This window comes from Micromonospora sp. C95, assembly GCF_018070465.1.
GTDB lineage: Bacteria > Actinomycetota > Actinomycetes > Mycobacteriales > Micromonosporaceae > Micromonospora.
In genome coordinates this window covers 1-41,597 of the sequence record NZ_JAGPXT010000037.1, presented here as the reverse complement: position 1 = coordinate 41,597, position 41,597 = coordinate 1, and the positions used below count along the sequence as shown (strand labels likewise).

The following is a 41,597-nucleotide window of genomic DNA, read 5'->3' as shown; positions in this document are numbered from 1 at the left end:
CGACCCCCGAATTGGAGCTTTGTCATGAACACGATGCTGCGGAAGAGCGTGCTGGGTATCGCGGGTCTGGCCTTCACCGGTGGCCTGTTCGCCGGTCCGGTGGCCGCCCACGCCGACACCACCCCGGTCGCCGGCAAGCCGGCTCCGGTAGCGGCGGTGCGGGCTGACAAGCCGGACATGAGCAAGGTGCTGCCCCACGGCACCCCCAGCAACCAGTCGACGATCGAGCTGAACGACGAGCAGACCGCGAATGTGAAGGCGATCATCGCGGCGACGAAGAAGGCCGGCATGGACGAGCGTGCCGCGGTGGTGTCGATCGCCACCGCCCTGCAGGAGTCGAAGCTGGAGAACCTGGGCCACCTGGGTGACCGCAACGACCACGACTCCCAGGGCCTGTTCCAGCAGCGCCCCTCCTCGGGCTGGGGCACCGTGGAGCAGATCACCGACCCCGAGTACTCGACCCTGGCCTTCCTCAAGGCCCTCAAGCAGGTCGACGGCTGGCAGGACATGCCCCTCACCGAGGCAGCCCAGACCGTCCAGGTCTCGGCCTACCCCGACCACTACGCCCAGTGGGAACAGCAGGCCGCCGACCTCGTCATCGAACACTGGACCAGCTGACCCCCACCACGGTCAGACAACAACCGAAGACATTCCTCCACAGGGGGAGCAGAACCGCCGGCCGGCACCCGACACCCGGGTGCCGGCCAGCGGCATCTGCACACCACCACGCGAACTGACCACAGCCAGATCAACCAGACAGCAGACAGCAGACAGCAGACAGCAGACAGCAGACAGCAGACAGCAGACAGCAGACAGTCAAACCCACCCGGGCTGGCCCACACCCGCACGGAGACCGACCAGGTCAGGCTGGGGGCGACCGTGCCCGGCGCAGGGATCAAGCCTGACCGCCCGAAGCCGGGCACGGTCGCCCCCAGCCCCACCGCAACCACCCAAGAAGCCAGACACACGACCCCGATACCCCAGGAGCAAAGGGCTCAGGCCAGCCCAGCCGCCCCCAGTGCCTCGACCACGTCACCGACCACGACCACAGCCGGTGGACGCAACCCCGCGGCGGTCACCGCCTCAGCCACCTCGCCGAGTGTCGAGCGGACGATCCGCTGACCGCCGGTGGTGGCCTCCTGGATCACCGCAGCCGGCGTAGCGGCTGCCCGTCCGTGCGCCAGCAGCGTGCTGGCGATCAACGGTAGGTTCTTCAGACCCATCAGGATCACCAGCGTGCCGCGTAGACCGGCCAGCGCCTCCCAGCGGACCAGTGAGTCCGGCGATTCCGGCGCGACGTGCCCGGACACGACGGTGAACTCGTGTGCCACCGACCGGTGGGTCACCGGAATGCTCGCCGCGGCCGGTGCGGCGATCGAACTGGTCACCCCCGGGACCACGGTGACCGGTACGCCGGCCGCCGCACAGGCCAGCAGTTCCTCGCCGCCCCGGCCGAAGACGTACGGGTCACCGCCCTTGAGCCGGACCACGAGTGCGCCCGCCAACGCCCGGTCCACCAAGATCCGGTTGATCTCCTCCTGGGTCCGGGACGGGCCGTAGGGGATCTTGGAGGCGTCCACCAGTTCCACGCCCGAGCGCAGCTCGTCGAGGAGCAGTCCAGGCACCAGACGATCGGCGACCACCACGTCGGCCTCGTTGAGCAGCCGCCAACCCCGGAGAGTGATCAGTTCCGGATCACCGGGTCCGGCACCTACCAGGGCGACTCGACCAGTGCGGCCACCCCCGCCAGCGGGGTGATTGGCGGGGGCCTGCGGCTCCCTCCCCTGCTGGAGGAGGGTACGGATGGCGTCGCGGACGCTCGCCGCGCGACGTGGGTCGCCGCCGCCGTGCACCGCGACGGTGACCGGGCCGTACCGGGTCACGGCCGGGGTCCAGGCCGTCGCCGCGTGCCGGTCGTCGGCACGTACGCAGAAGATCCGACGTTCGGCGGCGGCGGCGCTGACGTCTGCGGCGGCGACCGGGTCGTCGATGGCGACCTGCACCAGCCACGCGCCGTCGAGATCGTCCGGGGCGAACCGGCGCGACGCCCAGTGCAACCGCCCGGCATCGACGTGCGCGCGCAGCGCCGGGGTGATTTCCGGCGTCACCAGCAGGACGTCCGCGCCCGCGTCGAGCAGCGCCGGAACCCGCCGCGTGGCCACCGCTCCCCCGCCCACCACCACCACGCGGAGTCCGGCCAGTCGGAGCCCGAGGGGGTACGCGCTCGCGCTCATGGCGCCGCCCGCTTCATTGGGCGGCGCGAGGCGCCCGATCGTTCGCTCGCCAGCTCGCTCATGCCGCCTCGCTCCGCGTACCGACGATGCCCGGCATCGCGCCGTGAGTCCGAAGGGTTCGCTCGCTCACTTCTCGGCCACTCCGGCGGAGTCGAAGGTGGCCACCTCGTGCAGTACCCGGACCGCGCCGGTGACCACGGGCAGAGCCAGCAGCGCGCCGGTGCCCTCGCCGAGCCGCAGTCCGAGGTCGATCAGGGGGGTGAGGCCGAGCCGGCGCAGCGCGACGGTCGCGCCGGGTTCGGCGGAGCGGTGACCGGCGACCATGGCCGCCACGGAGTCCGGGGCGAAGGCCGCCGCGGCGAGCGCGGCGGAGACCGCGATCACCCCGTCCAGCAGCACCGGTACGCGGCGCGCCGCCGCACCGAGCACGAACCCGGCCAGGGCGGCGTGTTCCAGCCCACCGACAGCGGCCAGCACACCGAGCGGATCCTCCGGGTCGGGGTCGTGCCGGCGCAGCGCGGCCCGCACCACCTCGATCTTGTGCTGGTAGGTCGGGTCGTCGACGCCGGTGCCCCGGCCGGTGGCCTCGACGGCGTCGACCCCGGTGAAGGCGGCGATCAGGGCGGCGGCCGGGGTGGTGTTGGCGATCCCCATGTCACCGGTGAGCAGAATTCCGGCGCCGGCGTCGACCAGGTCCCCGGCGATGCCGATGCCGACCTCGACCGCCGCCCGCGCCTCCTGCCGGGTCATCGCGGCGGTGACGGTCATGTCCCGGGTGCCGCGCCGGACCGGTGCGCTGACCAGTCGGGGCATCGCCGGTCCGAAGCTGTCCGGTGCGTCGACATCGTCCACGGGGTCGGCAACCGGCAGCGGCCCGGCCACCCCGACGTCGATCACGGTCACCGAGGCGCCCGCCTGCCGGGCGAAGGTGTTGACCACCGCTCCACCGGCCAGGAAGTTGCCGACCATCTGCCCGGTGACCTCCTGCGGCCAGGGAGTGACCCGCTGGGCGTGCACGCCATGGTCACCGGCGAAGATCGCCACCGCCGCCCGGTCGGGCACCGGTGGCGGGCAGCCGCCGGCCAGGCCCGCGAGGCGTACGGACAGCTCCTCCAGGACCCCGAGCGAGCCGGCGGGTTTGGTGAGGCGCGCCTGCAACTGCCGTGCTGCGGTCATCGCCGGCTCGTCGAGCGGGCCGACGGCCGCGATGGTGTTCTCCAGCATCATGCCTCCATGATCTCGGCCAGCACCGTGGTGAAAGCATCGGTGGTCGCCCGATCCCGAACTGCGATCCGGATCCAGTCCGGACCGAGTCCGGGAAACGTGTCGCCCCGGCGTACCGCCCAGCCCCGCGCCCGCAGCAGGTCCCGGATCCGGTCGGCGCCGGCGATCCGTACCAGCACGAAGGCGCTGGCCGGGCGGCCGGCCACGCGTACCCCGGGCAGCGCCGACAGCCGCGCGACCAGGTGTTCCCGGTCGGCGGCGAGCTGCGTGGCGATGGCCCGTTCGGCCTGGACCGCCTCGGGGCCGGCGCAGGCCGTGGCGGCGGCCAGCGCCGGGGTGGACACCGCCCAGAGCGGCTGCACGGCGGCCAGCCGGCGCAGCAACGTGGCCTCGCCGAGCAGGTAGCCGATGCGCAGCCCGGCCAGCCCCCACGTCTTGGTGAGGCTGCGTACGACAAGCAACCCCGGCAGGTCCCGGCGGGCGGCAAGCGATTCGGGTTCACCCGGTACCCCGGGCGTGACGGCGGTGTCGGCGAACGCCTCGTCGACCACGAGTACCCGACCGGGGCGGGCCAGCGCGGCGAGGTCGGCGGCCGGGTGCAGCACGGAGGTGGGATTCGTCGGGTTGCCGATGATGACCAGGTCGGCGTCGGCGGGTATCCGCTCCGGGTGCAGCCGGAAACCGTCCGCCGCGTCCAGCAGCACCCGCCGCACGGAATGTCCGGCTGCCCGTAGCGCGGCCTCCGGCTCGGTGAACTGCGGATGCACCACCACCGGCCGGCGTAGCCCGCGCAGTGCCTGAGCGAGCAGCACGAAGCCCTCGGCGGCACCGGCGGTGAGCAGCACCTCCTCCGGTGGGCGACGGTGCCGGGCGGCGACGGCGGCGCGGGCCGGGCGTGGATCCGGGTACGCGGCGAGGTCGGCCATCGACGCGGTGATCGGCCCGGCCAGCCAGGGTGGCAGGGGGGCGCGTCGCACATTGACGGCGAGGTCGACCAGGCCCGTGGCGACCTCGGCGTCACCGTGGTGGGTCAGGTCCGGCTCGGCCGCCGACGTCCTGGGTGTCGTGCTCAACTGCCCGTGCATGACCGCGATCCTGCCGGGAAGGCGGCGCGGGGGACAGCAACCCGGCGGGTGGGCCGCATCACCACGCATCACTTCATGAGTATTTCTCATGCTTGAATCGGAAATGTCATAACTTGGCGGTGTGAGCTTCCGACCCCTTGCTGCCGCTGGTCGTCTCGTTCCCCTTCTCCGTGCCGGGCTGATCGCCGGCATCGTCGTCGCCGCCGCCGCGTACCCGGCCGTAGCGGTGACCGGCATCGGTGCCAAGGCCACCGCGCACGCCGTGGAGAGCAAGACCCGGCTGCTGACCACCGCCCTGCCCGCCGAGACCTCCTACCTGTACGCGCCGGACGGCAAGACCGTGCTGACCATGTTCTTCGAGGAGTACCGGCAGTACACCAAGCTTTCGGACATCTCGCCCAACATGCAGCAGGCCATCGTGGCCGCCGAGGACAACCGCTTCTACCAGCACCACGGCGTCGACCCGAAGGGTGTCGCCCGCGCCTTCGTGGCCAACGCCCGCTCCAGCGGTGTCTCCCAGGGAGCCTCCACGCTCACCATGCAGTACGTCCGGATGGCGCTGCGCGACAGCGCCACCACCCCGAGGGAGGTGCAGGAGGCCACCGCGCAGACCCCGACGCGCAAGATCAAGGAGATGCGCATGGCGGTCGACCTGGAGAAGGAGTTGAGCAAGGAGGACATCCTGGAGCGGTACCTCAACTCCGCGTACTTCGGGCACCGCGCGTACGGCATCTACGCCGCCAGCGAGATCTTCTTCTCGAAGACCCCGAAGGAGCTGACCGCCGTCGAGGCGGCCACCCTCGCCGGGCTGGTGAAGTCACCCTCCCAGTACGACCCGGCCAGTTCGGACCAGAAGGAGGCCACCGCCCGACGCAACTACGTGCTGGACAACATGGCCCGTCTCGGCTATCTCTCACCGGACTCCGCCCAGGCGGCGAAGGGCGAGCCGATCCGGCTCCGACTGACCTACCCGCCCAACGACTGCGCGGCGGTGCCCGAGAAGTGGAACAGCTGGGGTTTCCTCTGCGACTACCTGAAGAACTGGTGGAGCGCCCAGCCGGCGTTCGGGAAGAACCGACTCCAGCGGTTGGACAAGCTGCGCCGGGGCGGCTACCGGATCGTGCTCAGCATGGATCCGAAGATCCAGGCGGCGGCGGAGAAGAACGTCGGCACCGAGGGCAACACCGGCAGCCCGTTCGCCAACGGCATCGTGGTCTCCGAGCCCGGCACCGGGCGGGTCAAGGCGATGGCGGTGAACCGCACCTACTCGCTCAAGGTCGACGAGAACCCGCTCAGCTCCAACCCGGAGGCGGGTCCGGAGGTGCGGGCCAACTACCCGAACACCGTGGCGCCGCTGATGGGCGGCGGTGACCTGCCCGGCTACCAGGCCGGCTCGACGTTCAAGATGTTTCCCATGCTGGCCGCCCTCGACGCCGGCATGCCGCTCAACACCACATTCAACGCGCCGCACAGCTACCGCTCCGAGGTCTACGACGGCTGGCAGCCCTCGAACGCCAGCGGTGCGATGAGCGGTACGCAGACCATGTGGTCCGGCTTCGGCAAATCGGTGAACACCTACTTCGTCTGGCTGGAGGAGCAGGTCGGGGCGGAACGGGCCGTCCGGCTCGCCGAGCAGTTGGGGCTGCGCTGGCGTACCGACGTGGACCGGGAGCACGCCTCCCCGGCGAAGGCCAACAAGTGGGGCGCGTTCACCCTGGGCGTCTCCGACGCCACTCCGCTGGAGATGGCCAACGCCTACGCGGCGGTCGCCGCCGACGGGCGCTACTGCGAGGCGCTGCCGGTGAACGCCATCTACAACCGGGACGGCACCCCGGCCACCTACACCACACCCGGCGGTATCGAACGGGAGGTCGCCAAGCCCCGCTGCCGCCAGGTGGTCAGCGCCGACGCGGCCCGCGCCGCCACCGACGCCGCCCGCTGCCCCACCGGCGACACCCCGGCCAAGGGCAGTTGCGGGGGCTGGTCCACGGCGGACAGCGTGCGCGGCACGGTGGGCCGCCCGGTGGCCGGCAAGACCGGTACCACGGACAGCACCCGATCCGCCTGGTTCGTCGGCTACACGCCGGAGCTGGCGGCGGCCAGCTTCATCTCCGACCCCGACAATCCCTTCAACGCCGTGGGTGACGGCCAGTCCCAGATCCCGATCGCGGCGGTGTCGAACACCCTCCGCGACGCCTTGAAGGGCAAACCCGTCCGGGACTTCGTCCCACCGTCGGACCGGATCGTCGGTTGATGCTCAGGCCGACGGCCCGGCGGCCGGCCCGGACGCCACCACACCGGCCGGGTCGCCCGGGACGACACCCGCCGGCCCGGCCGGGACACCGCCGGCGGGCCCGACCGGGACCGTGGCCGGCTCGGCCGCAGCGGCGGCCACCAACCGCGTCGCGATCTGTGGGTACGCGGCCCAGTGCGGCACGAGCTGGGAGGCGTGCACGCCCCGCCAGATGAACCCCTCCGGCGCGCCCCCCGGCCAGCTCCACGCCGGGCGCTGCCCGCCCCGGGGAGTCAGCACCGCCCGGTGCTCCTTGTGCCCGGTCACCACCTCGCCACGGGTGGCAACCACACTGTCGCCCTGCGCGGTCGCCTCCCGGTAGCCGACCACCAGCCCGTCCCGCAGGCTGCCGATCGCGTCGATCACCCCGCACATCGGCAGCCCGTCGAGTTCGCGGGCCAGCCAGAGCAGGCCGGCGCCCTCGGCGACCACCGGCCGGCCGGTACGGGCCAGCTCGGCGACCGCGATGCACAGCCGCCGGTTGGCGGAGAGCTGCTCCGCGTACGACTCGGGCAACGCCCCGCCGACCACCAGGGCCCGGGTGCCGGCCGGCAGCACCTCGTCGGCGAACGGGTCGAGTGTCATCACCTCCGCACCGGCGGCCCGCAGCAGCTCGGCCGTCTCGGCGTGGCTGAAGCTGCCACCCGGTCCGCCGAGCAACGCCACGACCGGCGGGGCGCCCCCGGCGGGCCGGGCCGGGGCGGCCTCGGCGGTGCTCTGCGGCGACCATTGCGGCACGCCCAGCGCCGGCGCCGAGCGGGCCAGCCCGAGCAGCCGCTCCAGGTCGACCGTGGCGGTCACCGCCTCACCCAACCGCCGGACCGCCCGGGTGGCCTCGTCGGCGCCTTCGAGCACCGGCACCACGCCGTGCCGGCGGGACGGCAGCACCGAGGGCAGATCCTGGCGGCGCAGCGCGCCGTAGACCGGAATGCCGATGTCGTCGAGCGCCTCACGCAACAGCGCCTCGTGCCGTGCGGAGGCGACCCGGTTGAGGATCACGCCGCCGATCCACAACTGCTCGTCGTACGCCCGGAAGCCGTGCACCAGGGCGGCCACCGACTGGCCCATCGCGGCGACGTCGACCACCAGCACCACCGGGCTGCGCAGCGCGGTGGCGACGGCGGCGGTCGACTCGGTCTCGCTCCGGCCGGTCAGGCTGTCGTACAGGCCCATGCTGCCCTGCACCACGGCGAGGTCCGTGCCCTGCGCACCGTGCAGCAGCAGCGGGGCGACGCGGTCGGTGCCCACCAGCCGTGGGTCCAGGGTGCGCCCCGGTCGACCGCTGGCCAGGCCGAGGTAGGCGGCATCCACCTGATCGGGGCCGATCTTGAAGCCGGCCACGTCGACACCCCGGTCGGCGAACGCGGCGAGCAGGCCGATCGCCAGCGCGTTCTTGCCGTGTCCGGAGGAGGGGGCACTGAGCACCAGACGCGGCACGACGGTCATCATCGACTCCTCGCGAGCGGTCGGCGTGCCGACCGTCGGCGCGCTCCGCCCGCGTGACGATAGCTGAACCGGACGCCGTACACGCACCCTGCGCCACCCCGTCCGGGCCAGGTCAGCCAGTCGGTGGCGGACCGCCCCGACGCGGGTACGCTCCGCCACGGCGAGGTCTCCGCCGCCCGTTTCCGGCCGGGGCCGCTGCCTGCGGCGGTTCGGGGCGGACGACGGCGCGCGGACGCCGCGACGGTCAGCCACAGTGGCGGCGGTCACACGGGTAACCTCGTGGCGTGTACCGGTTCCTGCTGACCCCGCGCTGGCTGGGCCTGCTCGTGCTGGCGCTGGCCGCCGCCACGGTGATGGTGCTGCTCGGCAACTGGCAGCTGGACCGCTACCACGGCCGGACGGCGATCAACGAACGCATCGACGCCGGCCTGCGGATGGATCCCGTGCCGCTGCGCGAGGCACTGCCCGCGCCGACCGGCGGCCCGGGCACGGTCGGTGCGCCCCCGCCGGAGGAGCGGACCTTCACCCGGGTCACCGTGACCGGCCGGTACGACACCGACAACATCGTCCTGGTCCGGGGCCGCACGGCTGAGGGCCGGGTCGGCTTCGAGGTGGTCACCCCGCTGGTGCTGACCGACGGCACCGCCGTCCTGGTGGACCGGGGCTGGATCCCACCCGCACCGGGTGGGGCGGTGGCACAGCCGGACGTGCCACCGGCACCGGCGGGTGAGGTGACCGTCGAGGGTCGGGTGCACGCCAGCGAGAGCGGCGACGCCAAGGTGTCCCGCCGCGAGGGCCGGCTGGAAAGCCGGCGGGTGTCCGTGCCTCAACTCGCCGGCGAGTTGCCGTACCCGGTGCACGGCGCGTACGTGCTTCTCGACGAGCAGACTCCGGCCGCCGACCCGACGTTCCGGGCGGTGCCGATCGGCCACACCAACAACTGGCAGAACCTCGGCTACGTCGTGCAGTGGTGGATCTTCGCGGTGATGACCCTGGCCGGCTACGGCTGGGTCGCCCGCCGCGAGGCCCGCCGGCTCGCCGGTGTGGTCGACGAACGTCCCCGCGACCGGGCCGCGGACTCCGGCACCCCCGCCGTCACCTGACCAGTCAGCCGGGCGGCCGGCCCGCGTGGATCGCCCGGACGGCGTCGATGGTGTCGGCCTCGGCTGCGGTCTTGTCGTCCCGGTAGCGGACCACCCGGGCGAACCGCAGGGCCACCCCACCGGGATAGCGCGAGCTGCTCTGCACCCCGTCGAAGGCGATCTCCACGACCTGCTCGGGTCGGACCCGGACGACCCAGTCTCCGCGATCCACGGCGAGGCCGAGGAAGCGCTCGGTCTGCCAGCGCAGCAGATCGTCGGTGAGGCCCTTGAAGGTCTTGCCGAGCATCACGAACCCGCCGGTGCCCGGGTCGCGGGCACCCAGGTGCAGGTTCGACAACCATCCGGTGCGTCGGCCGCTGCCCCACTCCACGGCGAGCACCACCAGGTCGAGGGTGTGCCGGGGCTTCACCTTGACCCAGGCGGCGCCGCGCCGGCCGGCGTCGTAGGGCGCGTCGGGCGCCTTGACCACCACGCCCTCCTGCCCGGCGTCGAGTGCGGCGGCGAATGCCTCGCCGGCCCGCTCCGGGTCGTCCACCTCCACCCGCCCGACCAGCAGCGCCGCGTCGGCCGTGCCGCGCAGCGCCGCCCACCGCTCCCGGCCCGGCAGGTCGATCAGATCCACCCCGTCGAGGTGCAGCAGGTCGAAGAAGTACGGCGTGAGCACAGTCTCGCCGGTGCGCTCGGCGGCGGCGCGCACCGCCGGTGCGACCGGTGCCCCGGCGGCGGGACCGGCGGACCCGGCCCGGCGGGCGGCGGCACTCGACGTCTGCTGGAACGGCAGCGGCCGGCCGGTGGCGTCCAGCCCGATGGCCTCCCCGTCGAGGACGATCTCCCGGGCGGGCAGGGCACGCACGGCGGCGACCACCTCGGGCACCCGGGTGGTGATCTCGTCGAGGCTGCGGGAGAAGACGGCGATGTCGGAACCACTGCGGTGCACCTGGATGCGGATGCCGTCGAGCTTCACGTCGACCACGGCGGGCACCCCGGTGGCGGCGAGCGCCTCGTCGACGGTGGACGCGCTCTGCGCCAGCATCGGCGCCAGGGGCCGGCCCACCCGCAGGCCGAACTCGGCCAGCGCGCTCGCCCCGCCGCCGAGGGCGGCCACCGCCACCGCCCGCAGGTCACCGGCGAGCAGCAGCGCCCGGCGTACCACGGCGACGGGCACCCCGGCGGCCCGGGCGATCGCGTCGGCGAGCAGCCCGGCCTGGGCGCCGTGCCGCAACTCGCCGAGGAACAGACCGGTCAGCAGGCGCTGCTCGTCGACGGTGGCGGCCGCGTAGAGGGCGTGCACCAGGGCCCGCCGCCGAGCCTGCGAGCCCGCGCCGTGCACGGCCGCGATCTCGTCGATCGCGGCGTCGACCGCCGACACGCTGAGCGTCGGTTCGGTTGCCGGCGGGGGCAGGTCGCGCAGGCTGGCCCAGCCGACCCCGGTCTGCCGCTGGCGCAGCTCGCCGGCGAGCCAGCCGGAGCCCGCCGCCACCTCGCTCGGGTCGAGCCGCCGCAGGGCATCGGCGAGCAGCTCCACCTTGGCCCGACGACCGCTGGTGGCGCCGACGGCCGCGGAGGTGGCAGCCAGGTCCAGAAACCGCACGATCTCATCCTGCCAGCCACCACCGACAACCGGCGCCACCTGCGGACGGACCCGACCGGCGGGACATCTCCTGTGGTCCCCGGCAGCCACCCCACCGGCCGGCGGTCGCCGATGTCAGGCCGGGACCGGTTCCTCGACCCGCAGCCCCCGGGCGCGGACACCGTCCGCGATGCGCGACAGTGACGCATCCAGGGCGACCAGGGCGGCGGACAACTCGCCGAGCTGTTCCTTGAGCGTGTCCTCGGGCCACGCGGAGACGTCGACGTCCCCCAGAGCGATGACGGCGGCCTCCAGGCGGGCCAGAACCTCGTTCGTACGCATGTTCGAGAGGCTACAACAGTCCCGCGCCCGACACACCGGAAACGGCTACCGTCGGTGCGAGGTTACGGGTTCACCCGCGACCCACCTCAGCCACTCTGGCCAGCAACAACGCCTCGGCGAGGCAGACCCGGGCGAACTCGCCGAGGTGCAGGCTCTCGTTCGGCCCGTGGGCTCGGGCGTGCGGGTCCTCCACTCCGGTCACCAGGATCGCCGCCTGCGGGAACATCTCCTGGAAGGTGGCGATGAACGGAATGGAGCCGCCGACCCCGATCTCCACCGCGTCGGTGCCGTCCCAGGCGGTCCGGAAGGCCGATCGGGCCGCGTCGAACATCGGGCCGCTGGCGTCGATGACGCAGGGGGCACCGTCGTGCTCGAAGGTCACCTCGACCTGCGCGCCCCACGGTGCGTGCTGCTCCAGGTGGGCGCGCAGCGCCGCGTACGCCCGCTTCGGTTCGTCGCCCGGCGCCAGCCGTACGCTGATCTTGGCCTTGGCCGCCGGAACCAGCGCGTTCGGCGCCTCGCCGGTGGCCGGGGCGTCGATGCCGAGCACGGCGAGCGCCGGCTTGGTCCACAACCGGTCGGTGATCCGGCCGGTGCCGAACAGCCGCACGCCCTCGGCCAGCCCGGCCTCGGCGCGGAACCGGTCCTCGGGGTAGTCGACGCGGGCCGCCTCCCGGCCGACCAGTTCGGCCACCGCCACGTTCCCGGCGTCGTCGTGCAGCGTGGCGAGCAGCCGGACCAGCGTGGTGAGCGCGTCCGGAACGGCACCGCCGAACATGCCGCTGTGCACGGCGTGCTCCAGCGTGCGCACCTCCACGAAGCAGTTGACGATGCCGCGCAACGACGTGGTCAGCGCCGGCACGCCGACATCCCAGTTGGTCGAGTCGGCGATCACGATGACGTCGGCGGTGAGCTTCTCCCGGTGCTCGGCGAGCAGCCGCTCCAGGGAGTCGGAGCCGTACTCCTCCTCGCCCTCGACGAACACGACCACGCCGACCGGCAGCCGATCGCCGTACGCGCGCAGCGCCGCGACGTGCGCCATGATGCCGGCCTTGTCGTCGGCGGCACCCCGCCCGTACAGCCGGCCGTCGCGCTCCACCAGCTCGAACGGGTCGGACTCCCACAACATGCGGTCGCCGATCGGCTGCACGTCGTGGTGGGCGTAGAGCATCACCGTCGGGGCACCGGGTGGTGCCGCTTTCCGGCCGATCACCGCGGGCTGACCACCGGCCCGCGCCACCTCCACGTCGAGGCCGCAGCCGCGCAGCAACTCGGCCACCGCCTCGGCGGAGCGCTCCACGTGCGCGTGGTCGAAGCCGTCGAAGGCGATGCCGGGAATGCGGACGAGGCGCTCCAGGTCGGCCCGTACGCCGGGCAGTTCCCGCGCGACGGCCTCCCGCAGGTCGGACTCGGTCATGATCGGTGTGGTCATGACCGGCATCGTATGCCGGCCTTACCGGACGTCGCCGTCGGCGGGGGCAGGCCGGACCACCTGGCAGCCCGGACCCGACCTGCCGGAACAGCGGCGGCGCGGGACGACGCCCCTGCCGCTGGTGGCACCGCCGGGTGTCGGTTGTCGTCAGCCGCGTCGGCAGTAGTAGCGCTCGGCGGCGTGCGGCAGGGCGGGTGCGCCGTCGACGACCAGGTCGGCGCGGGCCTCGGTGCCGTCGGCCGCGAAGTGGGCGCGTTCGGTGACGTGCCACCGACGCAGCTCCGGCAGGATGGTCGGGCCGTCGCGGGTCACCGCCCGGTCCAGCCGCAGCGGCTGCGGGGCGGTGACGAAGACCGCCAGGGTCAGGTCCGCCACGGTGGCGGTCCGGGCCGCGCTGACCCCCTCCACGATCAGCACCGGCGCGACCGGGACCGGCACCGGGGTGGGCAGGAAGCGCCGGCGCACCCAGCTGTAGCGCCGGTAGGCGCCAGGCTGCCCGGCGCGTACCGGTGCCAGGACCTGCTCCTCCAACCGCACCCAGAAGGTGAGCTGGTCGTCCCACCCGTCGAGCAGGTCGTCGGTGTGCACCACCGGTGGCCGGGTCGCCTGCGGCGTCGCACCGGCGAGGGCGTCGGCCAGGCGCGCCGCGAAGACCGTCTTGCCCGCGCCGCTGGGCCCGTCGACGGCCACCAACCGGGTACGCCCCAGCCGGGCCGGCCCCGCCAGCACCCGTCGAGCCAGCCCGGCGTACGCCTCGAAGACCGCCACCACGGACACCGACGTTACCGATCGGGTTGTCCCAGGCCACTTCGGATCGCGCAGCCGCGCACCGGACGGCATGCTCGTGGCGTGTCCCATTCCGTGATGAGTCCCGGTGTCGAGGCGTTGCTGGAGCAGGCCCGTGCGGGCATGAACCGACTGACCCCGCAGGAGACGGTGCAGGCCGCGACCCGGGGGGCGCTCGTGATCGACACACGCACCGACGCGCAGCGCCGGGAGCAGGGCGACCTGCCCGGCGTCATCGTGATCGACCGGACGGTGCTGGAGTGGCGGCTCGACCCGGCCAGCGACTGGCGGATCCCCGAGGCGACCGGGTACGACCTGGAGATCGTCGTGCTGTGCCGGCAGGGATACAGCTCCAGTCTCGCCGCCGCGAGCCTGCGTGCCCTGGGCCTGCACCGGGCAACCGACATGATCGGCGGGGTGGAGGCGTGGCGGTCGGCGGGCCTGCCCTTCTCCGACCAGCCCGCCGACGTCCGCCCCTGATTCAGTAGGTCATCAGGGCCAGGGTTTGCCGGGCATACTCCATCGCCAGTTCCTCGGTCTGGGCCTCGTTCGGCACCTGCGCCGCGATGAAGTTGAGCTGCAAATGGACCACGGCCGTTCCCGCCATCGCCGCCGCCATCGAGAGCCGGCTGTCCACCGGCCCGTCGTAGGGCTCCGGTGGATCGGTGATCGGGCCGTTGGCCAGTGGGATCGACACCCAGGCGCCGTCGCCGACCCCGCTGACCTCCCGGGCGATGCCCTGCGCTCCGGCGGGCGGCGGACCGCCCAGCGACTCACGGGCCGCTGTCGTCGAATCTGCGACCAGCATGGTGATGGTGACCGCGTGGATCGCCAGGGGGTCATCCGACACCGCGCTGAGTACGCAGCTCTTGCGGTCCGGCCGGTCGGGGCGGTCCCGTACCCGCGTCGTCCCGCCGGCCACGTCGATCAGCGGCTGGTGGTCGAGCTCGGTGCAGAGGTCGTCCACCAGGCGGTAAGACGCGGCGGGTGATGGGGGTGAGCTGGGTGCCGGGGTGGCGGTGCCGGCGCAGCCGACGAGCACGACCGGGAGCAGCAGGACGAGCCGACTTCGGCGACGGGTATCGACCACCACGAGATCGTGCCACAGTGGACCTTCCCGGCGATGTCCGGAGGCCGAGCTCCCTACCTTTCGGGCGCGCCGGGTGGGACGAACGGTAGGTCGGTCGGGGCACCGTCCTCGATGAGCCGCCACAGGGCTTCCGTGTCCAGGTGCTCCTCGACCAGGTCGCCGAGCAGGTCGAGGTTGCGTTCCCGGGCGGCGGCGAAGGACGTGTCCGGTGCGACCCGGAAGCCGGTACGCCCGGCGAGGCGGGCCGCCCGGGTGAGGAACCAGCGGCGGAACTCGTCGGACTCGAACGTGCCGTGCCAGTGGGTGCCGTGCACGACGCCGTGCATCGCGCCCTCGCCGCCACCGGCGGGATCACGCAGTAGCGGGGGCACCTGCGGATCGGCGGTCGAGACGTACCCGTGGTGGATCTCGTAGCCGTGGACCGGACGGTCACCCTCGCCGCTGCCCACCGCCGGTCGGACGGTCTTGCGGTGGTCGAAGGTGATCTCGATGGGGAGCAGGTCGAGGCCGGGCACGGTGCCCTGCCGGCTCTCCACCGGGTCGTGGATGGTACGGGCCAGCATCTGGTAGCCGCCGCAGATGCCGAGCACCGGACGGCCCGCCGCGACGTGCCCCGTGACGGCGTCGGCGAGGCCCGTCTCGCGCAGCCAGGCCAGGTCCGCCACCGTCGACTTCGAGCCGGGCAGCACCACCAGGTCGGCGGCGGCGAGTTCGGCCGGCTCGACGGTCAGGCGTACCCGCACCCCCGGCTCGGTCGCCAGCGCCTCGACGTCGGTGGCGTTGCTGATCCGGGGCAGCCGTAACACCGCCACGTCGAGCCACTCGGTGCCGCGCGGGGCGGCCGGACGACCGAGCACCCGGCCGTAGGCGAGTGAGTCCTCCGCGTCGAGCCACAGGTCCAGTGCCCAGGGCAGCACCCCGTACGTCGGGCGACCGGTGAGCTGCCGCAGCATCTCCAGGCCGGGCGCGAGCAGACCCCGGTCACCCCGGAACTTGTTGACCACGAAGCCGGCGACGAGGGCCTGGTCGGCGGGTTCGAGCAGGGCGAGGGTGCCGAACATCGCGGCGAACACCCCGCCCCGGTCGATGTCACCGACGACGATCGTGGGCAGCCGCGCGTGCCGGGCCAGCCCCATGTTCACGTAGTCGCCGTCGCGCAAGTTGATCTCCGCCGGGCTGCCGGCGCCCTCGCAGATCACCACGTCGTACTCCGACCGCAGCTCGGCCAGGGCCGCGTACGCGGTCTCGGCGAGCCGGGGACGCAGGGTCCGGAAGGTACCGGCGGTGATCGTGTCGACCGCCTCGCCGAGCAGCACCACCTGGCTGGCCAGGTCGCTGCCGGGCTTGAGCAGCACCGGGTTGAACCGCAGGTCCGGCGCGAGCCCGCAGGCCGCCGCCTGCATCGCCTGGGCCCGGCCGATCTCGCCGCCCCGGCCGCCCGGCCCGAGCACCACGGCGGAGTTGTTCGACATGTTCTGCGCCTTGAAGGGCGCCACCTTCACACCTCGCCGATGCAGCCACCGGCAGATGCCCGCGGTGAGCACACTCTTGCCGGCGTCCGAGGTCGTCCCGGCGACCAGCAGCCCACCGCTCACCGACGGCCCGCCCGCCGAGCCACCTTGTCGGCAAGCGGACCGGCCCGGCGGGCGGCGGCACCCACCAGACGGCCCGCGGTCAACGGGTACGCCACCGCGAGACCGAGGGTCGCCAGCCCGACCGCCCGGGAGATGCGGGCGGCCCGGGCCAGGTGCCGTGCCTGGGGGCGAGGCCCGTCGCCGAGGAACGGACGCACCTCCGTGCGACCGAAGTACACGTTGCGCCCGCCCAGCCGGACGCCCAACGCCCCGGCCATCGCCGCCTCGCACTGCCCGGCGTTGGGGCTGGGATGGTCGTCGCGGTCCCGCCGCCACACCCGCCAGGCCCGGGCCCGGTCGCCCTTGCCGGCCGGCGCCAGCGCCACGGTCAGCAGCCCGGTCAGCCGGGCGGGCACCAGGTTGAGCAGGTCGTCCAGCCGCGCGGCCGGGGTCCCGAAGCGGGCGTAGCGAACATTGCGGTGGCCCACCATCGCGTCGAGGGTGTTCGCCGCGCGGTAGCCGAGCAGGCCGGGCAGCCCGGCGACCGCACCCCAGACCAGTGGGGCGACCACCGCGTCGGAGGTGTTCTCCGCCACCGATTCCACCGTCGCGCGCGCGAGTTCGGGTTCGTCGAGTGTCGACGGGTCCCGCCCGCAGAGATGCCCGAGGCGCTGTCGGGCGGCCGGCAGGTCGCCGCCCCGCAACGACCGGCCCATCGTCTTCGCCTCGTGCCGCAGGCTGCGCCCGCCCAGCACCGCCCAGGTGCCGGCGGCGACAAGCACGGCCCGGGCCACCGGCCGACGCCGGGTGCCCACGGTGGCGGCCACGCCGATGGCCACCGGCGCGCCCACGCAGAGCGCGGTGAAGAACGCACCGGCCAGCCGTTCCGGGCGGTAGAGACGACGTTCCAGGGCGGCGGCGGCCCGACCGAATCCGGCCACCGGATGCCCCCGGCGGGGGTCACCGAACAGTGCGTCCAGCGCGTAGCCCGCGACCAGTCCCGTCGCGTTCGCCACCGCACCCGCGTGTCGCACGGCTTGTCACCCCCGGGCGGTCAGCCTAGCCGAGTCGAGTCGACGGGATCGGCCGGCGGAGCCCGCCCACGACCGCAGCCGTACCGGATGGCACCACCGTCGACGGGTGGTGACCGGACCCGTCGCCGGCCCGGTCACCTGATCACCAGTGGCGAGCGGCCGTACCACCCACCGTCCGGCGAGTGCCCGGTCACCAATCGTCGACGGCCATCCGGCGGCAGCGATGTCAGACGGGTTGGGGCAGCCGTCCACGCCCTCGACGACCACGCCCGGTCGCGGCATCGCCCGCCCCCGATTCCTCCGGGCGCACCGCCGACTCGGTCCTGGTCTCGGTGGCAGGGGCGGGCACCGGAGCCAGTTCGTCGAAGGCGCCATCTCCAGCCTCGGCGATCTCGTCGAACTCCGCCGAGTGGAGCTGGTCCCCGGCCGACGTCCCGGACCCGGGCGTCGACCCGGACCTTTCCACCGAGCCCGGGTCGAACCCGGCCACCGAGTCCGGGTCGACGCCGGCCACCGAGCCCGAGGTGGGCCCACCGGGCCGGCCTGGGTCGAGTTCACCGGCCAGACCGGCCCCGAAGCCGGACATGTCGGGCAGCTCGAAGTCGTCGTCGACCGGGCGGTGGTCGAGCCGGGCCGGTGCCTCGTCGTCCGGTACCGGCTCGGTCGGCTCCCCCTGCACCCGCCGCTCCGCGTCGGCGTCGGAGACCGCGCTGGTGGCCAGGGTGGGCCGGTTGCGCAGGAACCGCCCCCGACCCCGGGACAGGTCGTGGCCGACCGCGACGGCCTCCAACTCGTACAGGGTGCGGTGGTTGCCGGCGTCGTCAACCCAGTCACGGGTGTAGAGCCGGCCGCAGACCACCACCGGGTCGCCGACCATCACCGAGGCGGCGACTCCCTCGGCGAGCTTGCGCCAGCAGTTGACGCGTACCCGCAGGCTGTTGCCGTCGACCCAGCGCCCGCTGTCGCGGTCGAGGCGTCGAGCGGTCGAGGCCACCTTGAAGTTGGCCACCAGGGTGTTGCTCTGGGCGGTGCGGCGCCACTCCGGCGCGGTGAGAACATTTCCGACAATCGTCATATAGGTGTCGAACATCGTCCCTCCTTGAAGGTCGGGCGGGCATTCGGCGAGTCGACTCGTCACCGAGCCTGCGGGCTTCGGCCCGTCCCGGACAGCCCAGGAGGTGGCACCTGTGGACGACCAGGCCAGCTGTGGACAAACGCCTGATCAAGGTCCTGATGTGGTAGGTCGATCGCCCCTGCCCCGCCGGGCGGTCGAAACCGATGATCAATGGGAAGCGGAAATGGTCACGTTCCGGACGGAGCCGACCTGGGTAGGGATCTCTGCAACCGCACGTGTGAGCACGACGTCGAACGAAAGGTCAGCGATCATGATGATGACCGTCACCCGTTCCACCCGCCCCACCGGGCAGGTGCGGCGATGAGCGCCGTGCAGAACCCCGCCACCGTGGCCACGTGCCTCCGGCTGGGCGCGGGCTTCTCCGACCGGGAGCGGAACCGCATCGTCGAGCAGTTCGCCACGCTCGACGCCCGCCTGGCCGGCTTCCACGCCGACGCCACCGACATGGAGCTGTCGGTGAAGGACCGGGAGGCCAAGGGCCAGAAGGTCACCCTGGAGTGCTGGATCGCCGGCCGGCAACGGGTCGTCGCCACCTCCACCGAGGAGGACCTGCACGCCGCGCTCAACGACGTCCGTGACGACCTGCGTCGTCAGCTGAACGACGCGAAGACCCGGCAGGAGCCCCGCAACAACAAGCACCTGCGGGTCAACGAACCGCCCGGCCCGGCCACGCCTACCGACGAGTTGGCCGGCGCCGGGACCACGACCGACGAGAGGTGAGCCTCGGGCCGGGCGACGGAAGGCCCGGCCGCGCCACCATGGAGGTGAACGACATGCCCAACGTGCAGCAACCCGAGATGCGCCGCAGCGGCGAGACCCGGCTGGTCCAGGACAGCGACGGCCCGATCGAGGGCGGTTCGTCCTCGGCCCGTCGGGAGCACCGCTCGGTGCCGGTCGACCAGGTGTCGCCGTACGGTCCCGGTCGTGGGCGGGCGGAGACCTCGCACGAGCCGGCCGGGCGGGAGGCCGTGGGCGACTGACCAGCGAACCACCCCCGTCCGCCGGGCGTCGGCGGGCGGGGGCTACCGCCCGGTAGCCGGCCGGCGTACCGTCGGCGGGGTGGAACCGGACGTGCTTGGCCCGCCCTACGAGCGGCAGATCATCGAACTGGGCCGGGACGACGAGGGTCCGGTGGTGGCGACGCTGGTTCGTCGCCGGGCGGAGCGCCCCACCGGGCGCGCCGTGCTCTACGTGCACGGCTTCGTCGACTACTTCTTCCAGACCCACGTGGCCGACTTCTTCGCTGCGCGTGGCTGGGACTTCTACGCCCTCGACCTACGCAAGTACGGTCGTAGCCTGCTGCCGCACCAGACCCCGAACTTCTGCCGCGACCTCGGCGACTACTTTCCCGAGTTGGACGCCGCCGCACGGATCATCCGCGACGAGGACGGGCACGACACCCTGCTGGCCATGGGCCACTCCACCGGCGGCCTGATCCTGTCGCTGTGGACCGACGCCCGCCGCGACGCCGGGCTGGTCGACGGGATCTTCCTCAACAGCCCCTTCTTCGACCTCAACGCCCCCTGGCTGGTACGGCGGCCCCTCGCGGCCGCCGTCGCCCGCCTGGGCCGCAGGGCGCCGCACCGCATCCTCCCGTTCGGGCTCGGCACGGTGTACGGCGAGAGCCTGCACGCCGACCATCGCGGCGAGTGGACGTACGACCTGGCCTGGAAGCCACTTGCCGGTTTCCCCGTCCGGGCCGGCTGGCTGGATGCCATCCGCACCGGTCAGCGGCGGCTGCGCGCCGGTCTGGACATCCCGGTGCCGGTGCTGCTCGCCTGCTCCACCCGGTCGTTCCGAGGCACGAAGTGGCAGGACGCGGCGACCCTGGCCGACGCCGTCCTCGACGTCGAACACATGGTCCGCTGGGCACCCCGGCTCGGCCGGCACGTCACCGTGTCCCGCTTCGACGGTGGCCTGCACGACCTCACGCTCTCCGGCCCCGCCGTACGCGAGAAGGTCTTCGCCGAGGTCGGTCGGTGGGCTGAAGCCTTCCTCTGCGCTGGACCGACGACCACCCGCCCGGCCCCGCCGCAGCCCCGCCCCTCGGCCGAGGAGGGAAACCCCACGGAAAGCCACTCCGCCGCGGACGCCTGACCATCGCCGACACCCGGCCGCTACGACCCGGCCTGACCACCCGTTTCACCGGGCGATGGCGGGGCGGCGGTACCCTTTTCGCGCGATACCACGTTGCGCCCGTAGCTCAGCGGATAGAGCAGGGGACTTCTAATCCCAAGGCCGCAGGTTCGAATCCTGCCGGGCGCGCCCTCACTCCCCAGCTCAGCGGCTTCCCGGTCCCGTCGGCCCCCACACCTCCCGTACAGCCAAATCGTTCATGCTGTGCCCTGCTTCGGCTCGGCTATGCCCGTCGAGATGACGACGGTGCAGAAGGCGGCACCGCGCAAAGGCGGTGCAGCCCCGCCCCACTCGGCCTGCTGGCGGCCTGCGGCCGGCATCGGCCGGCGGGGCGGGGATCTACGGCTTACCCGCGTTGCTCTGATGTTCGACGACGATCCGCGTCCTCGATGGCGTGGCGCACAGCTGTCCGGATCACGACGTACAGGACGACCTGCCCGACCAGCCACAGGACCGAGGCGAAGAACATCTGCGAGATGGAGGCATCGAGCAGCATGGGCGGCACAATAGTTCGAGGCAGCCTTCCCTGCTGTCCCAAGCTGCCCCTCTGCTAACGCCAGCATCAGCCACCGCCGTCCAGCCGTGGCGGGCCGAAGCGGTGAAGCTATGAGACGTCGAACAGGCGTAGGCCGTGGTACTCGGCGTAGTCCTTGCCGTTGAACGTCGCCAACGGAAGCCTGTCGACCAGGCAGCAGGTCGCGATCCTTACGCGATGCTGACCCGCCGAGAGGCGTACAGATCGGCGAGGAAGTCGTCCAACTCTTCGTCGGACTCGAACAGATCCGGCCGGGCCAGGTCATCAACGGAAGCGACCGGCCGCACACCCTGCCGGCGGGCCAACTCCTCCACCGGCACATGCTCGGCGGTCGGCCACTCGGGCATCTGCTCCGCATTGCTCGACATCACGACCCACCTCTTCACCCAAAACCGCCACTCATTGTCGCACGATCAGCACCGGCACCACCGTCACACAGGAGCGCGGAAAGCCGGCGGCACGGCAAGCCGCCCCCGGCCCGACAGGCCGGGGACGGCAAGCCACACGCCACCGGACAGCCGCACCGCCGCGCCAGCCACGTGCCAGTACCCGTGTCCCAACAGTCAGCAACGGTCATGATCGGACAGCACCGCCCCCCACTGAGCAGGCAATCCGGACAGATCACGACAACCGGAACGATCTTTCAAACCGAAGGTGTCCTTGCCTAGATCACCTGCGGGCCGTCAAACTTCGGACCTGAGAAGGGACCAGCGTGTATCGGCTTGAAACAGATCCGGTCGGCCACTCCATCGCCAAGCAGCTACGCGAGGTGCCCGAGCCGACGCGGCGCATCTTCTGCGCGGAGGTTTGTAACGCCGCACTCTCTCGTGCCGACGTTACGCATCCAGCACTGCGCGAGGCCGTCGATGAGATCAGATCGGGCCACGTGGCGAAGTTCCGGCGTGATGCTGTCGGCGCAATCGTCCACGAGCTTGATGTCGTCGCCTGGGATCTAGCTGACGAGGGCGGCGAGGCGTATCTGACTGCCTTCCGGCATGCGCGTGCCGCCGCAGCCGTCGAGCAGGGGATCGGCGAGCCCTCGGTCGCGGCCTGGGAGACCGCTTACGAGGCACACCACGCCGGGCTTGCCCTTGCCGAGGTAAAGCAGCTGTTGGCCGACTGTCTGTAGCGGCGAGCCGGCCGAAGGCCGGCTCGGCTGACCACCCGAGCAATCGGAATCAACGTCAGCCTGGCAGTCCCGCGATGAGGTTCGTATGTCCACGCACCTTGATCTTCGAGCCCGCTTGCTGAAGGGTTGCGCTGGCGGTGGAGCCGCGGGCTCGTCCACAAGGGATCATTGCCGAGTCTGCGGATCTCGGCACGACCAACGTGATGATCTTCTTCAATGGCGTGTCGGCGCGGATGCTGCACCGCAGGAGCTACCGACGCAAGGCCGAAGTCGGAACCGGCCGACCGGCAGAGAGGGACAAACAGGTGCGAAAATCAGCAAGCGAGCACGGGACCAGGGTCAGCACCGCAAAACGGATCGCGGTCTCCCTGACCCTTGCGCTCACTTCGACCCTCGGTGTTGTCGCAGTCACCGCTTCGCCAGCGCACGCGCTGCCGAAGAACTGCAACGGCACCCCCGGGACCGCCACCTACGGCGTCATGTGTCGGGGCGGCACCGGCTTCTACCGTGCCTGGACCGAGTGCAAGCATGTGAATTCAGGTACGAAGAAGCACGCCTACGGCAACGGTGTGGGTATCGGGGGGTACTCCAAGGCGAACTGCGGGTCCAACTACCGCATCACCAAGAACCGCGGGGTTACGAAGAGCAACTACCTGCCCCCGAACTGGTAGTCACGACCACACAGATTCACCACGACCGACGATCTCCAGCGAGATGCCGGTCGTAACTCTGGATGCTGCCGGTGGCGCTGCCCGAGGACCAACACGTCGGGCAGCGTCACCGGCCCCTAGGGCAGGTCGTCCTCGGGCGAGGAGCCCCGTCGGCGCAGGAGCGCGAGCAGGCCATGCCCGTCCTCGATGCGGACGTCCGGCCGCAGGTCGGGGCGGGACGGCTCGCGGTCGGTGCGTGGTGAGCGCATCAGGATCGCGGCGCCGGCACCGGCCCGACGAGCGCAGGCGACGTCGCGGTGCACGCTGTCGCCGACGAACCAGCAGTCGCCGATCGGTACGCCTGCAGCGTCGGCCGCCAGCCAGGCCAGGCGGGGGTTGGGCTTGCGGAGCCCGACCTCGTCGCTGTAGAACTCGGCCACGAACAGGTCGGACAGCCCGGCAGCGGCGAGGAAGTCCCGATGCGCCGCCCCGCAGAGCGCGTTGCTGACCACCGCCATCGGTAGACCTGCCTCGGCCGCGGCTCGCAGCGCCTCCGGGATGCCGGGACGGACCTGCCACTCCGGTCGCCACGCCCACGCGTACGCCAGCTGTGTCGCCGCTGCCTCGACCGCCGCGCGAGCCGGTTCGGGCCAGGTACGGGTCACGAAATCCGCCCACACCCGGGTGTGTGGCAGCTCGACCGGTTCGGTCGAGCGGCCGGCGTCGTCACGCCACCGCGCGTACACCTGACCGCCTGCGGTCAGGTCGGCGGCGATCTGCTCGGCCGACACCTCGCGGCCCACCATATCGGACAATCGACGTACCACATCCGGTGGCGCCGGGGGTTGACGCGGCGCGTCGGCCAGCACCCCGCCGAAGTCCAGCAGGAACGCACGGGGCGATCGCAACATGCCACCAACCTCGCCCACCGCCTGTCGGCACTACAGTCTGCCACCGTCAATCTTGGAAAGTTTCCGTTCTTCGCGAACGGAAACTTTCCAAGATTGGTTCGACCTGAAGTGGTGGAGGTTGATGGTCAGTTGGGCTGGCAGGGGGTGTCGTTGAGCTGGAAGTCGGTGGGGCGGTCGTTGGTGCCGGAGTAGGTGGCCTGGAAGCCGAAACTCACCGTGCCGTTCGTCGGCAGGCTGCCGTTCCAGGCGGCGTTGCGGGCGGTGACGTTCCTGCCGGACTGGGTGATCTGCGCGTTCCACCCGTTGGTGATCTGCTGGTTGCCGCTGAACGACCAGGTCACCGTCCAGCCGGCCAGGGCGGCACCCCGGTTGGTGACCCGGACGTCCGCGGTGAAGCCGGTGTTCCACTGGTTGGCCGTCCAGTTCACCGTGCAGGCGGCCGGCCCGGTGGTCGGCGGCGGCGTGGTGGGCGGGGGCGTGGTGGGAGGCGGCGTGGTCGGAGGGGGTGTGGTGGGGGGCGGCGTGGTGGCGTCGCGGGGTGGGAAGCGGAGGATACGGTCGTCGGTGGCCGCCGGGGTGCCTCGGCCGTCCCGGTTGCTCGTGGTGACCCAGAGCCAGCCGTCCGGGCCGTACTCGACGGTGCGCAGCCGCCCGTAGGTGCCCGTCAGCTCGGCGGTGGGCGTGCCGACACCCCCGGAACCGTTCAGTGGCACGTTCCACAGTCGGTTGCCCCGCAGGCTGGCCACGAAGAGCCGGTTGCCGGCGATCGTCGCACCGCTCGGTGACGCCTCGGCGGGAGTCCAGGTGAGCAGCGGGTCACGGAAGCGTGGGTCGTTGGCGCGGCCCTCCACGGTGGGCCAACCGTAGTTGCCGCCGGCGACGATCAGGTTGATCTCGTCCCAGGTGTTCTGACCGAACTCGGTGGCATACAGTCGGCCCTGGGCGTCCCAGGCCAGCCCCTGCACGTGGCGGTGGCCGAGGCTGTAGACCGGCGATCCGGCGGTCGGGTTGTCCGACGGGACGGTGCCGTCGGGCCGGATGCGCAGGATCTTTCCGTTTCGGCTCTGCGGGTCCTGTGCCGAGGCGGTCTGTCCGGCGTCGCCGACTCCGACGTAGAGCATCCCGTCGGGTCCGAACGCGATCCGGCCGCCGTTGTGGATCGCCGCACGGTTCAGCCCGGTGAGGATGGGCTGCTGGGTCTGCGGTGCGGTGAGCCGGAACCGGGCGATCCGGTTGTCGGTCGCGGTGGTGAAGTAGACGTAGATCCAGCCGTCCTGGGCGTAGCTCGGCGAGACGGCCAGCCCGAGCAGGCCACCCTCGCTCACCGGGGTCACGCCGGAGACGGTGACCACGGGCTCCGGCGACTGACCGGGCCGGACCCGCACCACCTGCCCGGTGGGGCGCTGGGCGACCAGGGCGCTGCCGTCGGGCAGGAAGTCCATCCCCCACGGCACCTGCAGGCCGGTGGCGACCGTCTCGGGCCGGGAGAAGTCGAAGTCGCCCACCGCGAACAACTCCGGTGCCGCGTCGCCGAGGGCGCCGGATGGACGTTCGGCGCTCGGCGCCGCGCCGGCCAGACCGGCGGCGCCGACGCCGCCGGCGACCAGACCGGCGGTGAGTACGGCCCCGACCGCGAGTCGGATCTTCATGCCACCCCCTAAGATCGATACTCGTAAATTTAACATGGTACCGGTGAACGTTCTGGAACTCGGCGCCGAGGGTGCGCAACGTGGACGCCGGTCCTGGCCGCACCCCGGGACCGATGGGTGCAGGGCCAGGTGACAGTGCCGCCGGCCGCCACCGGATATCACTGGCCCGGGCCGTTACGCCGGCCGTACGGTCACCGCCATGCGCCTACGCGACGAACTGGTATCCGATCACGACGCCGTGCACGAGTTGCACCGGAGCGCCTTCGGTGACCACGGGGAGGTGGTGGCGGCGCTGGTGCCGGCGCTGCGCAACGACGACCCGGAAGCCCTCAGTCTCGTGGCCGAGGAGGACCACGAGGTCGTGGGGCACGTGATGTTCACCCGCAGCCTGCTCGACGCGCCGCGTCGACTCGTACCGGTGCAGGTGCTCAGCCCGGTCGCGGTTGTACCGGACCGGCAGCGGCGCGGCATCGGTGGCGCTCTGATCAGGCACGGGCTGCGCCTGCTCGACGAGCGGGGCGTGCCGGCGGTCTTCCTGGAGGGCGATCCCGGCTACTACGCCCGCTTCGGCTTCGCCGCCGCCGGTGACCTGGGCTTCCGCCGGCCGTCGCTGCGCATCCCGGCCCCCGCATTCCAGGTGGCCAGGCTCTCCGGCTACGAGCCGTGGATGACCGGCACCTTCGTCTACTCGGCCACCTTCTGGCAGCAGGACTGTGTCGGGCTACGGGAGGACGACAGCAGCCGAGTGTGACGGATGGGCGACGCAGGGTCAACCTCGGCGTCACCCACGGTCATCACGGCCACTGCCGTGTGTTATTCTCCGGCGTCGATCTCCGCAGCGCGGACCCGGATCGGGTCGTTTGTCGCAAAGGACGCCTTCCCGATGTCGGCCCTGCCCAACCCGATCACGTCGCCTGCCACGGTGGACCGTCCGGCCGCCGGCGCGTTGGCGTTCATCTTCACCCGGCTACCGGCGCTGCTGCGGCTCTCCTGCGGCCTGTTCTGCCTCGTGGTGGCGCTCGCCGTGCGTACCCCGCCGGTACGTCCGGAGTTGCTACTGCCCGCCGTGGCGGTGCTGACCGGCTGGTCGCTCTGGTACGCGCTGCACGCCTGGCGGGACGGCGTCGGCACGCCACTCGTCGCCACCGACATGGCGCTTACCGGCGCCGCGTGCCTGGCGATCCCGGCCCTGGTCGCACCCGAGGTGCTGCCCGGTGAGGCCAGTTGGATCGCGGTACTGGCCAGCACCACCGTGATCAACGCTCAGGCGACCGCCCCGGCCCGCCTGTCGATTCCGGCCGGGCTGCTGGTCACCGCGGCGTACGCGACGGGTGCACACACGGCCGGGAACTCGACCGAGGCCAGGGCGCACGCGGCCACCCTGCTCGCCCAGACCGCCTGCACGGCGATGATGACCGCGGTGATGCGCCGCCGCATCACCCGGGCGGACACCGCCTTCGTGGCCGCTCAGCGGGCCGCCCGGGACGCCATGGTCGCCCGGATCGCGCGCGAGGCGGAACGACGGCAGAACCGCGACCTGCATGACACCGTGCTGGCGACGCTCACCATGGTGGGGCAGGGCGCGGTGGACAGGTTCTCCACCGCGCTACGCGAACGGTGTGCCGCCGACCTGCGTACCCTCGCCGCTCTGGCGGAGGCGCGCGCGGTGCCGCACGACGCGACCGCTCGACTGGACGAGCGTCTCCGGGCCGTGCTCGCCCGGCTGCCCGGCCTCCCGGTCGCCACCGACCTGCCACGGTGCACGGTGGCTGCACCTGTCGCGGAGGCCGTCGCGGAGAGCGCGCACGCCGCGCTGTCCAATGTGGTGAATCATGCCCCCGGCGCACGGGCGACACTGCGACTGCGGCGCTACGCCGGCACCGTCACGGTCGAGGTGATCGACGACGGTCCCGGTTTCGACCCGGCCACCGTGCCAGCACACCGGTACGGTCTGCGCGAGTCGGTACACGGCCGGATGGCGACGATCGGCGGGCGTGCCGACGTCGACTCCGCGCCCGGTCGCGGCACTCGGATCCGGCTGGAGTGGTCCGATGTCGGCTGAGCGGCTCTCGACGGACCCGGGGGCGAGCGAGACGGGATTCCGGCCACGAGCCGGCAATCCCACGTACGCCGAAGCCACCGCCCGTACGGCGTTCCTGCCGCAGCGGCCCCCGCCGGGTCCAGTGCCGAAGCCGATGGTCGGGTCGGCGTCCGACGAGGTCGGGGCGGTCCAGGCGGCCGCCGCGGTGGCGCGCACCTCCGACCGGGGCGCCCGGATCGTCGCGGTCACCATCGCGCTGGTCTGGCACCTGGCCATCGGGCTGCCCGCGGTGCTGGCCGCCGGGCCGGCACTGGCCGTACCCCAGGTGGTGCTCGGTGGCTGGCTGCTGGTGGCGGCGCTCGGCGTGATCGCCGGGATCCGACTGCTACGCGACACGCCGTTGCCGGCGGCGCCGTTGGCCGGCCTGCTGCTCGTCGTCGACGTGGCGGTCTTCGCCACCGTCGGCCGGTCCCATCTGTTCAGCCCGGCGAACTGGGTGTGGGGCACTCTCGCCTGGTTCTTCCTGGTGGTGCTCTGGGGGCGACCGGTGAGCCGGCTGCTCGTGCTGCTGGCTGCGCACGCGGCCACCGCGCTGACCGCCGTCGTGCTGCACGGCGCGACGGGCGCCGCCGATCTGGCCCGCGCCACGATGGCCCTCTACGGCACGTCGTCGCTGCCGGTGGCGGTCTTCGCCGGTGCGGCGGTACTCGCCACGCTGTCCCGGCAACGGGCCGCCACGGCTGCGGCCACGAACGCGACGGTGGCCGAGCGGGAGGCCGCCGAACGGGCCCGGCACGAACGGGGCGAGCGGCTGGCTCTGGTCAGTCGTGCCGCCACCGAGGTGCTCACCGAGTTGGCTCGTGGGCAGGCTGACCCGGCCGACCCGCAGGTGCAGCGACGGTGCGTACGCGCCGCCGCCCGGCTCCGTCGCCTGATCGCCGAGTCGGACGACGTGCCCCATCCGCTGCTGCACGAACTGCGGGCCGCGGCCGATCTGGCCGAACGCAACGGCCTACCGATCGACCTGGTCACAATTGGTACACCGCCACCGTTGCCGGTGCGGGTCCGCCGGAGCCTGGCTGATCCGCTCACCGCCGGCCTCGCGGACGCCCACGACTGGGCCCGGTTGACCGTCGTCTCCGACCCCGACGAGGTGGTGGTCAGTCTCGTCACACCCGACCGGGAAGGCCCGGACACCACCGGGCATGCCACGGAGGACGGCGACGGGCAGGTGGAGCACCTCTACGAACGGGACGGGAAGATCAGATGGACACAGACGCGCTGGCACCGGTGACATCGGGGCGGCCCGTCGGGGTGGCGATCGTGGACGACCACCCGGTGGTCATCGACGGGGTGCGCGCCTGGCTCGCCACCGAGCCCCGGTTGACCGTGCTGGCCACCGGTGACGATCCGGACGAGGTGCTGCGGGCGGCACCGCAGGCCGACGTGATCCTGCTCGACCTGCGGTTGCACGGCAGGTTGGTGCTGGACAAGCTGGCCGAGCTGAGCTCCGCCGGACGACGCGTGGTCGTCTACTCGGAACACTCCGACCCGGCGACGATGCTGGCCACGCTGGACGCCGGGGCGGTGGCGTTCCTCGCCAAACACGAGGGACGCGAGCACTGCGTGGCGACCGTGCTGGACGCGGCGAGCGACCGCCCGTACGTCGCGCCGGCGCTGGCCGGCGCGATGGTCGGTGATCCGCGACCGGACCGGCCGGTGCTGTCCGACAAGGAACGTGAGGCGCTGCTGCTGTGGTTCCAGTCGATGTCGAAGGCGTCGGTGGCCCGGCGGATGCGGATCAGCGAGCACACCGTGAAGCAGTACGTCGACCGGGCGCGGATCAAGTACACGCGGGCCGGTCGCCCGGCCGCGACCAAGGCGGCCCTGCTTGCCCGGGCGATCGAGGACGGACTCGTCCGACCGGAGGAAATTGGTATCTATCGGTCGCGCGCGTCGACCGATCAGCCGACCCCCTAACGGGCGTCATGACAGCGGCGGAAGTCTCGGCGAGGCTCATGGGTAGATGCCGTCCGCACCGGAGGTCCCGACGATGCACGATGACGCGTCCCCGTTCTTCATCGCACCGCACCGGTTCGACGTGGCGGACGACGGCACAGGCCCGGTGCTGGACCGGCGGCACGAGTTGGTGCCGGAGTGCGGCGAGCAGGTGCTCGATCGCCACCGGGTGGAGGTGGCCGGATACCTACTCAGTCCCAGCGACGCCCACCGCACCTGGGCGCTGCCCACCCCGGTCACCGTCACCCTCACCGACCACCGACTGGCGTATGTGAGTGGCGGAACGCAGCTCGCCCTTGTCGAGGCCGGTCGTCGTACGGCGGCCCGGCTGCCGGGGCTGGTGAGTGGGCAGATCCGCTGGCAGTGGCCGTCCCGACTGGAACTGTTGCCCGGCGGCGGCGGCAACCCGGCGAGGTTGCTGGTGATCTGCGACGCGTTGCGGACCATTCGGCAGCCGGCGCTCGCCCTGGTCGGCCCCGACGCTCGGATCGCCGAACTCGCCCGTCAGCTTCGCCACGCCGTCGCCACCTTCCGGCTGGTCCGGCCGGAGCTTGTGGACCTGTCTCCGCCGGAGCGGGACGCGCTGGCCCGCCTGGCCCGGACCGCGTCGCTCGCCAGCACGGGGCGGGTGCTGCTGCCCGGTGCCCTGCCGGTGGAGTTCCACTCCCGCGAGGACTACTACCGGCCGAGGCACGTCGACGCACAGCCGTACGACGCGGCGTCCGGCCAGCGGTAGGTCACCGGCACCCCGCCGGCTCGACCTGGTCAGCGGGGCGCGGAGCGCCGGTCGTCGGCGTCGAGCACCGCCGCCTCCTGCAGGGTCGGCGCGCTGCCGCCGAGATGCGCCGGCAACCACCACCGGTCCGCCGGCGTGGCGGGCTGGTCCGGGTACTCCCGCTGAGCCCGCTCGACAAGCGCGGTCAGCCGGGTACGCAGTTCCTCGGTCATCGTGGCGGGGTCCGGGTACCCGGACGGGTCCATGGGCTCGCCGACCAGGATGGTGATCGGGGTGTGTCGGCGGGTGAGCGTACGCGGGCGTCCCTTCGTCCACAGTCGTTGGGTGCCCCAGAGCGCGACCGGCAGCACCGGTACCTGCGCCTCGCGGGCCATCCGGGTGGCCCCGCTCTTGAGCTCCTTGACCGTGAAGGAGCGACTGATCGTCGCCTCGGGAAACACACCCACCACCTCACCCGAGCGCAGCGCGGCGACCGCGGCGGCGTACGAGTCGGCACCGGCGCCCCGGTCCACCGGGATGTGTCGCATGCCGCGCATCAGCGGGCCGGACACCCGGTGCCGGAACACCGAGTCCTTGGCCATGAACCGGACGAGTCGCCGGGACTCCAGAGCGCCCAGGCCGCAGAAGATGAAGTCCAGGTAGCTGACGTGGTTGCTGGCCAGCACGGCCCCGCCGGTCCGGGGGACGTGGTGATCGCCCTCGACGGTGAGCTTGAGGTCGAGGACCCGGAACATCGTCCTGGCGGCGGCGATCACGGGCGGGTACACGAGTTCCGGCATCCCGGAACTTTACCCCGAGTAGGTTACGCACCGGTAGGGACGGCGGTCACCTCGCCCTTCCGGGACGTGGCCGGGTGACCCGTCGCCCGGTCGGGCAACCCGGCCGCGTCGGTCAACCGGCGTGCAGATCGAGCCGACCACGGGCGAAGGCGTCCACCCGCCCCCACCGGCCCGGGATGTCCAGCACCTCGATCCGGCCCATGCCGACCGGCAGCCGCGGCTCGACCGCCAGGTGCCCCTCGTGCGGCTCCAGACCGAGCATGGTCCGCAGCAACAGCAGCGGGGCACCCGTGGACCACGCCTGCGGACTGCACGCCGTCGGGTACTCCACCGGGAACTTCGTCTGCTCACGCGGGTAACCGCCGAACGCCTCCGGCAACCGGCCGTCGAAGTACCGGGCGGCGTCCAGGATGCCGTTGGCGATCATGGCGGCCTCCTCGGCGAAGCCGTACCGACGCAGCCCCCAGGCACAGAACGAGGTGTCGAAGGGCCAGACGGTGCCGTTGTGGTAGCCGATCGGGTTGTAGCGCACCTCGCCCTCGGCCAGGGTCCGCACCCCCCAGCCGGTGAACAGCCGCGGCCCGACCAGGTGGTTGGCGATCTGCTCGGCCCGGTCGTCGTCGACGATCCCGCTCCAGAGCAGGTGGCCGATGTTGGAGCTGAGCACGTCGCACTGGCGCCCGTCCGGGTCCAGCGCGAGCGCGTAGTAGCCGCCGTCCTCGACCCACCAGTCCCGGTTGAACCGTTCCTTGAGCGCCGCGGCCTCCCGCTCCAGCTGGTCGGCGTACGCCGGGTCGTCCCAGAACTCGCGGGCCAGCCGCGCGCCGCGCATCTTCGCGTCGTACGCGTACCCCTGCACCTCGCAGGTGGCCCGGGGAAACGGCGGCAGCGTGCCGTCACGGTAGGAGATGGAGTCCCAGGAGTCCTTCCAGCACTGGTTCTCCAGGCCGGTGTCGGTGTTCCGCCGCTCGTACCAGATGTAACCGTTGCCGACCAGGTCGGCGTACTCGTCGATCCACTTGAAGGCCCGGCGGCACTCCTGCTCCAACTCCTTGACCAGCGCGGCGTCGCCGCTCCACTGCTCGTACTCGTCGAGCAGCACCACGAACAGCGGCGTCGAGTCGACCGCTCCGTAGTACGGCGAGTGCGGCTGCTCCTCGAACGCGGCGCTCTCGCCGTACCGCATCTCGTGCAGGATCCGACCGGGATCCTCTTCCCGGAAGTCGTCGAACCGGGTGCCCTGCAGGGCCGCGAGGATCCGCAGCGTGGTCGGGCTCAGCTGCGGGGTGAACGGCAACGTCTGCAGACAGGTCAGGATGCTGTCCCGGCCGAACATGGTCATGAACCAGGGCAGACCGGCGGCGGGCAGGGTCTGACCGCCAAGCGACAGCGGCGAGAAGCGCAACGCGGCCAGGTCGACGATGCACGTGCGGTACGTGGCGGCCAGCCGGTCGTGCTCGCTGTTCACCGTCGGCGCCTTGGCGATCCACTCCTCCAGGTCATGTTGCAGGGCGAGCCGCTCGGTGCCGTGCGCCTGCAACCCGAGACGCAGATCCCGACCGCCCGGGCCGACCGCCAGGGTCTGCACGTCGATGCGGGTGTCCCACTGCTCGTTCGGTTCCAGGTGGATGGAGTACGCGAATCCGTTGCGGTCGTACCGGGCCGGCGCGGAGGACGAGATGATCGTCTCGCGCTTGAAGTTGCCCCGCCGGTAGCCCAGGCGCAGCCGGTCCGGCTCCGCCTCGGAGTAGATCTCGCCCTTCTTGTTGAGGATCTCGTCCTTGACCTCGAACAGATCGGCGAAGTCGCAGGCGGCGTCCATCCGGATCTCCAGGTCGACCGCCTTCTCGTCGTGGTTGAGGATGGTGATGTCCTCCCGGAAGCTCCCACCGACCGCCCGCTCCCGGATGATCGACAGCTTCGCGTCGACGTAGTGCGTGGCCAGCCCGGGCACCAGGAAGAAGCGCGACTCGTAGTACTGGAGGTCGTCGTAGGACAGGGCGTTGAGCCGCTCGCCGTTGACCGTGAGCACCCACTTGGAGAGAAAGCGGGTGTCGAGGGAGAACAACCCGGTCGGTTCGGTAGGTGTCGCCTCGATGTCCCCGGTGGCCTCGCTGACGACGAAGTTGTTGCCGTCCAGGATCCGTACGGTGTGGCTGGGTGCCATCACGACACCCCCTTCCGGTAGCGCTGCGGTCCCCTGGCGTGCGGCGATCCGGGGAAGATCCGGTCCACCTGCACCACCAGACGGGCGTCGCCGGTGACCGTCATGTCCCCCCGCAGCAGCGCCGCCAGACCGTTCTCCCGGCCGGTGACCAGCTCCTCGAAGAGCGCGGGACTGGTGCCGACCACCGTGTCCGCCTCCATGTCCTGCCGACTGACCTGGATGTTCCCCCGGTCGATCCGCACCAGCCAGTGCGTGGTCTGCGGCCCCTCGTGCAGGTCGAAACGCAGGGCTCCGGAGATCTTCGCCAGCAGGGGCTCGTACCCCTGCTGGTCGAGGTCCTCGAAAAACCGCGTGGTCGCGTCCGCCATCGGGCCCTCCTCCCGGTCGCTCGTGTCCCGCAGGAGGGGTCCCCGAGCCCCGGTGGCTCAACCTCACCCGGATGGGGTGAATCGTCGGCGTGGGCCGGCTGGCCGTGGACAAGGCCGGTCGCGGGTGTCGCCGGTTCCGGACAGCGCGGTACCGAGCGGCACGAAGCCGGCTCCCGATGACTCGGGAACCGGCTTCGGTCGCGACGATCAGTTGTTGGGGTCGTCGGCGCTGATGTCGGCAAGCACCGACTGGGGCTCCCGCTCGACCGCCAGATCGCCCATGGACACCAGGCCGATCAGTCGGCCGTCCTCCACCACGGGCAGCCGCCGCACGGCGTACGTCCGCATCAGGTCGGCGGCGGCGACGGCGTCGTCGTACTGACTCACCGTCACCACATCCCTGGTGGTGATCTGGTTCAGCCGGGTGGTGTCCGGGTCCATGCTCTCCGCCACGCCTCGGACCGTGATGTCCCGGTCCGTGACGATGCCGACCACGTTGTCGCCGTCGGTAACCACCACGTCACCAATCGCGGAGTCGCGCATCTCCTGAGCCGCCGCGACGAGCGTGGCGTTGCCGTCCATGGTCACCAACCGGGTTGTCATGAACTCTCCGACCGTTGTCATGGCGCCTCCCTCTCCGGTGTCGGGCAGCCTCGGGTCTACCCGACCGCCGCGGCCAGTAACGTGGCCGGTCAGCCGCGTGGCGGGACACCGTACAGGCGCTCCACGCGCAGCCGCAGCGCCAGCCGACGGTCGGCCACCATGGCCCGGCGGAAGTCGTCCCAGTCCGGATGCTCCCCCTGCACGGTCCGGTAGAGGTCGACCAGTTCGGCGACCGTGTCGTCGCTCGGCTCCGCCGCGACCGGGGTCAGCTCGGCCCGCACCTCGGCCACCGCGTACGCCCAGCCGTCGTCGCCGGCGACGTGGAAGCTGGCCCGGGGGTCGCGGCGGAGGTTCGCGGTCTTCGCCCGGCCGTCGGTGACCGACACCCGGATCAGCCCGGCCGCCCGGTCGTAGGCGTAGACCACGTTGGACAGCTGGGGCCGCCCGTCCCGCCGGATGGTTGCCAGCACCCCGAGCGACCGGCTCGCGATCAGGTCATCCAGGCCACGTCCGGCCTGCTCGTCGGTCACGGCATCCTCCCGATCGGTGTACGGACGACGGCTCAGCGTTCGGCGGCGACCAGTTCGGCGAGTTGCACGGCGTTGAGCGCCGCGCCCTTGCGCAGGTTGTCGTTGGAGCAGAACAACGCCAGGCCGTGCTCGACGGTCTCGTCGGCACGGATCCGGCCGACGAACGTCGGATCCTGCCCGGCCGCCCGCAACGGCGTCGGCACGTCGGAGAGCGCCACCCCGGGCGCGCCGGCGAGCAGTTCGTACGCCCGTTGCGCGCTGATCGGCCGGGCGAACCGGGCGTTGATCTGAAGCGAGTGACCGGTGAAGACCGGCACCCGCACACAGGTTCCGGAGACCTTGAGGTCGGGGATCTCCAGGATCTTGCGGCTCTCGTTGCGGAGCTTCTGCTCCTCGTCGGTCTCCGCCGACCCGTCGTCGACGATCGAGCCGGCCAGCGGAAGCACGTTGAAAGCGATCGGCTCGGCGAACGAACGGGGCGCGGGAAAGTCCACAGCGGCACCGTCGAAGGTGAGCCCGGTGGCGTTCTCGGCGACCTTGCGGACCTGCTCGTCAAGTTCGGCGACGCCGGCCAGGCCGGCACCGGAGACCGCCTGGTACGTGGCGACGACCAGGGCGACAAGTTCCGCCTCGGCGTGCAGCGGACGCAGCACCGGCATCGCGGCCATGGTGGTGCAGTTCGGGTTGGCGATGATGCCCTTGGGCCGGGCGGTGGCGGCATGCGGGTTGACCTCGGCGACCACCAACGGCACCTGCGGGTCCATCCGGAACGCCGACGAGTTGTCGATGACGACCGCACCCGCGGCGGCCACCCGTGGTGCCAACTCCTTCGCGGAGCCCTTGCCGGCCGAGAAGAGCACGATGTCCAGCCCGGAGTAGTCCGCGGTTGCCGCGTCCTCGACGGTGATCTCCTCGCCGCGCCACGGGAGCGTACGCCCGGCCGAGCGCGCCGAGGCGAACAACCGCACCTGCTCCGCCGGGAAGTCCCGCTCCGCCAGCACCTGCCGCATCACGCCACCGACCTGGCCGGTGGCTCCCACAATGCCGATCCTCATGCCCGCGAGGCTACCCAGCCCGGTGCCTCGACCGGGAACGCTTTCCCACCCCCGGGGATCCCAGCGGCGGAGTCGAACCGGCCCGGTCCGGGACAGTCGTCCCTCGCCGGCCGGTTCCGCCGGAAGAACACCGCCGCACCACCCCGACCGACCGCAGCATCTCAGCCCAGCCCGCCTTCGCCCGCGACCGACGTCACATCCTGGGCAACTCCGCCGACGGGTGGTCGGTCAGCTCGCCGAGACCGGTGGCCACCAGTTCGTCCCTGATCACCGCGGCGTCACCCTCCACCACCAGGGTCAGCGACTCCGGGCGCAGGTGCGTGGCGGCGGCCGCCGAGACCTGGTCCACCTGCGCGCCGAGCAGTTCCTCCCGCAGCCGGGCGTGGTAGTCGTCCGGCAGGTCGTGCACCACGAGCGTGCTCAGTGCCCCGGCGATCGCCCGAGGGCTCTGCAACTCGACCGAGAGCTGGCCCGCCCGCCAGGACCGGGCCACCGCCAACTCGTCCTCGGTCACCCCACCGGCCTGGGTACGCGCGATCTCCCCGACCACTTCGACAAGCGCCGGTGCGGTGACGGCGGTCTGCACGTTCGAACTGACCGCGAACCGGCCGAACCGACGGGACGAGCCGAAGTCGCCCCGGATTCCGTACGTGTACCCGCGGACCTCCCGGATGAGGTGGTTGAGCCGGGAGGTGAACGCGCCTCCGAGCACCGTGCCGGCGAGCGCGATCGGCACGTGGTCGGGATGTGCCCGGTGCGGTCCGGGATGACCGAGCCGCAGCGTGGACTGCACCGATCCGGGCCGATCGACGAGGATGATCCGCCGCCCGGCCCGCACCGGCACCTCGATCGGCGTCCCCCGGTCGACCGGCCCGCCGCCGGTGCCGGTGAACGCCGTGGCGGCCAGGGCGTCCAGGTCGAGCCGATCCAGGTCACCGGCGACGACGAGGGTTCCCGGCCGGATGAACCACTCCGAGTGGAAGACGGTCACGTCCTCCACGTCCAGGCCGGCCACCGAGTCGGGGTCGCCGTACATCGGCCGGCCCCACCGGTTGCCGGCGCCGAACAGGTCGGCGCGCAGCGCCGCGTCGGCCCGTGGCCCGGGGTTGGCCCAGTCCATCCGCAGCGCGGTCACCTCGTCGTCGCGGACCCGCCGGACGTCGTCCGGGTCCAGCCGCGGGGTGCGCACCGCCTCGGCGAGCAGTTCCACCGCCGCGCCCAGCCGGCCCACCGGCACCTGCACGCTCGCCTGGAAGGTGTCCCAGTCCAGCCCGGTCACCAACTCGGTGCCGAGCGCCTCGATCGCCAGCGCGTACGCGGTGGCATCACGCTGGGTGGTGCCTTCCTCCAGTGCCTTGGCCAGCACCCCGCCGAGCCCCTCGCGGCCCACCGGTTCCCGGCCGGCGCCGGCGTCCAGCAGCAGCATCGCCACGGCGAGGTTCTGCCCGGGCAGGTGTGCGGCAACGACGTCGCCACCAGCGACGGAGCGGCGGACCACCTGGGGAAAGCGGTACGGGCGGGCCGTACCCGGACCGGGACGATCAGCGATCAGAGTCACCGGGCGATCCTTTCGTTCGCGACTGCGGGGCTCACGGATGCCCGCCCACCGCACCCCACCGGGCGGCGTCGCCCGCTGCTGGCGCTCACTGCTTGTCCTGCGGGAGGTAGGTGAGGGTCGCCCGGTCGTCGGCGCGGAGCACCTCGGCCGCCACCTCGGCGATCTGCTCGGCGGTCACCGCGAGCCAGGCCGGTAACCGCTCGGCCACCGTGGTCGGGTCGCCGAACTGGGTGGCGTACCGGCTCAACACGTCCGCCCGACCGTCCACCGTGGACATTTGCCGCCACCACGCGGTGGTCAGCAACGCCTTCGCCCGGTCGAGCTCGGCGGCGGTGACCGGCACGGTCGCCAGCTCGTCGACCACCTCGGCGAGCCCGGCGGCCAACCGCTCACCGCTGACTCCCGGGCGGGCGGTGGCGGTGGCGATCAGTGGTGCCGGTGCGTGTGCCAGATCCACCCCGTACGCCCCGACCAGATCGGGTTGGGCGATCCGCTCACCGTCGGCGAGCCGCTGGTAGAGCCGGCTGCCCCGACCACTGCCGAGCACGGTGGCCAGCACGGTCACCACGTCGTAGCCGGGGCTGCCGAACGGGTGAGTGCGGTGCGCGACGTACACCCGGGGTGCCGGCACCTCGGTGACCACCGTTTCCACGGCGGGCACTCCGCTGGCTGGCACGACCCGGCCGTCGGGTGCCGCCGGGATCTCCGGCCGGGGCGGGATGCCACCGAAGTACTTCTCGGCCAGGGCGACGACCTCGTCGACGGTGGTGTCGCCGACCACGCTGAGCACGGCGTTGTTCGGCGCGTAGTAGGTCTGGTGGAACGCCTGAAAGGTGGCCAGGTCAGCGGCGTTCAGATCGGCCATCGAGCCGATGGTGGCGTGATGGTACGGGTGACCCGGCGGATAGAGCAGCGGCAGCAGCCGCAGCCAGGCGTCGCCGTAGGGCACGTTCTCGTACCGCTGCCGCCGCTCGTTCTTGACCACGTCCCGCTGGTTGTCCAGCGTCTCCTGGGTCAGTGCCGGCACCAGCCCGCCCATCCGGTCGGCCTCCAGCCAGAGCGCCAACTCGAGGTGCTCCGCCGGCACCGTCTCGAAGTAGTTGGTGCGATCCGGGTTGGTGGTGGCGTTGAGCGAGCCGCCGGCCCCTTGGACCAGCCTCATGTGCTCGGTCTTCGCCACGTGCGTGGAGCCCTCGAACATCAGGTGCTCGAAGAGATGCGCGAAGCCGGTCTGACCGGCCGGCTCGTGCCGGGAACCCACGTCGTACCAGAGGTTGACCGCGACCGCCGGGGCGGTGCGGTCCTCGCTGACCACCACGCGCAGGCCGTTGTCCAGTCGGGTCGTCGAGATCGGCCAGGGGTAACCGCTGTCGGGCATGGCACCGACGCTATCCGATCTTTCGCCTCGGCAGGCCACGGGACGCCCCACCGGCGAGCCGCGTCCACGGACGGCCCGCCGCTCAGTCCGGCGGTTCCACCGGGTTGACGGTCTGATCCGAGGTGCGCCGCTCCAGCACCGTGTCGGGGGCGACGTTCTGGTTGGCCTCCCGGGCGTCGGACTCGGTGAGGATCGCGTCGGCCTGGGCATGAGCGTCGTCGCTGCCGGCCGCCGCCTCCTCCGGTAGCAGGTGGGCGCGGGACTCCACCCGCTCCTGGTCGCTTCGCTCGTCAGTCATGCCGCTCCTCATACCCCGCCCCCGTCTCCCCCACTCGGGCGAGAAAGGGCCCCTTTCCGACGCCTGACGCGTTGGACAAGGGGCCCTTCCGATCGGTTCAGCGGAACGGGCCACGCACCTCGTAGGTGATGCCGCCGGACGAGGAGCCGGAGGTGCCGCGCTGCGACGAGAAGTACAGCCGGGTGCCGTCCGGTGAGAAGGCCGGCCCGCAGATCTCCGAGGAGGACTGACCGGTGATGCGCAGGAACGGGGCGACCACCCCGGCCGGGGTGATGATGTTGATCTCCATGTTGCCGCCGTCCTCGGCCACGTAGAGGTCGCCCGAGCCGGTGCCGGTGATGTTGTCCACCCCGGTAAGCGGCGCGGTGCCGGAGACCAGTGAGTCGTCGTAGGCCAGGTCGATGCGCTGGTTGACCGCGTCGTACGCCCACACCCGGTTGTCACCCTTGGTGGTGAACCAGCAGGTGCCGTCGTCGTACCAGCAGCCCTCGCCACCGTTGAACCGCTTGGCGCCGGAGACCTGGCTGCGGGTCACCGTCGGCGACCCGTCCGGGTCCGGCACTCGCGCCCAGGTCACCGGGCCGCTGGTGGCGGACCCCGCGACCAGCACCTCCAGGGTGCCGGCGGAGAGGTTGCCCCAGGTGTTCGGCCGGAACCGGTAGAAGCAGCCGTTGCTCTCGTCCTCGGTCAGGTAGATCACTCGACGGTCCGGGTCGCAGGCGGCGGCCTCGTGCTTGAACCGTCCCATCGCCGGCCGCTGCACCGCGGCGGTACCGCCCTGCGGGTACGTCTCGTAGACGAACCCGCGGTTGACCTCCTCGCAGGAGAGCCAGGTGCCCCACGGCGTGGCCCCACCGGCACAGTTCTGGTTGGTGTTGGCGAGGATCCGGTACGCCGAGGCAATGCTGCCGTTGGCGTTGAAGCGCACCGCCGAGGCACCGCCGCCGGGGGTGATCTCGGAGTTCGAGACGTAGATCCAGCCCGTGCCGGCGACGAAGCAGGCACCTCCGTCGGGCGCGTCGTGCCAGGTGTACGACGTCCCGGAGACGGCCTGGCGGGACCGGGCGATCACCCGGCTGGTGAATCCGGTGGGCAGCCGGATGCCGTTGCTGTCGGCGCTGCCCAGTGAGCCGTACGGGCTGGGGCCGGGCTGGGCGGGTGCGGCCACGGCGGCGCCCGCCCAGAGGCTGCCGGAGAAGGCGGCGGCGCCACCGGCGACGGTGGCGCGCAGGACGGTACGACGATCCATCTGTACCTCCGGAGGAGCAGCGTTTGGTGACGCTGAAATTACCGGCGGTTTTATCGATGTCGGTGAACACGAGACGAGGCTTTGTCGACGGGAGGATGAGCACTCGGGCACGGTCGGGTACGCTTACCGCCGTGACGCGCTCGTATCGATGGTTTAGGCAGCCGGCTCGGCCGGTGACCTCACCATGATCTGACGTCACCGAATTCGAGCCGGCCGGGCAGGAGCTTTCGTTCCTGCCCTTTCGCGTACGAGCAGCCGGCTCGACCCGGGCACCGGCCCCGGGTGCGGTCGGCGGAAGGATGCCCACCGTGACGACACCGGAGAACCACCGGGTCATCGACCAGCGGATCGACCGTGTCGTACCGCTTACCACCCCGGCCCTGCTGCTGCACGAACTGCCGCTGGACGCCGCCCTCACGGCGGCCGTGCTGGCTGGCCGTCGGGCGGTCGGCCAGGTGCTCGACCGTACCGACGACCGGCTGCTGGTGGTGGTCGGGCCGTGCTCGGTCCACGACCCCGCCGCCGCCCTCGACTACGCGCACCGGCTCCGCGCGGCGGCCGAGCGGGTCGAGGAGGATCTGCTCGTCGTGATGCGGGTGTACTTCGAGAAGCCGCGTTCCACCGTGGGCTGGAAGGGGCTGATCAACGATCCCGGGCTGGACGGTTCCGGTGACGTCAACACGGGGTTGCGCCGTGCCCGGGCGTTGCTGCTCGACGTGCTGCGTCTCGGCCTGCCGGTGGGTTGTGAGTTCCTCGACCCGATCACCCCGCAGTACATCGCGGACACCGTCGCGTGGGGGGCGATCGGGGCGCGCACCGTGGAGAGCCAGGTGCATCGCCAACTCGCCTCGGGGCTGTCCATGCCGATCGGCATGAAGAACCGTCCCGACGGCAGCATCGCCACCGCGGTCGACGCGATCCGGGCGGCCGGCGTACCGCACGTCTTCCCGGGCATCGACGTCTCCGGCACGCCGGCGATCATGCACACCCGGGGCAACGCGGACGGGCACCTGGTGCTGCGGGGTGGCGGCGGCCGGCCGAACTACGACGGCGCGTCGGTGGCCGGCGCGCTGGACCTGCTGCGGGCAGCGGGGCTGCCGGAACGACTGGTGGTGGACGCCAGTCACGCCAACAGCGGCAAGGACCACCGTAACCAGCCCGTGGTCGCCGCCGACGTGGCGGCGCAGATCGCCGCCGGCCAGCGCGGCATCGTGGGGATCATGCTGGAGAGCTTCCTGGTACCGGGTCGGCAGGACCTCGACCCCACCCGCGAACTCACCTACGGCCAGTCGGTCACCGACGCCTGCATCGGCTGGGACACCACCGACGAGGTGCTCACCGACCTGGCCGCCGCCGTCCGCACCCGCCGCGCCACCACCCCCTCCCTCCCCACCCCCGCCTAACACCCACCCCCCACCCCACCGCCCGTGTTGATCATGAGGTTGACAGCACCGTAGA

General features: G+C 72.0%; 41 protein-coding genes and 1 tRNA gene. 16 read left to right on the top strand and 26 right to left on the bottom strand.

Annotated elements, in window-relative coordinates; translation table 11 throughout:
- Positions 1 to 24 precede the first annotated feature (24 nt).
- The gene (locus KBX00_RS26795) at positions 25 to 618 is read left to right on the top strand and encodes a hypothetical protein (RefSeq protein WP_210830841.1); all 594 of its coding nucleotides are present in this window, start codon (positions 25 to 27) and stop codon (positions 616 to 618) included.
- Between the two features lie 377 nt (positions 619 to 995).
- Here KBX00_RS26795 and cobA read toward each other — a convergent pair whose 3' ends face one another.
- From cobA to cobC, 3 genes are all read right to left on the bottom strand, one after another.
- Positions 996 to 2,234: a uroporphyrinogen-III C-methyltransferase gene (gene cobA / locus KBX00_RS26790; protein WP_210830837.1), complete on the bottom strand. Its 1,239-nt coding sequence runs from the start codon at positions 2,232 to 2,234 to the stop codon at positions 996 to 998.
- 126 nt (positions 2,235 to 2,360) lie between these two features.
- Positions 2,361 to 3,458: a nicotinate-nucleotide--dimethylbenzimidazole phosphoribosyltransferase gene (gene cobT / locus KBX00_RS26785; RefSeq protein ID WP_210830840.1), complete on the bottom strand. Its 1,098-nt coding sequence runs from the start codon at positions 3,456 to 3,458 to the stop codon at positions 2,361 to 2,363.
- A complete protein-coding gene (gene cobC, locus KBX00_RS26780; RefSeq protein ID WP_210830836.1) occupies positions 3,458 to 4,543 on the bottom strand; it encodes an Rv2231c family pyridoxal phosphate-dependent protein CobC in 1,086 nt (361 codons plus the stop codon). Before cobC ends, cobT begins: the two co-directional genes overlap by 1 nt.
- Positions 4,544 to 4,664: 121 nt before the next feature.
- Between cobC and KBX00_RS26775 the strand changes: the two genes are divergently transcribed.
- Positions 4,665 to 6,797, top strand: coding sequence for a transglycosylase domain-containing protein (locus KBX00_RS26775; RefSeq protein WP_210830835.1), 2,133 nt, complete (start codon positions 4,665 to 4,667; stop codon positions 6,795 to 6,797).
- Positions 6,798 to 6,800: 3 nt separating this feature from the next.
- On the opposite strand, the gene KBX00_RS26770 is transcribed toward KBX00_RS26775, so the two are convergent.
- Positions 6,801 to 8,282, bottom strand: coding sequence for a cobyrinate a,c-diamide synthase (locus KBX00_RS26770; RefSeq protein WP_210830834.1), 1,482 nt, complete (start codon positions 8,280 to 8,282; stop codon positions 6,801 to 6,803).
- A gap of 284 nt (positions 8,283 to 8,566) precedes the next feature.
- On the opposite strand from KBX00_RS26770, the gene KBX00_RS26765 reads away from it, so the two are divergent.
- A complete protein-coding gene (locus KBX00_RS26765; protein ID WP_210830833.1) occupies positions 8,567 to 9,385 on the top strand; it encodes an SURF1 family protein in 819 nt (272 codons plus the stop codon).
- Positions 9,386 to 9,389: 4 nt separating this feature from the next.
- Here KBX00_RS26765 and KBX00_RS26760 read toward each other — a convergent pair whose 3' ends face one another.
- The 4 genes from KBX00_RS26760 to KBX00_RS26745 all read right to left on the bottom strand — a co-directional run bounded on the left by KBX00_RS26760 (position 9,390) and on the right by KBX00_RS26745 (position 13,659).
- Positions 9,390 to 10,976, bottom strand: a complete 1,587-nt coding sequence (locus KBX00_RS26760; RefSeq protein WP_210830832.1) for an ATP-dependent DNA ligase — start codon at positions 10,974 to 10,976, stop codon at positions 9,390 to 9,392.
- 114 nt (positions 10,977 to 11,090) lie between these two features.
- Positions 11,091 to 11,297: a hypothetical protein gene (locus KBX00_RS26755; protein ID WP_210830831.1), complete on the bottom strand. Its 207-nt coding sequence runs from the start codon at positions 11,295 to 11,297 to the stop codon at positions 11,091 to 11,093.
- Between the two features lie 70 nt (positions 11,298 to 11,367).
- The gene (locus KBX00_RS26750) at positions 11,368 to 12,714 is read right to left on the bottom strand and encodes a dipeptidase (RefSeq protein WP_210830839.1); all 1,347 of its coding nucleotides are present in this window, start codon (positions 12,712 to 12,714) and stop codon (positions 11,368 to 11,370) included.
- Positions 12,715 to 12,876: 162 nt separating this feature from the next.
- Positions 12,877 to 13,659: a uridine kinase gene (locus KBX00_RS26745; RefSeq protein WP_301548683.1), complete on the bottom strand. Its 783-nt coding sequence runs from the start codon at positions 13,657 to 13,659 to the stop codon at positions 12,877 to 12,879.
- Here KBX00_RS26745 and KBX00_RS26740 point away from each other — a divergent pair.
- Positions 13,594 to 13,995, top strand: coding sequence for a rhodanese-like domain-containing protein (locus KBX00_RS26740; protein WP_301548682.1), 402 nt, complete (start codon positions 13,594 to 13,596; stop codon positions 13,993 to 13,995). The two genes, KBX00_RS26745 and KBX00_RS26740, sit on opposite strands and share 66 nt — an antisense overlap.
- 1 nt (position 13,996) lies before the next feature.
- On the opposite strand, the gene KBX00_RS26735 is transcribed toward KBX00_RS26740, so the two are convergent.
- The 4 genes from KBX00_RS26735 to KBX00_RS26720 form a co-directional block, all read right to left on the bottom strand.
- Positions 13,997 to 14,605, bottom strand: coding sequence for a hypothetical protein (locus KBX00_RS26735; protein WP_210830829.1), 609 nt, complete (start codon positions 14,603 to 14,605; stop codon positions 13,997 to 13,999).
- A 53-nt stretch (positions 14,606 to 14,658) separates the two neighbouring features.
- A complete protein-coding gene (locus KBX00_RS26730; protein WP_210830828.1) occupies positions 14,659 to 16,200 on the bottom strand; it encodes a cobyric acid synthase in 1,542 nt (513 codons plus the stop codon).
- Positions 16,197 to 17,213 carry a cobalamin biosynthesis protein gene (locus KBX00_RS26725; protein WP_210830827.1) on the bottom strand — a complete coding sequence of 339 codons (1,017 nt, stop codon included), beginning with the start codon at positions 17,211 to 17,213 and terminating at the stop codon, positions 16,197 to 16,199. The genes KBX00_RS26730 and KBX00_RS26725 overlap by 4 nt, the downstream gene beginning before the upstream one ends.
- Positions 17,214 to 17,439: 226 nt before the next feature.
- Positions 17,440 to 18,303 (bottom strand): single-stranded DNA-binding protein, encoded by an 864-nt coding sequence (locus tag KBX00_RS26720; RefSeq protein ID WP_210830826.1) that lies wholly within the window; start codon positions 18,301 to 18,303, stop codon positions 17,440 to 17,442.
- A 345-nt stretch (positions 18,304 to 18,648) separates the two neighbouring features.
- Between KBX00_RS26720 and KBX00_RS26715 the strand changes: the two genes are divergently transcribed.
- From KBX00_RS26715 to KBX00_RS26700, 4 genes are all read left to right on the top strand, one after another.
- On the top strand, positions 18,649 to 19,068 hold the full coding sequence (locus tag KBX00_RS26715) for an HPF/RaiA family ribosome-associated protein (RefSeq protein ID WP_164447469.1): 420 nt from the start codon (positions 18,649 to 18,651) through the stop codon (positions 19,066 to 19,068).
- Between the two features lie 53 nt (positions 19,069 to 19,121).
- Complete coding sequence (locus KBX00_RS26710; protein WP_210830825.1) at positions 19,122 to 19,328, top strand: hypothetical protein; 207 nt, start codon at positions 19,122 to 19,124, stop codon at positions 19,326 to 19,328.
- 79 nt (positions 19,329 to 19,407) lie between these two features.
- Complete coding sequence (locus KBX00_RS26705) at positions 19,408 to 20,445, top strand: alpha/beta hydrolase (RefSeq protein ID WP_210830824.1); 1,038 nt, start codon at positions 19,408 to 19,410, stop codon at positions 20,443 to 20,445.
- A gap of 95 nt (positions 20,446 to 20,540) precedes the next feature.
- Positions 20,541 to 20,613 (top strand) — tRNA-Arg (locus KBX00_RS26700).
- 217 nt (positions 20,614 to 20,830) lie between these two features.
- Here KBX00_RS26700 and KBX00_RS26695 read toward each other — a convergent pair.
- Positions 20,831 to 20,980, bottom strand: coding sequence for a hypothetical protein (locus KBX00_RS26695; RefSeq protein ID WP_210830823.1), 150 nt, complete (start codon positions 20,978 to 20,980; stop codon positions 20,831 to 20,833).
- Between the two features lie 209 nt (positions 20,981 to 21,189).
- Positions 21,190 to 21,387, bottom strand: coding sequence for a hypothetical protein (locus KBX00_RS26690; RefSeq protein WP_210830822.1), 198 nt, complete (start codon positions 21,385 to 21,387; stop codon positions 21,190 to 21,192).
- Between the two features lie 344 nt (positions 21,388 to 21,731).
- Here KBX00_RS26690 and KBX00_RS26685 point away from each other — a divergent pair, with 344 nt between their 5' ends.
- A complete protein-coding gene (locus KBX00_RS26685; protein WP_210830821.1) occupies positions 21,732 to 22,148 on the top strand; it encodes a hypothetical protein in 417 nt (138 codons plus the stop codon).
- A 137-nt stretch (positions 22,149 to 22,285) separates the two neighbouring features.
- Entirely contained in the window at positions 22,286 to 22,819 is a 534-nt protein-coding gene (locus KBX00_RS26680; protein ID WP_210830820.1) for a hypothetical protein, read from the top strand.
- A gap of 116 nt (positions 22,820 to 22,935) precedes the next feature.
- Here the strand turns inward: KBX00_RS26680 and KBX00_RS26675 are convergent, their stop codons facing one another.
- Positions 22,936 to 23,709 (bottom strand): HAD family hydrolase, encoded by a 774-nt coding sequence (locus tag KBX00_RS26675; protein WP_210830819.1) that lies wholly within the window; start codon positions 23,707 to 23,709, stop codon positions 22,936 to 22,938.
- A gap of 125 nt (positions 23,710 to 23,834) precedes the next feature.
- Positions 23,835 to 25,358 (bottom strand): PQQ-dependent sugar dehydrogenase, encoded by a 1,524-nt coding sequence (locus KBX00_RS26670; protein ID WP_210830818.1) that lies wholly within the window; start codon positions 25,356 to 25,358, stop codon positions 23,835 to 23,837.
- Positions 25,359 to 25,557: 199 nt separating this feature from the next.
- Between KBX00_RS26670 and KBX00_RS26665 the strand changes: the two genes are divergently transcribed.
- From KBX00_RS26665 to KBX00_RS26645, 5 genes are all read left to right on the top strand, one after another.
- The gene (locus KBX00_RS26665) at positions 25,558 to 26,109 is read left to right on the top strand and encodes a GNAT family N-acetyltransferase (protein WP_210830817.1); all 552 of its coding nucleotides are present in this window, start codon (positions 25,558 to 25,560) and stop codon (positions 26,107 to 26,109) included.
- Between the two features lie 132 nt (positions 26,110 to 26,241).
- Positions 26,242 to 27,420 carry a sensor histidine kinase gene (locus KBX00_RS26660; protein ID WP_210830816.1) on the top strand — a complete coding sequence of 393 codons (1,179 nt, stop codon included), beginning with the start codon at positions 26,242 to 26,244 and terminating at the stop codon, positions 27,418 to 27,420.
- 133 nt (positions 27,421 to 27,553) lie between these two features.
- Entirely contained in the window at positions 27,554 to 28,693 is a 1,140-nt protein-coding gene (locus KBX00_RS26655; protein WP_301548678.1) for a hypothetical protein, read from the top strand.
- Complete coding sequence (locus KBX00_RS26650; RefSeq protein WP_210830815.1) at positions 28,666 to 29,379, top strand: response regulator transcription factor; 714 nt, start codon at positions 28,666 to 28,668, stop codon at positions 29,377 to 29,379. The genes KBX00_RS26655 and KBX00_RS26650 overlap by 28 nt, the downstream gene beginning before the upstream one ends.
- Before the next feature lie 73 nt (positions 29,380 to 29,452).
- The gene (locus KBX00_RS26645) at positions 29,453 to 30,154 is read left to right on the top strand and encodes a hypothetical protein (protein ID WP_210830814.1); all 702 of its coding nucleotides are present in this window, start codon (positions 29,453 to 29,455) and stop codon (positions 30,152 to 30,154) included.
- 29 nt (positions 30,155 to 30,183) lie between these two features.
- Here the strand turns inward: KBX00_RS26645 and KBX00_RS26640 are convergent, their stop codons facing one another.
- The 10 genes from KBX00_RS26640 to KBX00_RS26595 all read right to left on the bottom strand — a co-directional run bounded on the left by KBX00_RS26640 (position 30,184) and on the right by KBX00_RS26595 (position 40,139).
- Positions 30,184 to 30,933, bottom strand: coding sequence for a 1-acyl-sn-glycerol-3-phosphate acyltransferase (locus KBX00_RS26640; RefSeq protein ID WP_210830813.1), 750 nt, complete (start codon positions 30,931 to 30,933; stop codon positions 30,184 to 30,186).
- A gap of 112 nt (positions 30,934 to 31,045) precedes the next feature.
- The gene (locus KBX00_RS26635; RefSeq protein WP_210830812.1) at positions 31,046 to 33,100 is read right to left on the bottom strand and encodes a glycogen debranching N-terminal domain-containing protein; all 2,055 of its coding nucleotides are present in this window, start codon (positions 33,098 to 33,100) and stop codon (positions 31,046 to 31,048) included.
- Positions 33,100 to 33,468 carry an SCP2 sterol-binding domain-containing protein gene (locus KBX00_RS26630; RefSeq protein ID WP_210830811.1) on the bottom strand — a complete coding sequence of 123 codons (369 nt, stop codon included), beginning with the start codon at positions 33,466 to 33,468 and terminating at the stop codon, positions 33,100 to 33,102. Before KBX00_RS26630 ends, KBX00_RS26635 begins: the two co-directional genes overlap by 1 nt.
- A 207-nt stretch (positions 33,469 to 33,675) precedes the next feature.
- Positions 33,676 to 34,092 (bottom strand): CBS domain-containing protein, encoded by a 417-nt coding sequence (locus tag KBX00_RS26625; RefSeq protein WP_210830810.1) that lies wholly within the window; start codon positions 34,090 to 34,092, stop codon positions 33,676 to 33,678.
- 68 nt (positions 34,093 to 34,160) lie between these two features.
- Positions 34,161 to 34,601, bottom strand: a complete 441-nt coding sequence (locus KBX00_RS26620; RefSeq protein WP_210830809.1) for a PPOX class F420-dependent oxidoreductase — start codon at positions 34,599 to 34,601, stop codon at positions 34,161 to 34,163.
- A gap of 32 nt (positions 34,602 to 34,633) precedes the next feature.
- Complete coding sequence (locus KBX00_RS26615) at positions 34,634 to 35,656, bottom strand: aspartate-semialdehyde dehydrogenase (protein ID WP_210830808.1); 1,023 nt, start codon at positions 35,654 to 35,656, stop codon at positions 34,634 to 34,636.
- Positions 35,657 to 35,849: 193 nt separating this feature from the next.
- Positions 35,850 to 37,214, bottom strand: a complete 1,365-nt coding sequence (locus KBX00_RS26610) for a pitrilysin family protein (RefSeq protein ID WP_210830807.1) — start codon at positions 37,212 to 37,214, stop codon at positions 35,850 to 35,852.
- A gap of 85 nt (positions 37,215 to 37,299) precedes the next feature.
- Positions 37,300 to 38,592 carry a pitrilysin family protein gene (locus KBX00_RS26605; RefSeq protein WP_210830806.1) on the bottom strand — a complete coding sequence of 431 codons (1,293 nt, stop codon included), beginning with the start codon at positions 38,590 to 38,592 and terminating at the stop codon, positions 37,300 to 37,302.
- Positions 38,593 to 38,674: 82 nt separating this feature from the next.
- Entirely contained in the window at positions 38,675 to 38,890 is a 216-nt protein-coding gene (locus tag KBX00_RS26600; protein WP_210830805.1) for a hypothetical protein, read from the bottom strand.
- A gap of 97 nt (positions 38,891 to 38,987) precedes the next feature.
- Entirely contained in the window at positions 38,988 to 40,139 is a 1,152-nt protein-coding gene (locus KBX00_RS26595; RefSeq protein ID WP_210830804.1) for an alkaline phosphatase PhoX, read from the bottom strand.
- Positions 40,140 to 40,438: 299 nt separating this feature from the next.
- Here KBX00_RS26595 and KBX00_RS26590 point away from each other — a divergent pair, with 299 nt between their 5' ends.
- Positions 40,439 to 41,542 (top strand): 3-deoxy-7-phosphoheptulonate synthase, encoded by a 1,104-nt coding sequence (locus KBX00_RS26590; RefSeq protein ID WP_210830803.1) that lies wholly within the window; start codon positions 40,439 to 40,441, stop codon positions 41,540 to 41,542.
- The last annotated feature ends 55 nt before the right edge of the window (positions 41,543 to 41,597 follow it).

Excerpts from the sequence above, each read along its gene's own strand:
- KBX00_RS26670 (WP_210830818.1), bottom strand. The coding sequence starts at position 25,358 with ATGAAGATCCGACTCGCGGTCGGGGCCGTACTCACCGCCGGTCTGGTC.
- KBX00_RS26615 (WP_210830808.1), bottom strand. The coding sequence starts at position 35,656 with ATGAGGATCGGCATTGTGGGAGCCACCGGCCAGGTCGGTGGCGTGATG.
- KBX00_RS26625 (WP_210830810.1), bottom strand. The coding sequence starts at position 34,092 with ATGACAACGGTCGGAGAGTTCATGACAACCCGGTTGGTGACCATGGAC.
- KBX00_RS26675 (WP_210830819.1), bottom strand. The coding sequence starts at position 23,709 with ATGTTGCGATCGCCCCGTGCGTTCCTGCTGGACTTCGGCGGGGTGCTG.
- KBX00_RS26665 (WP_210830817.1), top strand. The coding sequence starts at position 25,558 with ATGCGCCTACGCGACGAACTGGTATCCGATCACGACGCCGTGCACGAG.
- KBX00_RS26770 (WP_210830834.1), bottom strand. The coding sequence starts at position 8,282 with ATGACCGTCGTGCCGCGTCTGGTGCTCAGTGCCCCCTCCTCCGGACAC.
- KBX00_RS26710 (WP_210830825.1), top strand. The coding sequence starts at position 19,122 with ATGCCCAACGTGCAGCAACCCGAGATGCGCCGCAGCGGCGAGACCCGG.
- KBX00_RS26795 (WP_210830841.1), top strand. The coding sequence starts at position 25 with ATGAACACGATGCTGCGGAAGAGCGTGCTGGGTATCGCGGGTCTGGCC.
- cobT (WP_210830840.1), bottom strand. The coding sequence starts at position 3,458 with ATGCTGGAGAACACCATCGCGGCCGTCGGCCCGCTCGACGAGCCGGCG.
- KBX00_RS26635 (WP_210830812.1), bottom strand. The coding sequence starts at position 33,100 with ATGGCACCCAGCCACACCGTACGGATCCTGGACGGCAACAACTTCGTC.
- KBX00_RS26740 (WP_301548682.1), top strand. The coding sequence starts at position 13,594 with ATGAGTCCCGGTGTCGAGGCGTTGCTGGAGCAGGCCCGTGCGGGCATG.
- KBX00_RS26755 (WP_210830831.1), bottom strand. The coding sequence starts at position 11,297 with ATGCGTACGAACGAGGTTCTGGCCCGCCTGGAGGCCGCCGTCATCGCT.
- KBX00_RS26595 (WP_210830804.1), bottom strand. The coding sequence starts at position 40,139 with ATGGATCGTCGTACCGTCCTGCGCGCCACCGTCGCCGGTGGCGCCGCC.
- cobA (WP_210830837.1), bottom strand. The coding sequence starts at position 2,234 with ATGAGCGCGAGCGCGTACCCCCTCGGGCTCCGACTGGCCGGACTCCGC.
- KBX00_RS26695 (WP_210830823.1), bottom strand. The coding sequence starts at position 20,980 with ATGCTGCTCGATGCCTCCATCTCGCAGATGTTCTTCGCCTCGGTCCTG.
- cobC (WP_210830836.1), bottom strand. The coding sequence starts at position 4,543 with ATGCACGGGCAGTTGAGCACGACACCCAGGACGTCGGCGGCCGAGCCG.
- KBX00_RS26720 (WP_210830826.1), bottom strand. The coding sequence starts at position 18,303 with ATGTTCGACACCTATATGACGATTGTCGGAAATGTTCTCACCGCGCCG.
- KBX00_RS26690 (WP_210830822.1), bottom strand. The coding sequence starts at position 21,387 with ATGTCGAGCAATGCGGAGCAGATGCCCGAGTGGCCGACCGCCGAGCAT.
- KBX00_RS26600 (WP_210830805.1), bottom strand. The coding sequence starts at position 38,890 with ATGACTGACGAGCGAAGCGACCAGGAGCGGGTGGAGTCCCGCGCCCAC.
- KBX00_RS26715 (WP_164447469.1), top strand. The coding sequence starts at position 18,649 with ATGAGCGCCGTGCAGAACCCCGCCACCGTGGCCACGTGCCTCCGGCTG.
- KBX00_RS26750 (WP_210830839.1), bottom strand. The coding sequence starts at position 12,714 with ATGACCGAGTCCGACCTGCGGGAGGCCGTCGCGCGGGAACTGCCCGGC.
- KBX00_RS26655 (WP_301548678.1), top strand. The coding sequence starts at position 27,554 with ATGGTCGGGTCGGCGTCCGACGAGGTCGGGGCGGTCCAGGCGGCCGCC.
- KBX00_RS26630 (WP_210830811.1), bottom strand. The coding sequence starts at position 33,468 with ATGGCGGACGCGACCACGCGGTTTTTCGAGGACCTCGACCAGCAGGGG.
- KBX00_RS26605 (WP_210830806.1), bottom strand. The coding sequence starts at position 38,592 with ATGCCCGACAGCGGTTACCCCTGGCCGATCTCGACGACCCGACTGGAC.
- KBX00_RS26645 (WP_210830814.1), top strand. The coding sequence starts at position 29,453 with ATGCACGATGACGCGTCCCCGTTCTTCATCGCACCGCACCGGTTCGAC.
- KBX00_RS26590 (WP_210830803.1), top strand. The coding sequence starts at position 40,439 with ATGCCCACCGTGACGACACCGGAGAACCACCGGGTCATCGACCAGCGG.
- KBX00_RS26660 (WP_210830816.1), top strand. The coding sequence starts at position 26,242 with ATGTCGGCCCTGCCCAACCCGATCACGTCGCCTGCCACGGTGGACCGT.
- KBX00_RS26650 (WP_210830815.1), top strand. The coding sequence starts at position 28,666 with ATGGACACAGACGCGCTGGCACCGGTGACATCGGGGCGGCCCGTCGGG.
- KBX00_RS26640 (WP_210830813.1), bottom strand. The coding sequence starts at position 30,933 with ATGCCGGAACTCGTGTACCCGCCCGTGATCGCCGCCGCCAGGACGATG.